51 protein-coding genes (1 of these 51 running past the window's edge) are annotated in these 56828 nt (G+C 73.7%); 34 read left to right on the top strand and 17 right to left on the bottom strand.

Annotated features, from left to right (window positions below):
* The 11 genes from ACWC24_RS10560 to ACWC24_RS10510 form a co-directional block, all read left to right on the top strand.
* Nucleotides 1–531, top strand: the 3' portion of a protein-coding gene (locus tag ACWC24_RS10560) for an EamA family transporter (RefSeq protein ID WP_450662447.1). 426 nt of this gene lie to the left of the window's left edge; the window shows 531 of its 957 coding nt (coding positions 427–957); its start codon lies off the left edge, out of view; its stop codon occupies nt 529–531.
* Between the two features lie 109 nt (nt 532–640).
* A complete protein-coding gene (locus ACWC24_RS10555) occupies nt 641–1003 on the top strand; it encodes a DUF6247 family protein (RefSeq protein ID WP_450662446.1) in 363 nt (120 codons plus the stop codon).
* Nucleotides 1000–1260 (top strand): hypothetical protein, encoded by a 261-nt coding sequence (locus tag ACWC24_RS10550; protein ID WP_450662445.1) that lies wholly within the window; start codon nt 1000–1002, stop codon nt 1258–1260. Before ACWC24_RS10555 ends, ACWC24_RS10550 begins: the two co-directional genes overlap by 4 nt.
* A 167-nt stretch (nt 1261–1427) precedes the next feature.
* Nucleotides 1428–2222 carry a TIGR03084 family metal-binding protein gene (locus ACWC24_RS10545; RefSeq protein WP_450662444.1) on the top strand — a complete coding sequence of 265 codons (795 nt, stop codon included), beginning with the start codon at nt 1428–1430 and terminating at the stop codon, nt 2220–2222.
* Nucleotides 2219–3940 (top strand): acyclic terpene utilization AtuA family protein, encoded by a 1722-nt coding sequence (locus tag ACWC24_RS10540; protein WP_450662443.1) that lies wholly within the window; start codon nt 2219–2221, stop codon nt 3938–3940. Before ACWC24_RS10545 ends, ACWC24_RS10540 begins: the two co-directional genes overlap by 4 nt.
* Nucleotides 3937–5535 (top strand): acyl-CoA carboxylase subunit beta, encoded by a 1599-nt coding sequence (locus ACWC24_RS10535; RefSeq protein WP_450662442.1) that lies wholly within the window; start codon nt 3937–3939, stop codon nt 5533–5535. The genes ACWC24_RS10540 and ACWC24_RS10535 overlap by 4 nt, the downstream gene beginning before the upstream one ends.
* Nucleotides 5536–5546: 11 nt before the next feature.
* Entirely contained in the window at nt 5547–7391 is a 1845-nt protein-coding gene (locus ACWC24_RS10530) for an ATP-binding protein (RefSeq protein ID WP_450662441.1), read from the top strand.
* Nucleotides 7392–7466: 75 nt separating this feature from the next.
* Nucleotides 7467–8633 carry an acyl-CoA dehydrogenase family protein gene (locus tag ACWC24_RS10525; protein WP_450662440.1) on the top strand — a complete coding sequence of 389 codons (1167 nt, stop codon included), beginning with the start codon at nt 7467–7469 and terminating at the stop codon, nt 8631–8633.
* A 29-nt stretch (nt 8634–8662) separates the two neighbouring features.
* Nucleotides 8663–10234 carry a 4-coumarate--CoA ligase family protein gene (locus tag ACWC24_RS10520; protein WP_450662439.1) on the top strand — a complete coding sequence of 524 codons (1572 nt, stop codon included), beginning with the start codon at nt 8663–8665 and terminating at the stop codon, nt 10232–10234.
* A complete protein-coding gene (locus ACWC24_RS10515) occupies nt 10231–10965 on the top strand; it encodes an enoyl-CoA hydratase family protein (protein ID WP_450662438.1) in 735 nt (244 codons plus the stop codon). The genes ACWC24_RS10520 and ACWC24_RS10515 overlap by 4 nt, the downstream gene beginning before the upstream one ends.
* Nucleotides 10953–11564: a TetR/AcrR family transcriptional regulator gene (locus ACWC24_RS10510; RefSeq protein ID WP_450662437.1), complete on the top strand. Its 612-nt coding sequence runs from the start codon at nt 10953–10955 to the stop codon at nt 11562–11564. Before ACWC24_RS10515 ends, ACWC24_RS10510 begins: the two co-directional genes overlap by 13 nt.
* A gap of 50 nt (nt 11565–11614) precedes the next feature.
* Here ACWC24_RS10510 and pdxH read toward each other — a convergent pair whose 3' ends face one another.
* A complete protein-coding gene (pdxH, locus tag ACWC24_RS10505; RefSeq protein ID WP_450662600.1) occupies nt 11615–12244 on the bottom strand; it encodes a pyridoxamine 5'-phosphate oxidase in 630 nt (209 codons plus the stop codon).
* Nucleotides 12245–12585: 341 nt separating this feature from the next.
* Between pdxH and ACWC24_RS10500 the strand changes: the two genes are divergently transcribed.
* From ACWC24_RS10500 to ACWC24_RS10490, 3 genes are all read left to right on the top strand, one after another.
* On the top strand, nt 12586–13686 hold the full coding sequence (locus ACWC24_RS10500; protein ID WP_450662436.1) for a citrate synthase 2: 1101 nt from the start codon (nt 12586–12588) through the stop codon (nt 13684–13686).
* 389 nt (nt 13687–14075) lie between these two features.
* Nucleotides 14076–14582: a GNAT family N-acetyltransferase gene (locus ACWC24_RS10495; RefSeq protein ID WP_450662435.1), complete on the top strand. Its 507-nt coding sequence runs from the start codon at nt 14076–14078 to the stop codon at nt 14580–14582.
* 103 nt (nt 14583–14685) lie between these two features.
* Nucleotides 14686–16074, top strand: a complete 1389-nt coding sequence (locus tag ACWC24_RS10490) for a PAS domain-containing protein (RefSeq protein ID WP_450662434.1) — start codon at nt 14686–14688, stop codon at nt 16072–16074.
* A 37-nt stretch (nt 16075–16111) separates the two neighbouring features.
* Here ACWC24_RS10490 and ACWC24_RS10485 read toward each other — a convergent pair whose 3' ends face one another.
* Nucleotides 16112–16867 carry an SIS domain-containing protein gene (locus tag ACWC24_RS10485; RefSeq protein WP_450662433.1) on the bottom strand — a complete coding sequence of 252 codons (756 nt, stop codon included), beginning with the start codon at nt 16865–16867 and terminating at the stop codon, nt 16112–16114.
* A 324-nt stretch (nt 16868–17191) separates the two neighbouring features.
* Between ACWC24_RS10485 and ACWC24_RS10480 the strand changes: the two genes are divergently transcribed.
* Together ACWC24_RS10480 and ACWC24_RS10475 are read left to right on the top strand one after the other, a co-directional pair.
* On the top strand, nt 17192–17884 hold the full coding sequence (locus tag ACWC24_RS10480; RefSeq protein ID WP_450662432.1) for a metal-dependent transcriptional regulator: 693 nt from the start codon (nt 17192–17194) through the stop codon (nt 17882–17884).
* A gap of 455 nt (nt 17885–18339) precedes the next feature.
* Nucleotides 18340–19284, top strand: a complete 945-nt coding sequence (locus ACWC24_RS10475) for an alpha/beta fold hydrolase (RefSeq protein WP_450662431.1) — start codon at nt 18340–18342, stop codon at nt 19282–19284.
* Between the two features lie 56 nt (nt 19285–19340).
* Here the strand turns inward: ACWC24_RS10475 and ACWC24_RS10470 are convergent, their stop codons facing one another.
* The 3 genes from ACWC24_RS10470 to ACWC24_RS10460 all read right to left on the bottom strand — a co-directional run bounded on the left by ACWC24_RS10470 (nt 19341) and on the right by ACWC24_RS10460 (nt 22522).
* A complete protein-coding gene (locus ACWC24_RS10470; protein ID WP_450662430.1) occupies nt 19341–21014 on the bottom strand; it encodes a transporter in 1674 nt (557 codons plus the stop codon).
* Entirely contained in the window at nt 21011–21802 is a 792-nt protein-coding gene (locus ACWC24_RS10465) for an ABC transporter ATP-binding protein (protein ID WP_450662429.1), read from the bottom strand. The genes ACWC24_RS10470 and ACWC24_RS10465 overlap by 4 nt, the downstream gene beginning before the upstream one ends.
* A gap of 66 nt (nt 21803–21868) precedes the next feature.
* Nucleotides 21869–22522 (bottom strand): bifunctional DNA primase/polymerase, encoded by a 654-nt coding sequence (locus tag ACWC24_RS10460; protein WP_450662428.1) that lies wholly within the window; start codon nt 22520–22522, stop codon nt 21869–21871.
* 314 nt (nt 22523–22836) lie between these two features.
* Here ACWC24_RS10460 and ACWC24_RS10455 point away from each other — a divergent pair, with 314 nt between their 5' ends.
* Together ACWC24_RS10455 and ACWC24_RS10450 are read left to right on the top strand one after the other, a co-directional pair.
* Nucleotides 22837–24222 carry a transcriptional regulator gene (locus ACWC24_RS10455; protein ID WP_450662427.1) on the top strand — a complete coding sequence of 462 codons (1386 nt, stop codon included), beginning with the start codon at nt 22837–22839 and terminating at the stop codon, nt 24220–24222.
* 201 nt (nt 24223–24423) lie between these two features.
* Complete coding sequence (locus ACWC24_RS10450; RefSeq protein ID WP_450662426.1) at nt 24424–26001, top strand: hypothetical protein; 1578 nt, start codon at nt 24424–24426, stop codon at nt 25999–26001.
* Between the two features lie 181 nt (nt 26002–26182).
* Here the strand turns inward: ACWC24_RS10450 and ACWC24_RS10445 are convergent, their stop codons facing one another.
* Nucleotides 26183–27502, bottom strand: a complete 1320-nt coding sequence (locus tag ACWC24_RS10445; RefSeq protein WP_450662425.1) for an ABC transporter substrate-binding protein — start codon at nt 27500–27502, stop codon at nt 26183–26185.
* Between the two features lie 117 nt (nt 27503–27619).
* Here ACWC24_RS10445 and ACWC24_RS10440 point away from each other — a divergent pair, with 117 nt between their 5' ends.
* Together ACWC24_RS10440 and purU are read left to right on the top strand one after the other, a co-directional pair.
* Entirely contained in the window at nt 27620–28120 is a 501-nt protein-coding gene (locus tag ACWC24_RS10440; RefSeq protein WP_450662424.1) for an SCO4402 family protein, read from the top strand.
* Nucleotides 28121–28167: 47 nt separating this feature from the next.
* Nucleotides 28168–29049 carry a formyltetrahydrofolate deformylase gene (gene purU / locus ACWC24_RS10435; protein ID WP_450662423.1) on the top strand — a complete coding sequence of 294 codons (882 nt, stop codon included), beginning with the start codon at nt 28168–28170 and terminating at the stop codon, nt 29047–29049.
* Nucleotides 29050–29109: 60 nt separating this feature from the next.
* Here purU and ACWC24_RS10430 read toward each other — a convergent pair whose 3' ends face one another.
* Together ACWC24_RS10430 and ACWC24_RS10425 are read right to left on the bottom strand one after the other, a co-directional pair.
* Nucleotides 29110–30549 (bottom strand): zf-HC2 domain-containing protein, encoded by a 1440-nt coding sequence (locus ACWC24_RS10430; protein ID WP_450662422.1) that lies wholly within the window; start codon nt 30547–30549, stop codon nt 29110–29112.
* The gene (locus ACWC24_RS10425; RefSeq protein WP_450662599.1) at nt 30546–31130 is read right to left on the bottom strand and encodes a sigma-70 family RNA polymerase sigma factor; all 585 of its coding nucleotides are present in this window, start codon (nt 31128–31130) and stop codon (nt 30546–30548) included. The genes ACWC24_RS10430 and ACWC24_RS10425 overlap by 4 nt, the downstream gene beginning before the upstream one ends.
* A 340-nt stretch (nt 31131–31470) precedes the next feature.
* Here ACWC24_RS10425 and ACWC24_RS10420 point away from each other — a divergent pair, with 340 nt between their 5' ends.
* Both ACWC24_RS10420 and ACWC24_RS10415 read left to right on the top strand, forming a co-directional pair.
* Entirely contained in the window at nt 31471–31854 is a 384-nt protein-coding gene (locus ACWC24_RS10420; RefSeq protein WP_450662421.1) for an STAS domain-containing protein, read from the top strand.
* A 189-nt stretch (nt 31855–32043) separates the two neighbouring features.
* A complete protein-coding gene (locus ACWC24_RS10415) occupies nt 32044–32553 on the top strand; it encodes an EF-hand domain-containing protein (protein ID WP_450662420.1) in 510 nt (169 codons plus the stop codon).
* On the opposite strand, the gene ACWC24_RS10410 is transcribed toward ACWC24_RS10415, so the two are convergent.
* On the bottom strand, nt 32532–34046 hold the full coding sequence (locus tag ACWC24_RS10410; protein WP_450662419.1) for a class I adenylate-forming enzyme family protein: 1515 nt from the start codon (nt 34044–34046) through the stop codon (nt 32532–32534). The two genes, ACWC24_RS10415 and ACWC24_RS10410, sit on opposite strands and share 22 nt — an antisense overlap.
* Before the next feature lie 134 nt (nt 34047–34180).
* On the opposite strand from ACWC24_RS10410, the gene ACWC24_RS10405 reads away from it, so the two are divergent.
* The 3 genes from ACWC24_RS10405 (at nt 34181) to ACWC24_RS10395 (ending at nt 37247) form a co-directional block, all read left to right on the top strand.
* Nucleotides 34181–35338, top strand: coding sequence for an acyl-CoA dehydrogenase (locus ACWC24_RS10405; protein WP_450662418.1), 1158 nt, complete (start codon nt 34181–34183; stop codon nt 35336–35338).
* A gap of 8 nt (nt 35339–35346) precedes the next feature.
* Complete coding sequence (locus ACWC24_RS10400) at nt 35347–36267, top strand: acyl-CoA dehydrogenase family protein (protein ID WP_450662417.1); 921 nt, start codon at nt 35347–35349, stop codon at nt 36265–36267.
* A gap of 500 nt (nt 36268–36767) precedes the next feature.
* Nucleotides 36768–37247, top strand: coding sequence for an ATP-binding protein (locus ACWC24_RS10395; protein WP_450662598.1), 480 nt, complete (start codon nt 36768–36770; stop codon nt 37245–37247).
* Between the two features lie 691 nt (nt 37248–37938).
* Here the strand turns inward: ACWC24_RS10395 and ACWC24_RS10390 are convergent.
* Nucleotides 37939–38865 (bottom strand): cyclase family protein, encoded by a 927-nt coding sequence (locus tag ACWC24_RS10390; protein ID WP_450662416.1) that lies wholly within the window; start codon nt 38863–38865, stop codon nt 37939–37941.
* Nucleotides 38866–38949: 84 nt separating this feature from the next.
* Here ACWC24_RS10390 and ACWC24_RS10385 point away from each other — a divergent pair, with 84 nt between their 5' ends.
* Genes ACWC24_RS10385 through ACWC24_RS10375 form a run of 3 tightly spaced genes read left to right on the top strand, consistent with a single transcriptional unit; the run spans nt 38950 to nt 42117 of the window.
* The gene (locus ACWC24_RS10385; RefSeq protein ID WP_450662415.1) at nt 38950–39861 is read left to right on the top strand and encodes an SDR family oxidoreductase; all 912 of its coding nucleotides are present in this window, start codon (nt 38950–38952) and stop codon (nt 39859–39861) included.
* Between the two features lie 52 nt (nt 39862–39913).
* Nucleotides 39914–41068 carry an acyl-CoA dehydrogenase family protein gene (locus ACWC24_RS10380; RefSeq protein WP_450662414.1) on the top strand — a complete coding sequence of 385 codons (1155 nt, stop codon included), beginning with the start codon at nt 39914–39916 and terminating at the stop codon, nt 41066–41068.
* Complete coding sequence (locus ACWC24_RS10375) at nt 41068–42117, top strand: Zn-dependent alcohol dehydrogenase (RefSeq protein WP_450662413.1); 1050 nt, start codon at nt 41068–41070, stop codon at nt 42115–42117. The genes ACWC24_RS10380 and ACWC24_RS10375 overlap by 1 nt, the downstream gene beginning before the upstream one ends.
* A gap of 1270 nt (nt 42118–43387) precedes the next feature.
* On the opposite strand, the gene ACWC24_RS10370 is transcribed toward ACWC24_RS10375, so the two are convergent.
* Nucleotides 43388–44473: a GlxA family transcriptional regulator gene (locus tag ACWC24_RS10370; RefSeq protein ID WP_450662412.1), complete on the bottom strand. Its 1086-nt coding sequence runs from the start codon at nt 44471–44473 to the stop codon at nt 43388–43390.
* Between the two features lie 71 nt (nt 44474–44544).
* On the opposite strand from ACWC24_RS10370, the gene ACWC24_RS10365 reads away from it, so the two are divergent.
* On the top strand, nt 44545–45858 hold the full coding sequence (locus ACWC24_RS10365) for an MFS transporter (protein ID WP_450662411.1): 1314 nt from the start codon (nt 44545–44547) through the stop codon (nt 45856–45858).
* A 6-nt stretch (nt 45859–45864) separates the two neighbouring features.
* Here ACWC24_RS10365 and ACWC24_RS10360 read toward each other — a convergent pair whose 3' ends face one another.
* The 4 genes from ACWC24_RS10360 to ACWC24_RS10345 all read right to left on the bottom strand — a co-directional run bounded on the left by ACWC24_RS10360 (nt 45865) and on the right by ACWC24_RS10345 (nt 51041).
* Complete coding sequence (locus ACWC24_RS10360) at nt 45865–46503, bottom strand: flavin reductase family protein (protein WP_450662410.1); 639 nt, start codon at nt 46501–46503, stop codon at nt 45865–45867.
* Between the two features lie 62 nt (nt 46504–46565).
* Complete coding sequence (locus tag ACWC24_RS10355; protein ID WP_450662409.1) at nt 46566–47372, bottom strand: enoyl-CoA hydratase/isomerase family protein; 807 nt, start codon at nt 47370–47372, stop codon at nt 46566–46568.
* Nucleotide 47373: 1 nt separating this feature from the next.
* Nucleotides 47374–49599, bottom strand: coding sequence for an acetate--CoA ligase family protein (locus ACWC24_RS10350; RefSeq protein ID WP_450662408.1), 2226 nt, complete (start codon nt 49597–49599; stop codon nt 47374–47376).
* A gap of 161 nt (nt 49600–49760) precedes the next feature.
* A complete protein-coding gene (locus ACWC24_RS10345) occupies nt 49761–51041 on the bottom strand; it encodes a flavin-containing monooxygenase (RefSeq protein ID WP_450662407.1) in 1281 nt (426 codons plus the stop codon).
* A gap of 407 nt (nt 51042–51448) precedes the next feature.
* Between ACWC24_RS10345 and ACWC24_RS10340 the strand changes: the two genes are divergently transcribed.
* From ACWC24_RS10340 to ACWC24_RS10330, 3 genes are all read left to right on the top strand, one after another.
* Nucleotides 51449–51901, top strand: a complete 453-nt coding sequence (locus ACWC24_RS10340; protein ID WP_152894824.1) for a DoxX family protein — start codon at nt 51449–51451, stop codon at nt 51899–51901.
* Nucleotides 51898–52323, top strand: coding sequence for a Zn-ribbon domain-containing OB-fold protein (locus tag ACWC24_RS10335; RefSeq protein ID WP_450662406.1), 426 nt, complete (start codon nt 51898–51900; stop codon nt 52321–52323). The genes ACWC24_RS10340 and ACWC24_RS10335 overlap by 4 nt, the downstream gene beginning before the upstream one ends.
* A gap of 66 nt (nt 52324–52389) precedes the next feature.
* Nucleotides 52390–53019: a GNAT family N-acetyltransferase gene (locus tag ACWC24_RS10330; protein ID WP_450662405.1), complete on the top strand. Its 630-nt coding sequence runs from the start codon at nt 52390–52392 to the stop codon at nt 53017–53019.
* 53 nt (nt 53020–53072) lie between these two features.
* Here ACWC24_RS10330 and ACWC24_RS10325 read toward each other — a convergent pair whose 3' ends face one another.
* Nucleotides 53073–53762, bottom strand: coding sequence for a pyridoxine/pyridoxamine 5'-phosphate oxidase (locus tag ACWC24_RS10325; protein ID WP_450662404.1), 690 nt, complete (start codon nt 53760–53762; stop codon nt 53073–53075).
* Between the two features lie 66 nt (nt 53763–53828).
* The gene (locus ACWC24_RS10320) at nt 53829–55004 is read right to left on the bottom strand and encodes a thiolase C-terminal domain-containing protein (RefSeq protein WP_450662403.1); all 1176 of its coding nucleotides are present in this window, start codon (nt 55002–55004) and stop codon (nt 53829–53831) included.
* Nucleotides 55005–55119: 115 nt separating this feature from the next.
* Between ACWC24_RS10320 and ACWC24_RS10315 the strand changes: the two genes are divergently transcribed.
* Both ACWC24_RS10315 and ACWC24_RS10310 read left to right on the top strand, forming a co-directional pair.
* A complete protein-coding gene (locus tag ACWC24_RS10315; protein ID WP_450662402.1) occupies nt 55120–56328 on the top strand; it encodes an acyl-CoA dehydrogenase family protein in 1209 nt (402 codons plus the stop codon).
* Nucleotides 56325–56801, top strand: a complete 477-nt coding sequence (locus tag ACWC24_RS10310; RefSeq protein ID WP_450662401.1) for a nitroreductase family deazaflavin-dependent oxidoreductase — start codon at nt 56325–56327, stop codon at nt 56799–56801. The genes ACWC24_RS10315 and ACWC24_RS10310 overlap by 4 nt, the downstream gene beginning before the upstream one ends.
* Nucleotides 56802–56828 lie beyond the last annotated feature (27 nt).

Below are 56828 nucleotides of genomic sequence, written 5' to 3'. Positions count from 1 at the left end.
CTCAATCTCGTCTGGGCGGGGCTTGCCCTCGCCGGTGTCTTCCTCCTCGGCGGCGGGGGCTTCGGCGACCTCGACCCCGTGGGTGTCGCCTTCGCCCTCGGCGCGGGCGCGATGTGGGCGGCGTACATCGTCTTCAGCGCCCGTACCGGCCGCCGCTTCCCGCAGGCCGACGGGCTCGCCCTCGCGATGGCGGTCGGAGCGGTGCTGTTCCTGCCCCTGGGGCTCGCCGAGTCGGGGACGAAGCTGTTCGACCCGGTGACCTTCGGCCTGGGCGCCGGGGTGGCTGTGCTCTCCTCCGTCCTGCCCTACACCCTCGAACTCCTCGCCCTGCGCAGGCTGCCCGCCTCCACCTTCGCGATCCTGATGAGCCTGGAGCCGGCCCTGGCGAGCGCCGCGGGCTTCCTCGTCCTGCACCAGGCCCTCACCGCCCTCCAGGCGGCCGCGATCGCCCTGGTCATCGGCGCGAGCATGGGCGCGGTACGCACCCAGGTGGGCCGCGGAAAGGCGGCGGTGCCGCCGAGCGCTTCCTGACGGTTTCCGGGGCGTGGCCGTACGACCGGGTACTAGAGTCGGGTTCGTGCCCCGAGCCGACACCGGCGCACGGTCGGCCCGTCGGTCGGAGACGCGAAGGGAACGGCGGATGAGTACGCAGCACAGCGAATCAGTCGGCGACGGACCGCTGATCCCGCGACCGGACCGTACTCCGGGCGCTCTGCGTGCCGCCTGTGCGGTTGTCGCGCCGCACCTTCTGACCGCTTACGACCAGGCCAAGGATCAAGCCCTCGCCGAAGCCGTCGACCATGGTTCGCTCGGGCCGGTCCACGCCTTCCTCGACCACTGGGCGGCGCTGATCGAGATCGAGCGCCACCCGGAGACGGCGAAGACGTACCACCGGGCCGAATACCTCGCCCACGTCGCGGTCAAGCCGGACGAAGCCCGCGAGCATCTGAGCACCGCGAGCGGTATCTATCGCGCCGCCTCCAGGACGGTGCTCGCCAGGTGACCTGGCGTTGGGAGTACGTCCCGGACGAGGAGACGGTGGCAGCCGGGGCGCCGCCGGGGTTCGTCGCCGAAGTGGAGAAGACGGCGGACGAGCTGGTCCGGGCGGCCGAGGCCCTTTACCTCCACGGTCCCGCGTATCAGGGCGCCGACGAAGGCGCGAAGCACGCGTTTGTGGCGGGTGGCTTCTTCGTGTACATGGTCACGCCGCGCTCGGAACTCGTCAGTATCTGGCAGATCACCCCGGACCCGCTGTCCTGACGGCCGGTCGCTGCTGCCGCGCGTTACGCCGAGAGCTCACCGAGAGCCTGGGCTCAGGGCACCGTGGCGGCCCGCTCCTGCGGGCGTGAGCGAAGGCGGCGTTCTGCCCGAACAAATTCATGCAAGCATGCTTGATTGTTTCTGGACCCGCTGGCATGCTCCCCGGCATGTCCGATCCGACGCCAGTGTTCGATGATCTGCGTGACGAGAGCGATGAACTCGACCGGCTCGTGGCCGAGTTGAGTCCGGGGCAGTGGGCCCTCGAGACGCCCGCGCCCGGGTGGACCGTCGCCCACCAGATCGCCCACCTCGCCTGGACCGACCACTCCGCCCACCTCTCCGTCACGGACGCCGACGCCTTCCACGGCCTGGTCGAGAAGGCCCTCGCGGCGCCTGACTCGTTCGTGGACGAGGGCGCCGAGGAGGGCGCCCGGCAGCCGTCCGACGTGCTGCTGGCAGGGTGGCGGGAGGGGCGGGCCGCGCTCGACCGGGCCCTGCGCGAGTCCCCGGCCGGCGCCCGTTTCCCCTGGTACGGCCCGCCCATGTCGGCCGCCTCCATGGCCACCGCCCGGATGATGGAGACCTGGGCGCACGCCCAGGACGTGGCCGACGCGCTCGGCGTGGTCCGCGCGCCCACCGACCGGCTGCGCCATGTGGCCCGGCTCGGGGTCCGCACCCGCGACTTCGCCTTCGGCATCCACGGGCTCACCCCGCCCGCCGACGCCTTCCGCGTCGAACTGGTCCTGCCCTCCGGTGCCGACTGGGCGTACGGCCCCGAGGACGCCCCGCAGCGCGTCGGCGGCACCGCCCTCGACTTCTGCCTCCTGGTCACCCAGCGCGCCCACCGCTCCGACCTCGACCTGCGCGTCGAGGGTCCCGACGCCGACCGCTGGCTCGACCTCGCCCAGGCCTTCGCCGGACTGCCCGGCACCGGACGTCCCCCGAAGGGCGCCGCGCGGTGACCCTGCGGATAGGCAACGCCTCCGGCTTCTACGGCGACCGCTTCGACGCCCTGCGCGAGATGCTCACCGGCGGCGAGCTCGACGTGCTGACCGGCGACTACCTCGCCGAACTCACCATGCTCATCCTGGGCCGCGACCGGATGAAGGACCCGGCCGCCGGATACGCCCGCACCTTCCTGCGCCAGCTGGAGGAGGGCCTCGGCCTCGCCCACGAGCGGGGCGTGAAGATCGTGACGAACGCGGGCGGCCTCAACCCGGCCGGACTCGCGGACGCCGTACGGCAATTGGCGGACCGGCTGGGCATCCCGGTCCGGGTCGCCCATGTCGAGGGCGACGACCTGCTGGCCCGCCACCCCGGCGCCCTCGCCGCCCACGCCTACCTCGGCGGCTTCGGCATCGCGGAGTGCCTGCGGGCGGGCGCGGACGTCGTGGTCACCGGGCGGGTCACCGACGCGGCCCTGGTCACCGGGCCCGCCGCGGCCCACTTCGGCTGGACGCCGGACGACCACGACCGGCTGGCCGGAGCCGTGGTCGCCGGACACATCCTGGAGTGCGGGACCCAGGCCACCGGCGGCAACTACGCCTTCTTCAACCGCGCTCCCGACCACGGCGCCCGACCCGAAGAAGGCGCCCAGGGCGGCGGCGCAGTCCGCCGCCCAGGCTTTCCGCTCGCCGAACTCCACGCCGACGGCAGCTTCGTGATCACCAAGCACCCCGGCACCGGCGGCTTCGTCGACGTCGGCACGGTCACCGCCCAGCTGCTCTACGAGACCGGGGGCGCCCGGTACGCGGGCCCCGACGTCACCGCCCGGCTGGACACCGTACGGCTCACCCAGGACGGCCCCGACCGGGTGCGCGTCGAGGGCGTCACCGGCGAGGCCCCGCCGCCCACCCTCAAGGTCGGCCTCAACCGCTTCGGCGGCTTCCGCAACGAGGTCGTCTTCGTCCTCACCGGTCTCGACATCGAGGCGAAGGCCGCGCTGGTGCGCGAGCAGATGGCGGACGCGTTCGCCAAGTCGCCGCCCGCGGAGGTCCGCTGGGACCTGGTCCGCACCGACCGGCCGGACGCCGGCACCGAGGAGACCGCGAGCGCGCTGCTGCGGCTGGTCGTGCGCGACCAGGACCAGACGGCCGTGGGACGGGCGCTGAGCGGCGCTGCCATCGAGCTGGCCCTCGCGAGCTACCCCGGCTTCCATGTGGTGGCGCCGCCCGGGAAGGGCGCGCCCTACGGGGTCTTCGAGGCCGCGTACGTCCCCCAGGACACCGTGGAACACCTGGCGGTGCTCCACGACGGACGCCGGGTCGCCGTGCCCGCCGCCCGCGACACCCTCGTACTCGACGAGGTGCCCGAGCCCGCCCTGCCCGAGCCGTTGCCGCCGGGCGCGGCGACCCGGCGGGCCCCGCTCGGCCTGGTCGCCGGTGCCCGCAGCGGTGACAAGGGCGGCAACGCCAACATCGGGGTGTGGGTGGAGACCGACGAGGCCTGGCGGTGGCTGGCCCACACCCTCACCGTCGAGCGGCTGCGCGAACTGCTGCCGGAGACCGCCAGTCTGCGCGTGGTTCGCCATGTCCTGCCCGACCTGCGCGCCCTGAACTTCGTCGTCGAGGGGATCCTCGGCGCGGGCGTCGCCGCCCAGCACCGCTTCGACCCGCAGGCCAAGGCCCTGGGCGAGTGGCTGCGCTCCCGTCACCTGGACATACCGGAGGTGCTGCTGTGACGGTCCTGCCGTCCGCGCTGGACGTCAACGGCCCGGACCACCGGGCGAACCGCGAGACCATGCTCGGCAAGCTCGCCGACCTGGACGCCGAGCACGCCAAGGCGCTGGCCGGCGGCGGCCCCAAGTACGTCGACCGGCACCGCGGGCGTGGCAAGCTGCTCGCCCGGGAGCGCATCGAGCTGCTGCTCGACCCCGACACCCCGTTCCTGGAGCTGTCGCCGCTGGCCGCCTGGGGCAGCGAGTACACGGTCGGCGCCTCGCTCGTCACCGGCATCGGGGTGGTCGAGGGCGTGGAGTGCCTGATCACCGCCAACGACCCCACCGTGCGCGGCGGCGCCTCCAACCCGTGGAGCCTGAAGAAGGCCCTGCGCGCCAACGACATCGCGCTCGCCAACCGGCTGCCCTGCATCAGCCTGGTGGAGTCCGGCGGCGCCGACCTGCCCTCCCAGAAGGAGATCTTCATCCCGGGCGGCGCGATCTTCCGGGACCTGACCCGGCTGTCCGCCGCCGGGATCCCCACCGTCGCCGTGGTCTTCGGCAACTCGACCGCCGGAGGCGCCTACGTCCCCGGCATGTCCGACCACGTGATCATGGTCAAGGAGCGGGCGAAGGTCTTCCTCGGCGGGCCTCCGCTGGTGAAGATGGCCACCGGCGAGGAGAGCGACGACGAGTCGCTGGGCGGCGCCGAGATGCACGCCCGGGTGTCGGGGCTCGCGGACTACTTCGCGGTCGACGAGCAGGACGCGCTGCGCCAGGCACGGCGGGTGGTGGCCCGGCTCAACCACCGCAAGGCCTACCCCGATCCGGGCCCGGCCGAGCCCCCCAAGTACGACCCGGAGGAACTGCTGGGGATCGTCCCCGGCGACCTCAAGACCCCCTTCGACCCGCGCGAGGTCGTCGCCCGGATCGTCGACGGCTCCGACTTCGACGAGTTCAAGCCGCTGTACGGGACGAGCCTGACCACCGGCTGGGCCACCCTGCACGGCTACCCGGTCGGGATCCTGGCGAACGCCCAGGGGGTGTTGTTCAGCGCCGAGTCCCAGAAGGCCGCCCAGTTCATCCAGTTGGCCAACCAGCGCGACATCCCGCTGCTGTTCCTGCACAACACCACCGGCTACATGGTCGGCCGGGAGTACGAGCAGGGCGGCATCATCAAGCACGGCGCGATGATGATCAACGCGGTCAGCAACTCGAAGGTGCCGCACCTGTCCGTCCTGATGGGCGCCTCCTACGGCGCCGGGCACTACGGCATGTGCGGACGGGCCTACGACCCGCGCTTCCTGTTCGCCTGGCCCAGCGCCAAGTCCGCGGTGATGGGCCCGCAGCAGCTGGCCGGCGTGCTGTCGATCGTCGCCCGCCAGTCGGCCGCCGCGAAGGGGCTGCCGTACGACGACGAGGCGGACGCCGGGCTGCGCGCCATGGTCGAGCAGCAGATCGAGTCCGAGTCGCTGCCGATGTTCCTGTCCGGGCGGCTGTACGACGACGGCGTCATCGACCCGCGTGACACCCGCACCGTCCTCGGCCTGTGCCTGTCGGCCGTCCACACCGCGTCCTTCGAGGGCGCGCGCGGTGGCTTCGGCGTCTTCCGGATGTGAGGTCCGCAAACGTGATTTCTTCCGTCCTCGTCGCCAACCGCGGCGAGATCGCCTGCCGTGTCTTCCGTACCTGCCGAGAGGCGGGCGTCCGGACGGTCGCCGTGCACTCGGACGCCGACGCGCACGCCCTGCACACCCGTACGGCCGACACGGCGGTACGGCTGCCCGGGTCGACGCCCGCGGAGACGTATCTGCGCGGCGACCTGATCGTGAAGGCGGCCGTCGCCGCCGGCGCGGACGCCGTGCACCCCGGCTACGGCTTCCTGTCCGAGAACGCCGACTTCGCGCGCGCCGTCCTGGACGCGGGCCTGGTCTGGATCGGTCCGCCGCCGGAGGCGATCGAGGCCATGGCGTCCAAGACCCGGGCCAAGGAACTGATGGGCCTCGCCCCGCTGGGCGAGGTCACCGAGGCCGACCTGCCCGTCCTGGTGAAGGCCGCGGCGGGCGGCGGCGGGCGCGGGATGCGGATCGTGCGCCGGCTCGCCGACCTCGACGGCGCGCTGGAGGGCGCGCGCGCCGAGGCCGCGAGCGCCTTCGGCGACGGCGAGGTGTTCGTCGAGCCCTACGTCGAGAACGGCCGCCATGTCGAGGTGCAGGTCCTCGCCGACACCCACGGCACGGTGTGGACGCTCGGCACCCGCGACTGCTCCCTCCAGCGCCGTCACCAGAAGGTGATCGAGGAGGCGCCCGCGCCCGGCCTGCCCGAGGAGCTGGAGCGCGAACTGCACACGCTGGCGGTGCGCGCCGCCCGCGCCGTCGACTACGTGGGCGCGGGCACGGTCGAGTTCCTGGTCGCCGACGGCCGGGCGCACTTCCTGGAGATGAACACCCGCCTCCAGGTCGAACACCCCGTCACCGAGGCCGTGTTCGGCATCGACCTGGTCGCCGAGCAGCTCAGGATCGCCGAGGGCCACGCCCTCGCGGGCACCCTGCCCCGCCCGGACGGCCACGCCGTCGAGGCCCGTCTGTACGCCGAGGACCCGGCCCGCGGGTGGGCCCCGCAGACCGGCACCCTGCACCGTCTCGCCGTCCCCGACGGCGTCCGGCTGGACACCGGCTACACCGACGGCGACGAGATCGGCGTCCACTACGACCCGATGCTCGCCAAGGTGGTCGCCCACGCCCCCACCCGCGCCGAGGCCCTCCGCCGGCTGGCCGGCGCCCTGGAGCGCACGGCGGTGCACGGCCCCGCCACCAACCGGGACCTGCTCGTACGCTCGCTGCGCCACGAGGAGTTCACCGCCGGCCGCATGGACACCGGCTTCTACGACCGGCACCTCGCCGCCCTCACCGACGGCGGTCCGGCCGACCCGTACGCCCCGCTGGCCGCCGCCCTGGCCGACGCCCACGGCCGCTCCCGCTTCGGCGGCTGGCGCAACCTGCCGTCCCAGCCGCAGACCAGGCGCTACGCCATGGCAGGCGAGGAGCACGAGGTCCACTACCGGCACACCCGCGACGGCCTGACCGCCGAAGGGGTGCGGGTGGTGCACGCCGACGCCACTCTCGTCGTACTCGAAGTGGACGGTGTGCAGAAGAAGTTCGAGGTCGCGCGGTACGGCGACCGGGTGCACGTCAACGCCACCGCGCTGACCGCCCTGCCCCGCTTCCCCGACCCGACCGCCCAGCGGGCGCCCGGCTCCCTCGTCGCCCCCATGCCGGGCACGGTGGTGCGGATCGCCGAGGGGCTGGAGCCCGGCGCGGCCGTCGCCGCCGGTCAGCCGATCCTCTGGCTGGAGGCGATGAAGATGCAGCACCACATCACGGCGCCCGCCGACGGAACCCTCACCTCCCTCCCCGTGACCGTGGGACAGCAGGTGCAGGTCGGCACGCTGCTGGCCGTGGTGCAGCAGGCCTGACGGGACGCGGGACCGCATCCCCCCGTGCGGTCCCGGCGCGCCCGGTCCCGACGAACCCGCACTCGAAGGAGCACCATGAGCACCCTCATCGAGCCCGAAGAGCACCAGGACCTCCGCGCCGCGGTGGCCGCCTTCGGCAGGCGCTACGGCCGCGACTACCTCGCCCGGGTCGTCGCGGACGGCGGCTACCCGGCCGAGCTGTGGCAGGAGGCCGCCAAGCTCGGCTACCTGGGCGTCAACCTGCCGGAGGCGTACGGCGGGGGCGGTGGCGGCATCGCCGAGCTGTCCATCGTCCTCGAAGAGCTCGGCGCGGCCGGCGCCCCGCTGCTGATGATGATCGTCTCGCCCGCCATCTGCGGCACGGTCATCGCCCGCTTCGGCACCGAGGCGCAGAAGCGGGAGTGGCTGCCCGCCCTCGCCGACGGCTCCCGCACGATGGCCTTCGGCATCACCGAGCCCGACGCCGGTTCCAACTCGCACCGGATCACCACCACCGCCCGCCGGGACGGCGACAGCGGCGACTGGCTGCTCTCCGGCCGCAAGGTCTTCGTCTCCGGCGTCGACATCGCCGACGCCACCCTGATCGTCGGCCGTACCGAGGACGCCCGTACCGGCAGCCTCAAGCCCTGTCTGTTCATCGTCCCGCGGGACGCCGAGGGCTTCTCCCGGCAGAAGATCGACATGGAACTGCACGGCGCGGAGAAGCAGTTCGAGCTCGTCCTGGACGAGGTGCGGCTGCCCGCCGAGGCGCTCGTCGGCGACGAGGACGCAGGCCTGCTCCAGCTGTTCGCCGGCCTCAACCCGGAGCGGATCATGACGGCCGCGTTCGCCATCGGCATGGGGCGCTTCGCCCTGGCCCGGGCGATCGAGTACGCGCGGGAGCGGACCGTCTTCAAGGTCCCGATCGGCGCCCACCAGGCCATCGCCCACCCCCTCGCCCAGGCGCACATCGACCTCGAACTCGCCCGGCTGATGATGCAGAAGGCCGCCGCCCTGTACGACGCGGGGGACGACCTCGGCGCGGGCGAGGCCGCCAACATGGCCAAGTACGCGGCCGGCGAGGCCTGTGTGAAGGCGGTCGACCAGGCGGTGCACACCCTCGGCGGCAACGGCCTCACCCGCGAATTCGGTCTCGCCACATTGATAACAGCCTCGCGCGTGGCCCGTATTGCTCCGGTGAGCCGGGAAATGATTCTCAACTACATCTCCCACCAGACCCTGGGTCTGCCCAAGTCGTACTGATCCAGCACACCGTTGTGCGAGGAGGAACCGTGTTCCGCAGCGCGTACGCAGACGTCCCTGCCATCGAACTCCCCATCCACGAGGCGGTACTGGGCCGGGCCGCCGAGTTCGGGGACACCCCCGCCCTGGTGGACGGCACCGACGGCACCACCCTCACGTACGAACAGGTCGACCGGTTCCACCGGCGGGTCGCGGCCGCGCTGGCCGAGGCGGGGGTGCGCAAGGGCGACGTGCTCGCCCTGCACAGCCCCAACACGGTCGCCTTCCCGGTCGCGTTCTACGGCGCCACGCGCGCGGGAGCCTCCGTCACCACCGTGCACCCGCTCGCCACCGCGCAGGAGTTCGCCAAGCAGCTGCGCGACTCGGCGGCCCGCTGGATCGTCACCGTGTCACCGCTGCTGGCGAGCGCGCGCGAGGCCGCCGAGCTGGCCGGCGGCGTGCAGGAGATCTTCGTCTGCGACAGCGCGCCGGGGCACCGCTCGCTGATCGACATGCTCGCCTCCGAGGCGCCGGAACCGGAGGTCGCCGTCGATCCGGCCGAGGACGTCGCGGCCCTGCCGTACTCCTCCGGGACCACGGGCGTCCCCAAGGGCGTGATGCTCACCCACCGGCAGATCGCCACCAACCTGGCGCAGCTCGAGCCCGCGGTCGACACCGGCCCCGGCGAACGCATCCTCGCCGTGCTGCCCTTCTTCCACATCTACGGCCTGACGGCCCTGATGAACGCGCCGTTGCGCAAGGGCGCCACCGTCGTCGTCCTCCAGCGCTTCGAACTGGAGCCCTTCCTCGCGGCGATCCAGAACCACCGCATCACCGGCCTGTACGTGGCCCCGCCGATCGTCCTCGCCCTGGCCAAGCACCCGGCCGTCACGCAGTACGACCTGTCGTCGCTGAAGTACATCGTCAGCGCCGCCGCCCCGCTGGACGCCGAGCTCGCCGCGGCCTGCTCCCGGCGGCTGGGCCTGCCGCCGGTCGGCCAGGCGTACGGGATGACGGAGCTGTCGCCCGGCACCCATGTCGTCCCGCTGGACGCCATGGCCGACGCGCCGCCCGGGACCGTCGGCCGGCTCATCGCCGGCACCGAGATGCGGATCGTCTCCCTCGACGACCCCGACACGGACCTCGACGTCGGCGAGCCCGGCGAGATCCTGATCCGCGGCCCCCAGGTCATGAAGGGCTACCTGGGCCGCCCCGACGCCACCGCCGACATGATCGACGCCGACGGCTGGCTGCACACCGGGGACGTCGGCCACGTCGACGACGACGGCTGGCTGTTCGTCGTCGACCGGGTCAAGGAGCTCATCAAGTACAAGGGCTTCCAGGTGGCCCCCGCCGAGCTGGAGGCCATCCTGCTCACCCATCCCGCCATCGCCGACGCCGCCGTCGTCGGCGTCCGCGACGACGACGGCAACGAGATACCGCACGCCTTCGTGGTCGCCCAGCAGGCCGCCGCCGGCGACCTCACCGAGGGGGAGGTCATGATGTACGTCGCCGAGCGCGTCGCCCCCTACAAGCGCGTCCGGCAGGTCACCTTCATCGACGCGGTGCCGCGGGCCGCCTCCGGAAAGATCCTGCGCCGAGAGCTGAGGGAGCGCGCATGACCCTGGTCGGACGGACCCGCGAGCGGGGCGTCGAGACGCTCAGCCTCGACGCGACCGACACCCGCAACGCGCTCTCCGCGGCGCTCGTCGGCGAGCTCGCCGACGCGCTGGCCGACTGCGCCGAGGACGACGAAGTGCGCGCGGTGGTCCTCACCCACACCGGCAACACCTTCTGCGCGGGCGCCGACCTGCGCGACCCGCCGCACCCGGACGCGCTGGTCGCCCTGCTGCGGGGCATCGTCGAGCTGCCCAAGCCGGTCGTGGCCCGGGTCACCGGGCACGTACGGGCGGGCGGCCTGGGCCTGCTCGGCGCCTGCGACATCGCGGCCGCCTCCCACGACGCCGACTTCGCGCTCACGGAGGTGCGGATCGGGGTGGCCCCGGCGGTCATCTCGCTCACCCTGCTGCCCCGCGCCGACCCGCGCGCCGTCGCCCGCTACTACCTCACCGGCGAGCGGTTCGACGCCGCGGAGGCGGTCAGGGCCGGGCTGCTGACCGTGGCGGGCGACGACGTGGACGTCGTACTGGAGCCCGTCCTCGAGGGTCTGCGCAAGGCCGCCCCGGGGGCGCTGGCGGAGACGAAGGCGCTGCTCACGGCTAGGGTGCTGGAGGCATTCGACCAGGACGCGGCCGACCTCACCGCGCTCTCGGCCCGGCTGTTCTCCTCCGCGCAGGCCCGGGAGGGGATGACGGCCTTCCTCGAACGACGGGATCCCGCATGGGTGCTGTGACCACAGCCGACCGCGACCGCGCCCCCAAGCAGGACCGCAGCCGGGCCACCCGGCAGCGGCTGCTGGAGGCCGCGGTCGCCTGCCTCGCCGAGCACGGCTGGGCGGGCTCCACGGTCCTGGCCGTCGCCGAGCGCGCCGGGGTCTCCCGGGGCGCCGCCCAGCACCACTTCCCGACCCGCGAGGACCTGTTCACGGCGGCCGTCGAGTACGTCGCCGAGGAACGCTCCGGCGCGTTGCGCGCCCTCTTCCCCGAGGGCGCCGCCCAGGACCGGCGCGAGGTGGTGGCGGCCCTCGTCGACCTCTACACCGGCCCGCTGTTCCGGGCCGCCCTGCATCTGTGGGTGGCCGCCTCGAACGAGGAGCAGCTCAGCCCGCGGGTGACCGAGCTGGAGGCCCGGGTCGGCCGGGAGACCCACCGGATAGCCGTCGACCTGCTGGGCGCGGACGAGTCCCGGCCCGGGGTCCGCGAGACGGTCCAGGGCCTGCTGGACATGGCCCGCGGTCTGGGCCTGGCCAACCTGCTCACCGACGACCGCCAGCGCCGCGAACGGGTCGTGGCGCAGTGGGCGGCCGTCCTCGACGGGGCGCTGAGGGACTGAGGCGCGGGGGACCGGGGCCTGCGGGACCGGGGCTCCGGGACCCGGCCGGCTCAGGGGCTGAGCCGCTCCGTCCGCCAGCCGCCGTCCGCCTGCGCCACGTACCGCAACCGGTCGTGCAGCCGGTTCTCCCGGCCCTGCCAGAACTCCACTGTGCTCGGGGCCACCCGGAAACCGCCCCAGTGCGGCGGGACCGGGACCTGCTCGCCCTGCGGATAGCGGGCTTCCAGCTCGGCGTACGAGGCGTCGAGCTCGGCACGGGAGGGGACCACGCCGGACTGGGTGCTGGCCCAGGCGCCGAGCTGGGAGCCGTGCGGCCGGGTGCGGAAGTAGGCGGCCGTCTCGTCCCGGCCGGTCCGCCGGGCCACGCCCTGGACGATGACCTGGCGGGCCATCGGATGCCAGGGGAACAGCAGTGCGATGTTCGGGTTCCCGGCCAGGTCACGGCCCTTGCGGGAGTCGTAGTTGGTGTAGAAGACGAAGCCGTGCTCGTCGAATTGCTTCAGCAGCACCGTACGGGAGCTGGGCCTGCCCTCCGTGTCCACCGTCGAGACGATCATGGCGTTCGGCTCGAACAGATGCGCCTCCGCGGCGGCCTGCCTGAACCAGCGGGCGAACTGTTCCACGGGCGTGGCGGCCAGGTCGGACTCGGCGAGACCCTCGGCCCGGTACTGCTTGCGCATCGAGGCGGGATCCGGGGCGGCGGCGTCGTGGGCGGCGTTCACGCGGTCATCTTGCCGTATGCGTGTCCGTCGTCGGGTGCCGTCCCGCGGTATCGGGGTGGCACTCAGTGCCGCAACCACTCCCCAAAGGTGACACTCGGGGATATGGTGCTGATGGCGTCCTGGTTGGGTGACCGCCGACCGCACGGGGCATCACCAGGGTGGGCGCCCAGGACCGCGAGCCGTCGCAGACGACCGTGGATCCGTGGGGCGTACGCCGACTCCACCGTTCCGTCCGGTCCCCGGTCCCGGTTCCCGGTCCCACAACATCATCCGTCGCACACATCATGAGGAGCCGCCTGATGTCCGACTTCGTACCCGGACTCGAAGGAGTCGTAGCGTTCGAGACGGAGATCGCCGAACCCGACAAGGAGGGCGGCGCGCTGCGGTACCGGGGCGTCGACATCGAGGATCTGGTCGGCCACGTCTCGTTCGGCAATGTCTGGGGCCTCCTCGTCGACGGCGCCTTCAACCCCGGCCTGCCGCCCGCCGAGCCGTTCCCGATCCCGGTGCACTCCGGTGACATCCGGGTGGACGTCCAGTCCGCGCTCGCCATGCTCGCCCCCGTCTGGGGCCTCAAACCGCTGCTGGACATCGATGCCGAGCAGGCCCGCGACGACCTCGCCCGCGCCGCCGTCATGGCGCTGTCCTACGTCGCCCAGTCGGCGCGCGGCCAGGGCCGCCCGATGGTCCCGCAGCGCGAGATCGACAAGGCGCAGTCCGTCGTCGAGCGGTTCATGATCCGTTGGCGTGGCGAGCCCGACCCCAAGCACGTGGCGGCGGTCGACGCCTACTGGACGTCGGCGGCCGAGCACGGCATGAACGCCTCCACCTTCACCGCCCGGGTCATCGCCTCCACCGGCGCGGACGTGGCCGCCGCCCTCTCCGGCGCGGTGGGCGCCATGTCCGGCCCGCTGCACGGCGGCGCCCCCTCCCGGGTGCTCGGCATGATCGAGGAGATCGAGCGCACGGGCGACGCCGAGGCGTACGTCAAGCAGGCCCTCGACCGCGGCGAGCGCCTGATGGGCTTCGGCCACCGCGTCTACCGCGCCGAGGACCCCCGGGCGAGGGTGCTGCGCCGCACGGCCCGGGAGCTCGGCGCCCCGCGCTACGAGATCGCCGAGGCCCTGGAGAAGGCGGCGCTGGAGGAACTGCACAACCGTCGCCCGGACCGCGTCCTCGCGACCAACGTCGAGTTCTGGGCGGCCATCATGCTGGACTTCGCCGAGGTCCCGGCCCACATGTTCACGTCGATGTTCACCTGCGCCCGTACGGCCGGCTGGTCGGCGCACATCCTGGAGCAGAAGCGCACCGGGCGTCTGGTGCGTCCCTCCGCCCGCTACATCGGTCCGGGCTCCCGCGACCCGCGCGAGATCGAGGGCTACGAGGACATCGGCCACTGAGGTCGCTCGGGCCGTCGACCTGCCCCGGATCCGTCCGGGGACGCAGACGACCCGCGAGTCTGGCCCTCCGAAAGAGGTGCCGGCCGGACGTACCGGCGACTCGCGGGTCGGGTGACTGCCTGGGATTGGGCCGGCCGCACGCTTCTGTCACGCGCTGGTCCGGCACCGCACTCGGTGTGGTGACGGGCCGCTAGCCCGCAGCCACCTCACGCGTCCGGGTTTCACTCATGTACCCGATCACCTCCCTTCGGTGTAATCCCCACCCTAAGAACGCCGCGGCGGACCTTCAACCTTTTTTCCGCGTCCCCCGCCGTTGCCTGCCGTCCCCCGCCGTCCGCGCGCGGGGCAATCCCGTTGACCGGCGGGCGGAGGCGCGATTCCCTGCTGCCATGACGGATCAGGTGGATCAGGCGGACCGGACGGGTCGGACCGACGCGGCGGGCGGGGCGGAACTTCGGATAGCGCCCGTGGCGGGCGAGGCGATGGTGGAGCAGTGGCGGCACGTCCACAACGTGGTGGTGCCACCCGCGGCGATGTCCCCGGCCGAGGCGCTGGAGCGCGTGGGCCGCTACCGCCTGGAGAACGCCTATCTCGGTGACACGCTGGTCGGCTGCTCGACCGTACGGCCGCCCGAGGGCGCGGAGGCGGTCGCCACCGTCATCGCCCGGGTGCTGCCCGCGTTCCGGCGGCGGGGCTTCGGCACGGCGCTGTACGAGCGCGGGCTGGCCCACGCGCGGACGCTGGGGGCCCGGAAGGTCGAGGCCGTCGTCCTGGCGGCCAACGAGGACGGCGTCCGGTTCGCCGAGGCGCGCGGGTTCGTCGAGGTCGAGCGCTATGTCCTGGACGGGGAGAGCGAGCTGTGGCTGACGTTGCGCCGCGAGTCCTGTGCCGGATAGGCCCCCGCGTACAACGATTCCTTCAATCTTGTGGGAACTCGATGTGTGCTGCATCACGTTCGAGTTGAATGAGGGAAAGTGACGCAGCCGGCAGGGGGTCCAGGTGAGTGCTTCCCGGCGTAGTGGGACCACCGACGAGCTGGGGCCGGACGACCCCGCGGAGCCCGAGCGGAAGGCCCCGGGCGGTTCGGATCTGCTCGCCGCGCTGCTGGACGGCATGGACGCGGCCCTGTGCGCCTTCGACGCGGACGGGGTCGTCACCCACTGGAACCGGGAGGCCGAGCGGATCCTCGGCTGGACGGCGGCCGAGGCCGTGGGACGGCACGGGTTCGCCGGATGGGCCGTGCGCCCCGCGGACGCCGAGGAGGTCCAGGCGCGGCTGATGGCCGCCATGCGGGCCCCAGGCCGCCAGGTGCACGAGTTCGCGCTGCTGACCAAGGACGGCGGCCGGGTGCTCGTACGCACCCAGTCGGCCGCCGTGCGCGGCCCCGACGGCGGGCCCGCGGGCCTGTACTGCGCCTTCAGCGAGGTGCACGCGCAGATCGACCTGGAGCGGTCCATCGCGCTGAGCGAGGCCCTGTTCGAGAACGCGAGCTGGGGTGTCGTCCTGGTCGACGCCGATCTGCGGCCCGCCGTCGTGAACGCGCACGCGGCCCGCGCGCTGGGCATCGGACGCACGGCGGCGCTGGGACGGCCGCTCGGCGAACTGCTCGCCCAGGGCGTCGAGGAGCTGGAGAGCGCGCTCACCCACGTCCTGGCCGAGGGCGCGCCGCCCGCGCCCGCCGAGATCTGGGTGGCGGTGCGCACGCCCGAGGGCGAGCGCCGGCGCTGCTGGCGCAGCGGCTTCCTGCGACTGGCCTCGCCGCTCGCGGAGGAGCCGGTCCCGCTCGGCGTCGGCTGGCTGTTCCTGGACGTCACCGAGTCCCGGCAGGGCGAGCAGGAGGCGGCGCTGCTGCGCTTCCGCGGCAACCAGCTGCACCGGGCGGCCCGCGCGGCCGCCGAGTGCGAGGACCCGGCCGAGGCGGTCACCGTCCATCTCGACTTCGCGCTCGCCGGGTTCGCCGACCAGGCCCTGATCGACCGGGTGACGGAGCCGGCCGACGGACCCGTACGGCTGGTGCGGATCGCCCAGACGCCCGCGGGTACTCCGGGCCCCGCCCTGCTCACCGGGCAGGCCGGGCTGCCCGTGTGCTACGGCCCGGGGCATCCGGCCCTGCAGTGCGTGGAGCGGGCCGGGTCGGTGCGGTCCGCCGCCGGGGCAGGCCCGGCCGAAGAGGCGCGCGAGTGGGCGCTGGCCCGGCAGTGGCCGCCCGACACGGTGCACGCGCTGTGCGCGGTGCTGCGCAGCCGGGGGCGGACGCTGGGCGTGGTGACGTTCCTGCGCACGGGTGGCCGCAGCGCCTTCGAGCGCTCCGACACGCTGTACGCGGAGGACGTCGCGGTACGGATCGCGGGCGCCCTCGACCTCGCGGGACTGCTCGGGACGAAGTAGCCCGCGCCGCCGGAGCGCGCCGGTCCGGCCGCTGCCGTCAGTGCTGGTAGAAGATCCGGTCCCGGTACTCCTCCATGATCCGGCGGTTCCAGTCGTGGCCCCCGTCGACGTTGCCGGAGCGCAGCAGCGGGGGCTCGACGCCCCGCTCGGCGAGGGCGCAGGCCGTGGTGGCCATGACCGCCTGGAGCAGCGCCGTGGTGACGACGGTGGAGGCCGGGGCGAAGGGGGCCGGGATGGTGTCCAGGCTGAGCTCGGCGTCGCCGACCGCGATCTTCGAGTCGAGGACGAGGTCGCAGTGGTCCTTGAGATACGTCCCCGAGGAGTGCCGGGACGAGGTCTGCGCGGTGTACGCCACCGAGGTCACGCCGATGACCTTCACCCCGCGGGCGCGGGCGCCCATGGCCATCTCCACGGGGAGGGCGTTGCGGCCCGAGAGGGAGACGATCACGAGGACGTCGCCCGCGCGCAGCGGGGACGAGTCCAGGACGGCTTCGGCCAGCCCGTCGACGCGCTCCAGGCGGGAGCCGAGGGTGGCCGGTCTGACGTCGACGCCGACCATGCCCGGCACGGGGAGCAGGTTCATCAGGGCCAGGCCGCCGGCCCGGTAGACGAGGTCCTGGGCGGCGAGCGAGGAGTGCCCGGCGCCGAAGGCGAAGAGACGGCCGCCGCCGGTCACCGCGTCGGCGAGGAGCGCACCGGCCGCCTCGATGGCCCCGGCCTCCTCGTCGCGGACCCGTTGCAGCAGGGTGATCGCGGCGTCGAAGAACTGGCCGGCCGGTGTGCTGTCGCTCATGCGATGCCCCTTCACAGCGTCTGGCGGCGTCTGTGCCGCCGATCACCGTGCGGTCTGTACCACTGCCCTGTCAATACGGTGGCGCGGGTCGTGGCGACCGGGTGCCTCCCGGTGTCCGTGCCTCCCGGTGTCCGTGCTCCCGGGTGGCCGCGCGCCCCGGTCGGCCGGTGTCCGCCGTGGGTGAGCCCCGCGCACTCCCGCGTAACCGTCCCGTTTCACCGGTGCGGCACGGTTGTCAGTGCCATGCGTCAGAATTGAGCCCAGGGCCAGCGCACGCGCCGCGGAGCCAGCCGCGCTTCCGGCAGATCTCATTTAGGGGCAGGTATGTCCGGACTGATCGACACCACGGAGATGTATCTCCGCACCATCCTCGAGCTGGAGGAGGAAGGCGTGGTCCCGATGCGCGCCCGGATCGCCGAACGGCTCGACCAGAGCGGGCCGACCGTCAGTCAGACGGTGGCACGGATGGAGCGCGACGGACTGGTGTCCGTGGCCAGCGACCGGCACCTGGAGCTGACGGACGAGGGCCGCAGGCTGGCCACCCGGGTGATGCGCAAGCACCGGCTCGCGGAGTGTCTCCTGGTGGACGTGATCGGTCTGGAGTGGGAGCAGGTGCACGCCGAGGCGTGTCGCTGGGAGCACGTGATGAGCGAGGCCGTGGAGCGGCGCGTGCTGGAGCTGCTGCGTCACCCGACCGAGTCGCCCTACGGCAACCCGATCCCCGGTCTCGAGGAGCTCGGCGAGAAGGACGGCGCCGACCCGTTCCTGGACGAGGGCATGGTGTCCCTGGCCGAGCTCGACCCGGGCCTGGAGGGCAAGACGGTCGTGGTGCGCCGGATCGGCGAGCCGATCCAGACGGACGCGCAGCTGATGTACACGCTGCGCCGGGCGGGCGTGCAGCCCGGCTCGGTGGTGAGCGTGACCGAGTCGGCCGGCGGTGTGCTGGTGGGCAGCGGTGGCGAGGCCGCCGAGCTGGTGGCGGACGTCGCCTCGCACGTGTTCGTCGCCAAGCGCTGAGTGCGCCGAATCGCAGCGGCCCGGCGCTTCGCGTGCCAGGCTTGCTGTCGCACGAGGCATACGGGCCGAGAGGGCGGAGTGGATGTGCCGCGGAGACCTGGGTGGCCCCGGCGCCCGAAGGCGCCGGGGCCTGTCCTCCCCTGTTCCGACCTGGAGCCCCGAGCTCTCAAGGTCGATCCCCTCGGACCGTTTTCCCCGAGCGGTCCGCCTCCCGCTGAAGATCTCCCCTCGGCTGCGGCGATCATTCCTTGAGAGGGGTCACTCGAACGAGGGGTGTTACCCGCGGAGAAGGCGTACTTCGAATACGTTTTCGATAATTTGCCGATGAGTCTGCGTAGAGTCCGTAGATGTGGATGAGGGAAAGCGGTACCACGGCAACGACGGCAGACAGCAAGCGGTTCACAGGACCGGCCGGCGCGAGCGGTCCGAGCGGAGCTAGGGGGGTGCCAGGACCTATGGCGCGACGCATCGACGTGACCGGGGCGGGCGGCGTGCGCCTGGCCGCCTGGGAGTTCGGCGACCCGCCCAAGCACGACCCGGCCGCACTCCTGCCGGAGCAGGCCGGACCACCCGGCCCGGAAGCCGATGGCCGGGACCGGTACGACCGGGGTCTGCCGGGGGAGAGCGGGTCCACTCCCGGTGTCCTGTTACTGCACGGACTGATGGGCCGGGCCTCCCACTGGGCGTCCACCGCCCGCTGGCTCTCCGAGCGGCACCGGGCCGTCGCCCTCGACCAGCGGGGCCACGGGCAGAGCGGCAAGCCCCCGCAGGCGTCCTTCACCCGTGAGGCGTACGTCGAGGACGCCGAGGCCGCCCTGGAACAGGTTGGCCTCACCCAGGTGGTCCTCGTCGGTCACGCCATGGGCGCGCTGACCGCCTGGCAGCTCGCCGCCAGGCGCCCCGATCTGGTCCACGGTCTGATCATCTGCGACATGCGGGCCTCCGCGCTCGGCGCGGCCTCGCAGCGCGAGTGGGCCGACTGGTTCGACTCCTGGCCCACCCCCTTCGCCACCCTCGCCGACGTACGCAAGTGGTTCGGCGAGGACGACCCCTGGGTGGAGCGCCCCAACCCGGCCCGCGGCGAGTTCTACGCCGAGGTCATGCACGAGTCCTCCGACGGCTGGCGCCCCGTCTTCGAGCCCGGCCAGATGCTGAAGTCCCGCGAGACCTGGGTGTACGACGCGCACTGGGAGGAGCTCGCCCAGGTCCGCTGCCCCGCCCTCGTCGTCCGCGGCCAGGACGGCGAGCTGGGCCGCGCCGAGGCACAGGAGATGGTCCGGGTGCTGCCCCGCGGGCAGTACGCGGAGGTGGCCGACGCCGGCCACCTCGTCCACTACGACCAGCCGGAAGCCTGGCGAGCGGCGATCGAGCCGTTCCTGGACGGCGTGCTCACTTCCTGACACCGCCTCCCCGGAGACCGCGCCCGCCCCCCGCGCCCAAGCCCGTGCCGCCCGTCTCAGCCCTTGCTGACCGCCGCCAGGATCTCGGGCAGCCGTGCGGCGGTGCGCGGGGCCGCCAGCCGCAGCCCGAGCGCGGTGATCGCCGTCCCGTACCCCGCGCCCACCGGCAGCAGCAGCCAGGTCCACGCGTCGCCGCCCGCGCTGACGTTCAGCCAGATCGTCAGCGCGAGGACCGGGGCGCACAGCAGCGCGGCGGCGACCATGCCGCCGAGGATCGAGATCAGGGCGAGACCGCTCTGCCCCGGCGCCACGTTCTTGTAGCCCTCCTGCGGGATGGAGTACGGGAAGCGGGCCGAGGTCCAGGCGCCGGTCGCCAGCATCGCCCCCAGCAGCGCCAGGGACAGCCCCAGCACCTCCGGCAGCCGGCGCCAGTCGCCGAGCACCGCGGTCGTCAGCACGGTGACGAGGGTGGCGTACGGGAGGGTGATCAGCAGCAGCGCCAGCGCCCGGGCCCGCAGTTCGGCGTACGCGTCACGCGGGGTCGAGATGGTCAGCGCGACCATCCAGAACGCGGAGGTGTCCTGGCCGAACTGGTTGTACATCTGGATGCCGAGCATCCCCGCGGCGAAGCAGGCGAAGTAGATCGAGCCGGTGCCCTGCAAGGCGTTGAACACCGGCACGATCAGGCCGATGGCCAGCGACGTCACCCAGGCCGCCTTGGTCTTGGGGTCGCGCCAGATGTAGCGCAGGCTGCGCTCCATGACGGTGCCGGTGCGGCCGGCCGGGAGCAGCCGGCCCGGACCCCACGACGTACCGCGCTCCCGGCCCTCGGACTCGGTCCGCTGCAATGTCGAGCCGTCGGGGGCGGTCATCAGCCGGGTCAGACTGCGCGCCCACGCCGCCACCAGCAGCACCAGCGCGCCCGCGGTCAGCGCGAGCTGGGCGGCGGCGGCGCCGTACGCGCCCCGGCTCACCGAGTCCACCGCCCCGACCGCCGACGCGGGCGGCAGCCAGCGCACCACCGCGTACACCGGGTCGAGCGGTGCCAGACCCGACACCCCGAGCCGCTGCGCGCCGAAGTTGACCACCTGCGCGCCGATCGCGACGACCAGGCCGCTCAGCACCGCGAGATCGCGCCCCCGGCGGCTGGTCAGCAGCCGGATGTTGGCGATCGCGACGGCCCGCGCGAGGGCCACGCAGACCAGCAGGGCCAGGGCGACGGCCACGACCGCGACGACACCCGCCGCCGTCCCGTGCGCCACGCAGACCGCGCTGCCGGCCAGCAGCATGAGGGTGACCAGCGGGCCGACGCCGACCAGGGAGGCCGCCAGCAGCGCCCGTACCAGCGGCCGGGGCCGCAACGGCAGCATCACCAGCCGGGTCGGGTCCAGGGTCTCGTCGCCGCTGGGGAAGAACAGCGGCATCACCGCCCAGCCCAGCGCCAGCACCGCCGTCAGCAGCCCGACCAGGGAAGCGGCGTGCGCGTGGCCGCGCAGCGCGATCAGCCCGAGCAGTTGCAGCGCGGCGAAGAGCAGCGCGAGGACGGCGGAGACGACGAAGGCCGCCCGCCGCCCGCCGGACTGCCGCAGCCCGTTGCGCAGCAGCGACAGCTTCAGCCGGACGACGGTGGCCGTGAGGCCGACGGGACGGGGCGCGGCGGGGCCGGCGGGAACCGGCACCGGACCGGGGTCCGCGGGGCCGGCGGGACGGGGGTCGGCCGGCTGCGTCATCGGGCCCCGCCGCCCAGCCAGTCGAGTTCGGAGCCGGTGTCGCGGCTGTGCGCGCCGACGAGTTCGAGGAACGCCTGCTGGAGCGTGGGCGCCCCGCCGCGCACCTCGTCGAGGGTGCCCTGGGCGCGGATGCGGCCCGCGGCCAGCACGGCGACCCAGTCGCACAGCGACTCCACCAGCTCCATCACATGGGAGGAGAACACCACCGTGGCGCCCGAGGCCGTGTACCGCTCCAGGACGCCCCGGATGGTCTGCGCGGACACCGGGTCGACGCCCTCGAACGGCTCGTCGAGGAAGAGGACTTCGGGGTTGTGCAGCAGCGCGGCCGCCAGCCCGATCTTCTTGCGCATGCCGGTCGAGTAGTCGACGACCAGCTTGTGCTGCGCGCCGGCCAGGTCGAGGACGTCGAGGAGCTGGGCGGCGCGCTTGTCGACCTCGGCGCCGGGCAGGCCGCGCAACCGGCCGGAGTAGCCGAGCAGTTCCCGCCCCGAGAGCCGGTCGAAGAGCCTGAGCCCCTCCGGCAGCACCCCGATCCGGGCCTTCACCGCGACCGGGTCCTGCCACACGTCGTGCCCGACGACCTCGACCCGTCCCTGGTCGGGCCGGAGCAGGCCGGTCACCATGGACAGGGTGGTGGTCTTCCCGGCCCCGTTCGGCCCCACCAGCCCGATGAACCTGCCCGCGGGCAGTTCCAGGTCGATCCCGGCGACGGCGATCTGCTGCCCGAACCGCTTCCAGAGCCCCTGCACGCGTACGGCGGCTGCGCCCACCCCTGCTCCCTGCGTCATGGATGCACCCTACGACCGTACGGCGCCCGTCAGGGGGCGGGACGACCTCGTCCCGACGGTCCCGCCCTACCGGTCCCGGCCGCACGCGTACGCCAGCGGTGAGATCAGCTCCTCCGCGTCCGGCAGCCACTGGTTGGCCGGGGTGGGGCGGCACGCCCACTGCACGGCCCCCCGGGAGCCGAACCGGGTGGGCGGCCCGGCCACGTACGCCCCCTCCCCGAGCGCGGCCAGGTCCAGGGAGGCCGGTGACCAACCCAGCCGGCGCACCAGCTCGGGCACCTTCGCGCACGCCCCGGGCAGCACGAAGAAGTACATCCGCCGGTCGGGCGCCGACGTCACGGGACCGAGCGGGAGCCGCATCCGCTCCATCCGGGCCAGCGCCAGGAAGCCGGCCGTCTCCGGCACCGAGATCGCGTCGAACGTACGGCCCGTCGGCAGCAGGATCGACGCCGTCGGCTGCCACTGCCACATCCGGCGCACCACGGTCGCGCTGCCGGTCGCCTGCGTCGCCCAGTCCTCGCGCGCGGGATGCGCGCCCGGCGCGCCGCATCCGGCCCGGCCGCAGGAGCAGCGCTCCATCCCCGCCACGGCTTCCAGCCAGGTGCCGGGGACCACGTCCCAGTGGCGTTCCTCGGCGTAGCGAACGGCGGTCTCCAGCAGTGATTCCCCGCGCTGCTGCGGAATCTGGGCGGCTTCGGCGGCCGGGATCGTCTCTTCCACGTCCACTCAACTCCCCCGTCCACCTCGGGTTACGGGCGTAGCGCGCGCGGGGGAGGAGCACTGTTTCCGTGTCCGGGGCGCATGGATGCACGCGCGGGGGCGCGCGGAGGGATCCGCGACGGAAGTGGGTAGCCACGAGTGGGGTCGGCTTCCACCCTTACCCCGGCAATCCTCGTATGTCTGGCATTTTCGCTATGTCCGTTGGGCATTGATCTTCGAGGCCGGATCCGCTCGGTGGAACCGATCGGGTCCGGCCAGCGAAGACACGTCAACTCGGTGCGTGGGCAGGCACCGCAGCCACAGGGGGTTCAGCCATGGCCGCAAGGCCTCTCGTCGCCCGGCAGCCGAACGAACGGCTGCAGGCGCTCATCCAGGAAGCGGGTTGCTCGAACGCCGGGCTGGCCCGCCGGGTCAACATGTGCGGTGCCGAACACGGCCTCGACCTGCGCTACGACAAGACGTCCGTGGCCCGTTGGCTGCGGGGTCAGCAGCCGCGGGGACGGGCCCCGGCGATCATCGCCGAGGCGCTCGGCCGCAAGCTGGGCCGTACGGTCACGATCGACGAGATCGGCATGGCCAACGGCAAGAACCTCGCGTCGGGTGTCGGTCTCCAGTTCTCGCCGACGGTACTGGGGGCCATCGAGCAGGTCTGCGAGCTGTGGCGCAGCGACGTCGGACGACGGGACTTCCTGTCCGGGTCCTCCGTCGCCGCGTCCGCGCTGGTCGAGCCGAGCCGCGACTGGCTGATCTCCGTGCCGGACTCGCAGGTGGCGCGGGCGGCGGGTCCCCGCGTGGGCCAGTCCGACGTGACGGCCGTACGGGCCATGACCCAGGCGCTGGTCGACCTGGACCACCAGTACGGCAGCGGGCATGTGCGCCCGGTCGTCGTGCACTACCTCAACAGCGTGGTCTCCGGGCTGCTGGCCGGCTCCTACCGGGAGGCGGTGGGCCGCGACCTGTTCGCCGCGGTGGCGCGGCTGACCGAACTCGCCGGCTACATGGCCGTGGACACCGGGCAGCCGGGTCTCGCGCAGCGCTACTACATCCAGTCGCTGCGGCTGGCCCAGGCGGCGGGCGACCGCGGGTACGGCGGCTACGTGCTCGCCGCGTCCATGAGTCATCTCGCCGCCCAGCTCGGAAACCCGCGGGAGATCGCGCAGTTGGCGCGGGCGGCCCAGGAGGGCGCGCGGGGCCGGGTGACCCCGCGCGCGGAGGCCATGTTCTGCGCGGCGGAGGCCCGCGGGCACGCGCTGCTCGGCGACGCGCGGGCGGCCCAGATCGCCTCGGGGCGCGCGCTGTCGGCGATGGAGCGGGCGGACGCGGCGGCGGGCGACGACCCGGCGTGGATCGCGCACTTCGACGAGGCCTATCTGGCCGACGAGTTGGCGCACTGCCACCGCGACCTGGGACAGGCCGAGGCGGCGGCGCGGTGTGCGCAGGAGTCCCTGGCCGGACACCCCGAGACACGGGCGCGCCGACGGGCCATCGGCTATGTGCTGCTGGCCACCGCCCAGGTGCAGCAGCGGGAGATCGAGGAGGCCTGCAACACCGGCCTGAAGGCGGTGGAGTTGCTGGAGACGCTGCGTTCCAACCGGGGCGCCGAGTATCTGGAGGACTTCCAGCAGCGGCTGGATCCGTACCGTGACGAGCCGGTGGTACGGGAGTTCGGGGCGCGGCTGGAGCTGCCGGCGGCCGCGTGAACACGGGGGGCGTCGCTGCGTGAATCTGCGGGAAACGGCCCGTCGGTCCGCGGGAGCGGGCATGAACAGCGCACGGCGCCCCGGATCTGTTACTGGCGTCACAAGGCGGCAGGTCAGGTCCTGAGCTGCGTAGCACCCGGTTCCGGGGACCCGGTAGCGTGGGCCGACGATCCTGAAGGTCCCCCATTCGTAGGAGTCCCGGTGGCGCAGAGTGGACAGGGCGAGGAGCCCTCGGCGCGGTCAGCGCGCGAAGGCATCGTGCTGCCCTCCGACGGAGGCGAGCCGGTGCACCCCGGCATGCCGGCGCAGCCCGCCGGCGTGCCCTACCAGAGCTATCAGGACGGCGCTCAGCAGTACGGCCAGGCCTACGGCCAGGACGCCGCCGGCGCGGCACCGGCCGGCGGGCAGGGCTGGGGCGGGGCGTGGGGTCCCGGGCAGCAGCCGGGGGCGGGCCGGCCGCCCGCCGCGGACTGGCCGCCCGCCGCGCCCGCCGAGCCGGCCTGGGGCACGCCGGAGGCGGCGCCCGCCGCGCCGTCCTGGCCGCAGGCCGCCGGGGGCGCGGGACCGATGCCGCCGGAGAGCCCGCAGCCGCAGCACGCGGCATACGGCGCGCCGCTGCCGCCCGCCGCCCACGAGGGCGCCACCCAGTACATCCCGCCGGTCCCGGCCGCGCCCGGTGGCGTCGAGGGGGCCACGCAGTTCCTGCCGCCCGTCGTCGCGCCCGCCATGGACGAGGGGGCGACGCAGTACATACCGCCGGTGCCGCCGGGGGCCCTGCCGCCCGAGGCGGCCGCCGCCGGGATGCACCCCGACGCCCAGGCGACCCAGTTCATCGCGCCGGTGCCCGCGGACCCGTCCGCCGGGCCGTACGGCGGGGGTCTGCCCGGCGAGGGCGGCGACCGGCAGCCGCCGGCCGAGTTCGACAACCTGTTCCGCAACGACGTCGGCGGTGACGTTCCGGCGGGGTCCACGCAGCAGCTGCCGCGCGTCCCGCAGCACGACGCCGGACCCGCCGCGTACGGCGGGCCGGGCGGTTACCCCGCGCAGTCCTCGTACGCCCCGCCCGCCGGTCCCGGCGCGGGTCGCCGCGGCGGCCGGGGCGACGACGGCTGGGGCTCCGCCCACCAGGGCGAGGGCGGGGGCGGCCGCAGCCGTTCCCGGGTGCCGTTGATCGCCGGTATCGGCATCGCGATCGCCGCGGTCGGCATCGGCGCGGGCGCGCTGCTCGGCGGCGGGGGCGACGACAAGGGCGAGGCCGGTGCGACCGCCTCCGCCTCGGCGTCCGCGAGCGAGGGCGCCCCCGCCGCGGCCGGCGGTGACGGGGCCAAGGCGCAGGCCGTGGCGCTGGACAAGCTGCTGGCCGACAGCGGCAGCAGCCGGGCCGCGGTGATCGCGGCGGTCGCCGGCGTCAAGTCCTGTGACAACCTCGGTCAGGCGGCCTCCGACCTGCGGGACGCGGCCAAGCAGCGCAACGAGCTGGTCACGAGGCTGTCCGGGCTGTCCGTCGACAAGCTGCCGGACCACGACAAGCTGACCGGCGCGCTCACCGAGGCGTGGAAGGCGTCCGCGTCGGCGGACACCCACTACGCGGCATGGGCGGACCAGACCGCGGGGAACAAGAAGTCCTGCAAGCACGGCCAGGCCCGCAGCACCGGGGAGACCCAGGCGGGCAACGCGGCGAGCGGCACCGCCAGCTCGCAGAAGAAGAAGGCCGCGCAACTGTGGAACGCGATCGCGCGGAAGTACGGCCTGACCGAGCGCCAGTCGACCCAGCTCTGAGGATCGTGGACCGGGATCCCCCTCCCGGCCCCGGTCCGTCGGCCGAGCTCCGTGGACCGGGATCCCCCTCCCGGTCCTGTTTCCTCGGTACGGCTTCGCGGGCCGGGACCCCCCTCCGGCCCCGGTCCCTCGGTCGGGCTTCACGGGCCGGGACCCCCCTCCCGGCCCCGGTCCGCCGACGTCAGCTGAGCTTCGCGTCCTCCAGCGTCTGGGTGACGTCGATGAAGCCCTTCCTGGCCGAGACCAGACGCCCCTTCTTCACGACCTGGACGGTCACGTCGGCGTTGGTCAGACGGGGGAAGCCGACGGAGGCGAGGCGGTCCTGGAAGCGCCAGCGCAGGGTCGGCGTCAGTCCGCTCGTACCGATCTCCAGCCCGTCGTCCAGCGCGTGCCGCACGGTGTCGGCGGACACCTCGCCGCCGGCCAGCGACTCGACGATCCGCTTGAACACGGTGTACGCGATGTACGTCGTCTGCACCCCGGCGTCCGCGGGGTCGATCCGGTTGTCGGAGAAGGCCTGCTCGCTGATCACCTTCTTCATGTTGTCCCAGCGCCCGTCGTTCGCCGCCGGGTACCAGCCGGTGATGGACGCGCCCTCGTACGGGCCCGAGGCCCCACCGGACGCGTCGATCACGGTCTGGTCGACGCTGCCGAGCACGGTGGCGGTCCGCACGGCCGGGTAGTCCTCGCGGTCGCGCCGGAAGGAGTCCATGAAGGTGCTGGTGGCGTCCCCGAGCGCGGGCACCACGCACCCCTGGTCGTTCTTGCCGCCGCCGGAGGTGGCGACCTCCCGGAGAGCGCTCTGCGACTGCTTGGAGTACTCGGTGGCGTCGTCCTCGGCCAGCACGTCGACCGTCGGCGCGTGCTTGCCCGCCGTCAGTCCCGAGTTGAGCAACTCGGGCAGGGCGTCCCCGGCGACATTGTCGGGGCGCACGAGCGCGACGGATCCACAGGTGGCCGCGAGCTCCTTGCCGAGACCGGCCAGCAGCACCGCCTGGCCGCCGTTGACCGGGTAGGAGAGCGGGCTGGTGAACTCGGAGTTGGTGATGCCGTAGCCGCCTATGTAGGGGATGCCGGCGCCTTCCAGCGGCGGGAAGAACGAGTCCGAGTACTGGCTGTAGGAGCCCAGGACCGCGACGGCGTTCGCCTTGACGGCCTGCCGGGCGCACTTCGACGCGGTGACCGAGTCGTTCTTCTCGTTGCAGGTGAGCACTTTGAGTTTGCGGCCCCCGGCCAGGCCGCCGTGCGCGTTGATGTACCGGGCGTAAGCCGCCGCGAAGGCGGGCATACCGGGCTTGTTGGTGGCGTTCGTGTCCTGGGGAGCCCAGGTCATCACGGTGATCGGGTCGTCTCCCGATGCTCCGTCGGTGCCGGGGAGGGCCCCGCAGCCGACGGTGAGGGACGCGCATGCCACCAGCACACCCAGGGTGCGGCGGACAGCTCTGGCGCGCCGGCTGGTGTGGGGAGGAAAGGTGCTGCGCGTGTGTTGCCTGCCAGTCATGAGCATGCACGATTCCGCCACATCGCTAACCGTGGAGTGACCTCGGGTCAACGAGTGGTGACGTGAAGGTGAATTACGGGGGGTGTCGAGGGGCCGGAGCGGAAGAACGTACGATCGGTGACCGTGCAAGGTTCGGAGAACTCTTCCCGTCGCGGCCGTCGCTCATCCACCATGGGCGGCATGCCACTGAACGACATGCCCTGGTGGCGCTGGCGCAGCAACGTGCGTTCCGCGCTGCACATGCTCTCCGATCCGGTGTTCCAGCAGGACGTCTGGCTGGCCGGCGTGGACGGCTACGGTGACGTCACCGACGCCGTGTACCGCCTGGTCGAGGACACCTGGCTGGACAACTGGTCGGCCGAGAAGTACGTCGGCACGATCTTCCGCGACTCCCAGGAAGCGGCGCTCGTCGACACCGCCGTGCTGCGGGTACTGCGGATCATGCACCAGGTCGGCCCGGACGCGCCGGTCTCCGCCTACGTCGACCACGAGGCGTGGCCGGAGGCGATCCGTGCGGCGCGCGACGCCCATGTGCGTCTCGCGGTGAGCGACGGGGACGACCCGGACGCGCCGCCGCGCACCCTCGAAGTGCTCCAGATCATGACGCGGTCCGCGTAGCGGACGGTGCTCGGCCGGTGCGGGGCGGATATGGGAACCTGTCCTGCATGAACGAGCAGTCCACCCGAGCCGCGGCTCCGGCCGACCAGTACGTCCTCATCCTGTCCTGCCCCGACAAGCAGGGCATCGTGCACGCCGTGTCGAGCTACCTGTTCATGACGGGCTGCAACATCGAGGACAGCCAGCAGTTCGGCGACCACGACACGGGTCTGTTCTTCATGCGCGTCCACTTCACGGCGGACGCGCCGGTGACGCTGGACAAGCTGCGGGCCAGCTTCGCGGCGATCGGTGACTCCTTCCGCATGGACTGGCAGATCCACCGGGCCGCGGAGAAGATGCGCGTCGTCCTGATGGTCAGCAGGTTCGGGCACTGCCTGAACGACCTGCTGTTCCGGGCGAGCACGGGCGCGCTGCCCGTGGAGATCGCGGCCGTGGTCTCCAACCACACCGACTTCGCCGAGCTCGTCGGCTCGTACCACGTCCCCTTCCACCACATCCCGGTGACGAAGGACACCAAGGCCGACGCGGAGGCCCGGTTCCTCGACCTGGTGCGCGAGGAGAACGCCGAGCTCGTCGTCCTCGCCCGCTACATGCAGGTCCTCTCGGACGACCTGTGCAAGGAGCTCAGCGGCCGGATCATCAACATCCACCATTCCTTCCTGCCGAGCTTCAAGGGCGCCAAGCCGTACCACCAGGCACATGCGCGCGGGGTGAAGCTGATCGGTGCGACGGCGCACTATGTGACCGCCGACCTCGACGAGGGCCCGATCATCGAGCAGGAGGTCGAGCGGGTCGGCCACGACGTCACGCCGGACCAGCTCGTCGCGATCGGCCGCGACGTGGAGTGCCAGGCGCTGGCGCGGGCCGTGAAGTGGCACGCGGAGCGCCGCATCCTGCTCAACGGCCGACGGACGGTCGTCTTCGCGTAGGACGGCCGGTGCCGCGGCAGGCAGTGTTCACCCGACAGGGCGAACACCCCTGTTGCGGCACTAGATACGGCTCAGCGAGGCCGCGGCCAGCAGTACGTCCCTGATCGCCTCGCGGTCCCCGACCTGCCCTGCGGCCGCCTCCTCCGGCGGGACGTGTCCGGCCGCGAGCCGGCAGAACTCCACGCCGTCCAGGGCGACATGGGCCACCTCGTGGTCCGGTGAGGCGGTCGCCGCGGGGGAGTCCAGCGGGATCAGCCACTCCCCGCCGCCGAGCCCCTCGATCTCCAGCCGCAGGCTGCGTCCCGGCGCGCCGGCCGGGACCAGATGCCGTCCCCGGCCCGGCGCGGCGAGTCCGGCGCGACGGCGCTCGGCCAGGGCGAGGGGCAGCATCCGGGCCGCGAGGTCGATCATGCGGTGCAGATGGCGCGGGGACGGTGGGTCGTAGGGGTAGTCCACCGCCTCCGCGATGTCCTCCGCGTGCACCCAGCACTCGAAGGCGCGGTCCAGCATCGCGTCCCGCAGCGGCAGCGCGATCTCGCCGCCGTCGTCGGTGCTGCCGTAGGACACCGTCAGCTTCCCGGCGCTCCCGCCGGTGAAGGACACCGTGCGGACGATGTCGTGGCTCTGCTCCCGCCACGGGGCGCGCACGGAGCGGGTGGGCGGGAAGTGGGACGCCCGCCAGTAGGCCTCGGTGCGGCTGCCCGGTGACGCCGTCCGGCCGGCCGGGAGGCCGGACACCGGGTCGTCGAGACCGAGGGCGGTCGCGACGAGGCCGTCGACCGCCAGCAGATGCGCGATGACCCCGGCGACGGTCGTACGGCGGCTCGTCGTGGCCGCCCCGTCGAACCAGCGCAGCCGCACCGGCGCATGCCACTCGGCGTCCCCGAAGTCCTGGAGCAGCGCGTCGAGGCGGGCGGTCTCGGCGTCGTAGGCGTGGGCCCAGTCGGGTACCGGGATGCGCGGCGGGCGCCGGTCCAGGCAGCCGGCCAGGACGCGGGTGCGCAGCCCCGGATCGAGGTCCAGCGGCTCGGGCGGGTGCAGCAGGCCGACCGCCTCGCGCAGCCGCCTGGCCTCGTCCGCGCAGGAACCGCAGTCGCCCAGGTGCTCCTCGACGGCCGCGGTCTCCTCGGCCGAGCAGGCGGCCAGCGCCCAGGCGCCCAGCAGCGATTTCAGGACCGGGTGCTCCAGGGTGAGCGGCGCGGTGCCGGGCGCCGGGTCGGCGGGCTCGGGCAGCGGCAGCCCGGTGTCCTCGACGGAGGCGCGGGGCGGGGGTATGCGGAGCCGGTCCTCGCCCGGACCCCGGCCGTCGCCGGGGCCGCCCGGTCCGCCGGACCCGTGCCCTCCCTGCCCGTTCTGCACCGGTTCGCCCTCTGTGTTCCTTTCGTCCCCCGCCTGTCCTCCGTACTCGTCGCGCTTCTCGCGCTCTTCGCGCCCTCCCGGGTCCGCGTGCTTCTCGCGCGGGTTCTCGTCGCCCGGGTCGAAGCGGTCCGCCCCGCTCACGCGGCACCTCCGTATTCGGGTGGTGCCCCGGAGGTGCCCGCGTCGTGGGCGGTGGAGAGCAGTTGCAGGCCCAGGCGGAGCCGACGGCGGGCCTCGTCCTCGGTGACGCCGAGGTCGGCGGCGGTCTGGCGGTAGTCGCGGCGCTGGAAGTAGGCCAGGTCCAGGGCGGCCCGCAGCGGCGCGGGCATGGACTGGACGATGTAGTCGGCGCGGGCGGCGACCGAGGCGTGCCGCACCTTGATCTCCAGCTCCTCGGCGCTCGCCCAGCCGTCGTCGCCGGCGAGCGCCGCGGTCTCGGTGGCGCGCAGCCGCTGTACGGCGAGACGGTGGGTCAGGGTGGCCACCCAGGTGCGCAGGGGGCCCGTCTTCGGGTCGTAGGCGTCCGGGTGCTCCCAGACATGGGCGAAGACCTCGCGGGTGACGCTGTCGGCGGCCTGGTCGTCGTCGAGCACACGATGGGCGAGACCGTGCACAAGCGAAGCGAAACGGTCGTAGAGCTCGCCGAGGGCGGCCGCCTCACCGCGTGCGAGCCGCTGCTGCATCTTGCGGTCCCAGCGGGGCGGTGCGTCCTTCTTCGCCATCATGCCCCTCTCGCCGGTTCGTCCCTGAGATCAGCGTGCGCCCACCGTCTCCTCGAATGTAGTCGGCACGTCCGACAACGCACGCCCCTTTGTTGCAATGTGCGCCCCTGGAACGGCCGTGAGTGGTAGCGAACCCGGCAAGGGCCCGCACGGGAGGGCTCCGATGACTCGGTTACCCCGGATCCGGGTGATCAGACTCGATCGAACAGGATCGAAGGCGATTGAAACAAGCCGTCTTTGGTCAGTCTTCGTTTTTTGGTCGGTGTTTCAGGGAACAGCCCGCTGGGCAGCCGCGCTGCAAGGAAGTGATGGGACAGCTTCCGTTTGGCGGACGAAGGGCGTGGTGGTGGCGTTCAATGTGACCGACGGCACGCAGGGGGACTGGGCCGTGCTCCATGTGTCGGGCGAACTGGATCTGGTGACGTCGCCCACGTTGCGACAACGGGTGCACGACGTGGTGGCCGAGGGCCGCCACCGACTCGTCCTCGATCTGTCGGGGGTGTACTTCTGCGACTCCAGCGGGGTCGGCGTCCTCATCGCTGCCCGCCGGCTGCTGCGCTCCTGCCAGGGCCGGCTGCGGCTGGTCCTGCCCGCCCAGGGCGCGGTGGAGGGCTCGCACGTCAACCGGGTCTTCGGCGCGCTGGGCGTGCGACGGCTGTTCGACGTCCACCCGGACCTCGACGCGGCGGTCGCCGCCGAGGAGTCGAGCCCGCTCTCCGCCTGAGCGCCGGCGCGCGGCCTCCCGTCCGTACGGCGGCGGAGGGCTCGTGCCGACGGTCGTGCCGTTGTCCCGGAATTTCCCCGGTCTTGGTGCAAGCGTCGTTTTCCCCCTCCCGGACGGCTCCCGGCGTCGTACGCTCCAGGTCAGAGGCACCAGTTGCACCCGACGTGAGGTAAGGCGGACCGAGAAGACATGGTCAGCAGCGAGTACGAGCGCAGGATCGCCGCCCGGTTCGTCGTCTTCGACCAGGACGGCAACGGCTACATCGACCGCGAGGACTTCAGTACGGCGGCCAAGGCGCTGCTCGCGGAGTTCGGCACGGCGGCCCGCTCCGACAAGGGGCAGGCCCTGTACGCGGGCGCCGAGGCGTTCTGGCAGGGCATGGCCGGCATGGCGGACCGGGACGGCGACCAGCGCATCACCCGGGAGGAGTTCGTCAACGGCGCGGTCAAGCGGCTGCGCGACAACCCCGAGCGGTTCGGCGAGATCGCCCGCCCCTTCCTGCACGCGGCCCTGGACCTGGCGGCGGCCGACGACGGCACGGCCGCCGTCGCGGACACCGCGCGGGTGCTGCTGATCCTGGGCGTGCCCGAGGACATCGCGCGCACGACGGCCGCCGAGCTCGACACCGACGGCGACGGCCGGGTCGGCGAGGCGGAGATCGTGCCCGCCTTCGCCCGCTACTTCACCGTCCCCGAATAGCGCTCCCTGAGCCGGTACTTGAGGACCTTGCGCAGGGTCTCGTTGCGCGGCAGGGCGTCCACCACCTCGAGCTGCTCCGGCAGCTTGTGCACCGACAGCCCCGCCGCGCGCAGATACGAGGTCACCACCTCCAGCGTCAACCCCGGGGCCCCCGCGGGCTGTTCGACGACCGCGCAGACCCGTTCCCCGCGTTCGGCGTCCGGCAGCCCGACGACCGCGACGTCCCCCACCGCCGGGTGCGCGTGCAGCAGGTCCTCGATCTCCTTGGCGGAGATGTTCTCGCCCTTGCGGATGATGACGTCCTTGAGCCGTCCGGTGAGGACCAGGTGGCCGCTGCCGGTGAGATGCCCGAGGTCGCCGGTGCGCAGGAACCCGTCGTCGTCGAAGGCCTCCGCCGTCTGCGCCGGGTCCAGATAGCCCTGGCAGACGGCCTCGCCCCGCAGCCGCACCTCCCCGTCCACGATCCGGATCTCCATGCCGCGCGGGGGCCGCCCCTCCGTCGTGGCCAGGTTCTCGGCCGTGTCGTCCGGCGCCCCCATGGTGATCATCGGCACCTCGGTCATGCCGTAGCCGTGGGTGAGCTGCACCCCCATCTCGCGTACGACGCTGTGGTAGAGCTCGGGCGGCTTGGGCGCCCCGCCGCCGGCCAGCAGCCGCAGGGTCGGGACGACCTTCTCGTCCGGCCGCTTGCGCTGCTCGGCGAGGAACATCGAGTAGAACGCCGTCGAGCCCCCCGCCACCGTCACCCCGTGCCGGCGGTACTCCGCCAGCGCGTCCGGCAGCGCGAACTGCTCGAACAGCACGGCCGGGAAGCCGTACAGCAGCAGCATCACGGTGTAGTCGGGGCCGGCGATGTGCGCGTACGGGAAGGCCATCGAGCCCACGTCGTACGCCGAAAGGCGCAGCGCGTGGGCGAGGCAGGAGCCGCCCGCCAGCAATGAGCGGTCCGTGTGCAGCACGCCCTTGGGGTCGGAGGTGGTGCCGGAGGTCCAGTAGATCCAGCGCACCGAGGTGCCCTCGGCGGGCGGCGGGGGCAGCACGGCCGGGTCGCCGTCGGGCAGGCTCTCGTCCTCGTACACCTCGAAGACGTTCTTCGCGCCCAGCCGCCGTGCCATCTCCGTGTGGTCGAAGCCGCGCAGGACGCCCGGTACGGCGAAGAACTCCGCCCGTGACTCGCGCAGGGCGAAGCCGACCTCCCGGTCCCGGTAGAACGGGATGACCGGGGTCTGCACGGCGCCCAGCCGGGCCAGCGCGAAGGACAGCACGGCCGTCTCGATGCGGGTGGGCAGCTGCCAGGCGACCACTGTGCCGGGTCGTACGCCCCGGCCGTACAGTCCGGCCGCCACCCGCTCGGCCCGCGCCCGCAGCCCGCCGAAGGTCAGCGAGCGCCCGCCCTGGAGGAACACCGGGCGGTCGGGGGTGCGGGCGGCGCGGCGGACCACCAGGTCCCACAGGGTGCGGGAGGAGCTCAGAGCGTGTGCGGTGTCGTCCACTTCGGGCCCCCACGAATCGCTGACGGTGTGTCAGATATTGGGCAGAGCGTAGAGCCGGGCGCCTTGCCGGTCCAGGGGTGCGCGGCTAGCCTGCTCGGCAGCGGATATCTGACGAACCATCAGGCGGGTGGCTTATGGATCTCTCCCGCACGCCCGAGGAGGAGGAGTTCCGCGCGGGGCTGCGGGCCTGGCTCGCGCGGGTGCTGCCCACGCTGCCCGCGAAGCCGCCCCCGGACGACTGGCCGGCCCGCCGGGCCTACGACCTCGGCTGGCAGCGGATGCTCCACGACGCCGGGTACGCGGGGCTGGACTGGCCCGTCGACGCGGGCGGCCGGGGCGCCACCCCCACCCAGCACCTGATCTTCCTGGAGGAGGCCGAGCGGGCCGGGGCGCCCTACGTGGGGGCCAACTTCGTCGGGCTGCTGCACGCGGGGCCGACGATCGCCGCCGAGGGCACGGTCGAGCAGAAGGCCCGCTGGCTGCCGCCGGTGCTGCGCGGCGAGGAGGTCTGGTGCCAGGGCTTCAGCGAACCGGACGCCGGTTCGGACCTGGCCGCGCTGCGCACCCGCGCCCACCGCGACGGCGACCACTACGTGGTGAACGGCTCCAAGATCTGGACCTCGCACGCCGAAGTCGCCGACTGGTGCGAACTGTTGGTGCGCACCGACCCGGCGGCGCCCCGGCACCGGGGCATCACCTGGCTGGCCCTGCCGATGGACGCCCCGGGCGTCACCGTACGGCCGCTGCGCACGCTCGCCGGGTCCGCCGAGTTCGCCGAGGTGTTCCTCGACGAGGTGCGGGTGCCGGTCGCCAACCGGGTCGGGGCGGAGAACGACGGCTGGCGGGTGACCATGGTGACCCTGTCCTTCGAGCGCGGCACGGCGTTCGTGGGCGAGGTGGTGGCCTGCCGCCGGGTGCTGGACGAACTCGCCCGCACGGCCCGCGGCAACGGCCGCTGGGACGACCCCGGGCTGCGGCGCAGGCTGGGCCTGCTCAACGCCGAGTTCCGCGCGCTGTGGCGGCTGACCCAGTGGAACGTGAGCGAGGCGGAGGCGACGGGCGGCGCGGTGCCCGGCGTCGGCGGCTCGGTCTTCAAGCTGAGGTACTCGCACGCGCGCCAGGAGCTCTACGACACCGCGGCCGACGTGCTGGGCGCCGACTCGCTCGACCTCGACCGGCCCTGGGTGCTCGACCGGCTGTCCTCGCTGGCCTACACGATCGCGGCCGGGACCTCGCAGATCCAGCGCAACATCGTGGCCGAGCGGATCCTCGGACTGCCGAAGGGGCGGTGACACGGACCGTGCGATTCCGACTCACCCGGGACCAGGAGGCGTTGCGGGCCGGGGTACGGGAGCTGCTGACCCGGCGCTTCGGGCCCGGGGCGCTGCGCGCCGCCGTCGAACGGCGCGGCCTGGACCGGCGGCTGTGGCGGGAGTTGGGCGCGGCCGGGTTCTTCGCGCTGAGGGTGCCGGAGGCGGACGGCGGGGTCGGACTGGGACTGCCCGAGGCGGTGTTGGCGTTCGAGCAGGCGGGGCGGTTCCTGCTGCCCGGGCCCCTGGTGGCCACCCATCTCGCGGCGGGCTCGGTGCCCGGGGCGGCCGCCGGGGAGGTCGTCGTGGCGGCCGTCGACGGCGGGCTCGTGGAGTGGCTGGCGGGGGCGGACGTGGTGCGCGGCGACGCCTCGAAGGCCGTACCGCTGACCTCCGTGGACCCGCTCACGCCCCTGCACCGGGTGCCCGGGCCGGACGGCCCGGAGTCCGCCCCCGACGCGGTCGCGGTGCTGCTGACGGCCGCCGAACAGCTCGGCACGGCCGCGCGGACGTGCGAGCTGGCGGTGGAACACGCCCGGACGCGCGAGCAGTTCGGGCAGCCGATCGGGTCCTTCCAGGCCGTCAAGCACCTGTGCGCGCAGATCCTGGAGCGGACCGAGCCGGCCCGCGCCGCGGTCTACGCGGCCGCCGTCACCGCCGACCCCGTCGACATCGCCGCGGCCCGGCTGCTGGCCGACGATGCGGCCGTGCGCGGCGCCCGCGACTGCCTCCAGGTGCACGGCGGGATGGGCTTCACCTGGGAGTCCGAGGTGCATCTGCACCTGAAGCGGGCATGGGTGCGGGCCCGGCGCGCGGGCGGCGGCGCCCAGGGCGCCGAACTGCTCGCCGCCGACCTCGACGCCGACCCGGCGTACGGACCGTTCCCCGGGGGGCGCGCCGCGCCCGGGTGACGCGGATCGTGGCATCCCGGAACTACGGAGCGTCGATATCGGGTTGTGCCCCGGGGCGGGCTCGTCACGGCCCGGAGTCGGCACCCCGCTCCGGTACCTTGTGTGGGATGCGAGTGGTTCCGGATACGAGCCATGCGGGTGTCGCCCCGGGGGTGGCCCCGGATCCGGCGGTGCGCATCACTGCCTGCAAGGCAGAAAGGGCTTGCTCCGAGCGGCGTTTCCCCGCCTGTTCGACTTCCGTCGGCATCGGTCGCACAGTATGCCGGACAGGTACTCCTTGGCGCTGGAATATGCCCGAAGCGCTTGTTGGCGTGACTGTACGTCAACCAAGCTGTCCTACAAGGGATTCACGATCAGTGATCCTGGCTGCGGCCATTGTCCTGGCCATGCTGAAAATGGCTACGATCGTGGCCCTCGTCATGGCCCTCGTCGTGGCGCTCGCGTGGCGCGAGGCCATGTGTCCGCCGGTTCGGATGGTGTGAGCGGTGCAGGTGCTACAAGTGCAGCTGGAGATCCGGCCCGACCCCGCCGAGGTCGGGCGCGCCCGCAAATGGGCCCGCTCGCGGCTCGCCGGGTCCGGGATAGAGGCCGACGAACCGCTCGCCGAGACCCTTGTGCTCCTCGTCTCCGAGCTGGTCACCAATGCCGTGGTGCACACCGGCCGGCCGGCCGTGCTGCGCCTGTCGCTGGCCGCCGTGGCGGCCGAGGTCGCCACCGTCCGGCTGGAGGTGGCCGACGCCTGCGACCGGGCCCCGGTGCCCCGCTGCGCCGACGGCGACGCGACCGGCGGCCGCGGTCTGGCCCTGGTGGACGGCCTCGCCGACCGCTGGGGCTGGAGTCCCGAGGGCGCGGGCAAGCGCATCTGGTGCGAGGTGGACCGGCCCGAGGGGTCCGAGGGCCCCGAGGCGGTCCGCCGCGACGCGGTGGCGGCGTGCGAGGGATACGAGGGACTCGTGTACGGGGCCTACGAAGCCGTGTGACCCGTGTCCGTGTCCGGCGCGGGCGCGCAGGGCGGGCGCACGGGCGGCCGGATCCCGTCGCCACAGGTGTCCGGGTGTGTGAGGTGCCGCCGTCCGGTGAGGGCCGGGACGGCGTGCGCCCGGATATGCTTCCGTGCGCGCCCAGGACGAAGCGGGGCGTAAGCGATAAATCCCCGATCGGGTGTTGACGCGGCGTGTCCGTTTGATCACGCTTGTGGCAGCGATTCGCCGGGGGACGGCGAGGGCCTCGGTGACGGAGGCCTTCGGCGCGTGCGGATCGTCAGTTCGGCGCCGTTCTTCTCAGGGCAGAGGGACCGGGGCGGGTGCGCCGAAGTCGGATGGCGGCGCGCGGTGCCGTGCTCGGGGCGGGCAGCGGCGCGCCGCCAGCCGAACCAGTCCGGCGGGCCCGGCCCGTGGGCGGCCGGACTCGCCTTCCCGCCCGGCGGGTTCCGCCCGGGTGCGGCGGGCAGGTTCCGTCCGGCGGCTCCCCAGTGGCGGCCACCGTCCGGCAGTCACCGTCCGGCGGCTTCCATCCGGCGGGTCCTTCCCGGCGGTTTCCGTCCGGCGGGTTCCAGTCGACGGCTCCCCACTGGCAGTCACCGTCCGGCGGCTTCCACCCGGCGGGTCCTTCCCGGCGGTTTCCGTCCGGCGGTTTCCGTCCGGCGGGTTCCACCCGACGGCTTCCGTCCGGTCAGAGGATCGCGACCGGGGCCACCGGCGTCCCTGTCGCGCCGGTGAAGGGCTCGGGCATCGCCGAGAGCAGAAACGCGTACCGCCCTTCTTCTCCACAGGCTGTGGACAACTTTTCGAGCTCCCAGTTCTGACCCTGGAGCATGCCCATCTCCACCAGGTGGAGCGCGTGCACGGGCAGCCACAGATCGTCGATCTCGGGCGGGAACACCTCGAAGGTGAGGGTGTCGTTCGCGACCGCGGCGACATCGCGCGCGTGGAACCACTCCGGCGTGCGCACCGAGAGGCCCGGCGACGGATGGGCGTACCCGTGCCGGTCGCCCGCGAGGCAGAGCCGGACCTGTCCGGTGCGCACCAGCACGATGTCCCCGGCGCGCACCCGGGTGCCCGCCAGTTCCTCGGCCGCCTCCAGGTCCTCCGGGGTGACGGCGTGTCCGCCGGCCAGCCGGTCGACACCCCGCGCGCGTGCCACGTCGAGCAGCACCCCGCGCGAGACGATGTGCTCCGCCTTGTCGATGCCGGCGAACCCGGCGCCGCCGTGCGCGGTGACCGTGCCGGCCGGGCGGCCGTTGTAGAGCCGGCCCGAGTGCGAGACGTGCGGCAGCGCGTCCCAGTGGGTGGCGGCCTGGAGCCCCATCGTCACGGCGTCGTCGCTGCACGCCACCGTGCCCGGCCCGAAGATCTCCTGGTTGATCTGCACCATGACGTGCAGCGGGTCGATCCGCCCCGGGATCATCCCGGTCTGCACGCCGTCCTGCCGCAGGGGCAGCGCGAGGGGGACGCGCCGCCCGGTGCGCACACACCCGGCCGCCTCCCGGACGACCTCGTCGGTGATCAGGTTGAGGGTGCCGCGCTCGTCGTCGGCTCCCCAGCGGCCCCAGTTGTTGACGCGCTTGGCGATCTCGTGGAACTCGTCCGGCAGTGACATGGGTGCTCCCCGGGGCTTGTCTCCAGGCATCCGACCGGTCATAAAATCTAACGGTCCGTCAGATAACGCGGGAAGGGGCCGGGCGTGGGGAACTTCGTGGCAGGCAAGGTCGTCGCGGTGACGGGCGCCGGACGCGGCATCGGCCGGGCGGTGGCGCTGGCGGCGGCGGCCGAGGGCGCCCGGGTCGTCGTCAACGACTTCGGGGTCGCCGTGGACGGGGCCGCACCGAGCAGCGAGGTCGCCGAGACGGTCGTCAAGGAGATCGAGGCCGCGGGCGGGACGGCGGTCGCGGTGGCCGAAGACATCTCCACCATGGCGGGCGGACAGCGCGTGGTCGACACGGCCGTGTCGGCGTACGGACGGCTGGACGGCGTCGTCTGCGTGGCCGGGATCCTGCGCGAACGGATGCTGTTCAACATGTCCGAGCAGGAGTGGGACCCGGTCGTCGCCACCCATCTCAAGGGCACGTTCACCGTGTTCCGGGCGGCCTCCGCGGTGATGCGCGCGCAGCGCTGCGGCACCCTGATCGGCTTCACCAGCGGCAACCACCAGGGCTCCGTCTCGCAGGCCAACTACAGCGCAGCCAAGGGCGGGATCATCTCGCTGGTGCGCAGCGCCGCGCTGGGGCTGCACAAGTACGGGGTGAGCGCCAACGCGGTGGCCCCGGTGGCCCGTACCCGGATGTCGGCGAACGTGCCCGTGGAGCTGACCGAGATCGGCGAACCGGAGGACGTGGCCGCGCTCGTGGTCTATCTGCTGTCCGACCGGGCGAGGCGGGAGCGCATCACCGGCCAGGTGTACACGATCGCCGGACCCAAGATCGCGGTGTGGGCGCAGCCGAGGGAACTGCGGGCCGCGTACGCCGACGGCGCCTGGACCCCGCAGCGGATCGCCGACTTCCTGCCGGGGACGGTGGGGACCGATCCGATGCCGCTGCTGGAGCGGGTCGAGGCGATGGAGCGGGCGGCGCGCGACGGAGCCCGGCCGAACGCCTGACCGGTCGCCCGGCCCGGGGCGGGTTTCGTAAGTCCCTTCCGAGGAGGTCACCGTGGAGTTCGGGTTCACGCCGCAGGACGAGGAGTTCCGCGCCGAGGCGCGGGCATGGCTCGCCGCGCACGCGGGCGACGCCGGGGACCGCCGCGGCTGGGAACGCACCCTCGGCAAGGCGGGCTGGATCGGCCTGGGCTGGCCCGAGGACGGCTACGGCAACCGCACCGCCACCCTCACCCAGCAGGTCGCCTGGGCCGAGGAGTACGCGCGCTCGGCCGCGCCCCCGCGCTCCGGGCACATCGGCGAGAACCTCCTCGCCCCCACCCTGCTCGCCCACGGCACCGACGACCAGAAGGCCCGCTTCCTGCCCCCGGTCGCCGCGGGCGACGAACTGTGGTGCCAGGGCTACAGCGAACCCGGCGCGGGCTCGGACCTCGCGGGCGTGCGCACCGCGGCCGTCCGGGAGCCGGCCGGCACCCACTACCGGATCACCGGACAGAAGATCTGGACCTCCCTCGCCCACGAGGCGGACTGGTGCTTCGTGCTGGCCCGCACCGAGCCCGGCTCGCACCGCCACCACGGCCTGAGCTTCCTGCTCGTGCCGATGGACCAGCCGGGCCGTATCGAGGTCCGCCCGATCCGGCAGCTCACCGGCACGAGCGAGTTCAACGAGGTGTTCTTCGACGGGGCACGCGCGCGCGTGGAGCACGTCGTCGGCGGCGAGGGCGGCGGCTGGCGGGTCGCGATGAGCCTGCTCGGCTTCGAACGGGGCGTGTCGACCCTCGCCCAGCAGATCGGGTTCGCCGCGGAGCTGGAGCGCGTGGTGCGCACGGCCGTGGAGACCGGCACGGCGGACGATCCCGTCGTACGGGACCTGCTGGTGCGCCAGTGGGCCGAGCTGCGCACGATGCGCTGGAACGCGCTGCGCACCCTCGGCCGCGGCGGCGACGCGGGGGCGCCCAGCGTGGCGAAGCTGCTGTGGGCGGGCTGGCACCAGCGGCTCGGGGAGCTGGCCATGCTGGCACGCGGCGCGGCGGCGGGCGTCGGGCCGGTGGACTGGTCGCCCGCGGCCCCGTACGAACTCGACGCGCTCCAGCACCTGTTCCTGTTCTCCCGGGCCGACACCATCTACGGCGGCTCGGACCAGATCCAGCGCACGATCATCGCCGAGCGGGTGCTCGGCCTGCCCAGGGAGCCCAAGGGAGCCGCGTGATGCGAGGCGTGATCTACGACGGGAAGCAGGTCCGGGTCGCGGACGACCTGGAGGTACGGGATCCCGGACCCGGGGAGGTGCTGGTCGCGGTCTCCGCCGCGGGTCTGTGCCACAGCGACCTGTCCGTGCTGGACGGGACCATCCCCTTCCCCGTGCCCGTGGTGCTCGGGCACGAGGGCGCGGGCGTGGTCGAGGCGGTGGGCGCGGGGGTCGGTCATGTGGTGCCCGGGGACCACGTGGCGCTGTCGACGCTCGCGAACTGCGGGACGTGCGCGGACTGCGACCGGGGTCGGCCGACGATGTGCCGGCAGGCCATCGGCCGGCCCGGGCGGCCGTTCTCCCGAGGCGGCCGCCCGGTGTACCAGTTCGCCGCCAACTCGGCCTTCGCCGAGCGGACGGTGGTGAAGGCGGTGCAGGCGGTGCGCATCCCGAAGGACATCCCGATGCCGTCCGCCGCGCTGATCGGATGCGGGGTGCTGACCGGGCTGGGCGCCGTGCTCAACCGCGCGCGCGTGGACCGCGGGGACAGCGTGCTCGTGATCGGCACCGGCGGGATCGGCCTCAACGTCCTCCAGGGCGCGCGGATCGCGGGCGCCCTGCGGATCGTTGCGGTGGACGCCAACCCGGAGAAGGAGGCGACGGCCCGGCGGTTCGGGGCGACGGACTTCCTCACCTCCACCGAGGGGGTGAAGGACGTCCTGCCGACCGGCGCGGACCACGCCTTCGAGTGCGTCGGCCGGGTGGAGCTGATCCGCGCGGCGATCGACCTGCTGGACCGGCACGGCCAGGCGATCCTGCTCGGGGTGCCCCCGGCGACGGCCGAGGCGTCCTTCAGGGTCTCCTCCCTCTTCCTGGACAAGGCGATCCTCGGCTGCCGTTACGGCTCCTCCCGCCCGCAGCGCGACATCGCGCTGTACGCCGAGCTGTACCGGCAGGGCCGGCTGCTGCTCGACGAACTGGTGACGGCCACCTACCCGGTCGAGGACTTCGAGAAGGCACGCTCCGACGCGGAGGCGGGCCGGGTGGCCCGCGGGGTGCTCACGTTCTGACGGTGTCCGGAAGCCGTCCACAGCCGTGGAAAACCCCTGAGGCGTTGTCGGTCCCGGCCCGTACCGTCTGCGCATGACCTATCGCGACGTCGCCTCCAGACAGGTCCTGGCCTGGGCCGGTACCGCCGTCGGCTCCCGGATGCCGGTGGCCATGGCCCCGCTGGCCCTGGTCTTCCTGGCGCGCGAGCGGCCCGGCGGCTACACCCTGGGCGCGGTCCTCGCGGCGGCGTACGTCATCGGCGAGATCGTCGGCGCCCCGGTGCTCGGGACGCGGCTGCGGCCCGAGCGGACCCGCGCCCAGCTCTCCGCCGGGCTCGCCGTCGGAACCGCCGGGTTCCTCGGGCTCGGGCTGTTCCCGGCGGCCCCGGCCGCCGTCCTGGCCGGGTTCGCGTGCCTCGCCGGTGCCGCCCCGGCGGCCGTCACCGGCGGTCTGCGCACCCTGCTCACCGAGCTGGTCCCGGGGCGGGCTGCGGCCCAGGCGCTGTCCGTGGAGTCGATGCTGTCGGCCGGGGTGTGGGCGGTCTCCCCGGCCGCGGTCGCAGGGCTCGCCCTCGGGATCGCGCCGCGCGTGCCGCTGCTGCTGGCGGCGGCCCTGATGGCGTCGTCGGTGGCCGGCCTCAGGCTGTTCCCGGCCGGCTGGGGCGCGGGCGGCGAGGACGCTCCGGACGACGGGCGGGGAACGGGCGAAGGCGGCGGGGCCGGGGCGGCGCGGCGGCGGCCGCTGCTCGACGCCTGGCCGGTGTACGTCACGGGCGCGGCAAGTCTGACCCTGCTCGGCCTCAGCGAACTCGTCCTGCCCGCCCTGCTCGAACAGCGCGGCGTCGGCGTCGGCTGGTCCGGCCCGCTGCTGGCCGGGATGTCGGTGGGCGCCGGCCTCGGCGCGTTCGCCTACGGCCTGCGGAACTGGCCGGGACGGCTGCGCACCCGCAGCGTGGTGCTGATGGCGGGGACCTCGGTGTGCATCACGCTCGCCGCGCTGCTCCCGCACCCGGCGGGCATCGCGATCGCGCTGACCGCGGGCGGCACCCTGCAGTCCGGGGCGATGCTCACCCGCAACCTCTCCCTGCGCGAGGCCCTTCCGCCGGGCGCCCTGGCCGCGGGTTACTCGGTGATGTACGCGGCCGCGGGCGCGGGGTACGCGGCCACCGGCTCCCTGGCCGGCGCCCTCCTCCGGTTCGTGGCGCCGTCGACGGCGATCCTGGCCGGGGTGGCGCTGACCCTCGGGCTGACGGCGCTCGGCTGGTGGGGCGAGGTGCGGCGCGAGGGCCGCTCAGTGCGTGACGTGCAGTTCGGCCTCGCCGCCCGCACCGGCGCCGACGGGGCTCCCCTCGTCGCCACCGGAGCCGCCGTCGGGCCGGATGCCGTCGCCGCCGCCGACCCGGAACGTCCGCCGGTAGGCGGTGGGGGTGACCCCGAGCGCCGTCTGTAGGTGCTGGCGCATCGACTGGGCGGTGCCGAAGCCCGCGTCCCGGGCCACCTGGTCGACCGACAGGTCGGTGGACTCCAGCAGGTGCCGGGCCCGTTCCACCCGCTGCTGGGTCAGCCACTGCCCCGGACTGACGCCGACCTCCTCGCGGAAGCGGCGGGTGAAGGTGCGTACCGACATGGACTCCTGGGCGGCCAGGTCGCGCAGCTGGAGCGGCTCGTGCAGGCGGCCGAGGGCCCAGGCGCGGGCGGCGGTCGTCCCCGACACCTGCGGGTCGGGCACGGGCCGGTGGATGTACTGGGCCTGCCCGCCGTCCCGGTGCGGCGGTACGACGGTCCGGCGGGCCACCTCGTTGGCGACCGCGGTGCCGTGGTCGCGGCGGACCATGTGCAGGCACAGATCGATGCCGGCCGCCACCCCCGCCGAGGTCAGCACGTCGCCGTCGTCGACGAACAGGACGTCCGCGTCGACCCTGACCCGGGGGAAGAGCCGCGCGAAGTGCGCTGCGTCGGCCCAGTGCGTGGTCGCCGGACGGCCGTCGAGCCGGCCGGCGGCGGCGAGCACGTAGCCGCCGGTGCAGATGGAGGCGAGCCGGGTGCCGGGCCGGATGTGCGCGAGCGCGGCGGCCAGTTCGTCGGTCAGCACGCCCTGCTCGTAGACCGGTCCCAGTTCGTACGACGCCGGGACGACGACCGTGTCGGCGGTGGCCAGGACCTCCGGTCCGTGGGCGATCTGGACGGCGAAGTCGGCGTCGGTCTCCACCGGGCCCGGCGGCCGGACGGAGCAGGTGAGGACCTCGTACAACTGGCGCCCCTCGGCGTCCTTGGGCCGGCCGAAGATGCGGTGCGGGATGCCCAGTTCGAAGGGGAGCAGCCCGTCGAGGGCGAGGACGACGACACGGTGGGGGCGGAAAGCACGCTCACGGGTCATGGCCCGATCCTAGCGAATGCTGTCCTTCCGGCCACTCGTTTGTCATGGTCGCGCACTGGATGCTCTACGACGTGACCCAGACATCAGAAGCCGCAGCCACCGTGGCGGACGCCCCGTCCGCACGCCGGCCCCGCGTCCACCGCGCGTGGTTCGTCGCCGCCGTCACCTTCGTCACGATCATCGGCGCGGCGGCCTTCCGCTCCCTGCCCGGTCTGCTCATCGACCCGCTGCACCAGGAGTTCGGCTGGTCGCGCGGCACGGTCGGCGCCGCCGTCTCCGTCAACCTCGCGCTGTACGGCCTCACCGCGCCCTTCGCCGCCGCGCTGATGGACCGCTTCGGCATCCGCCGGGTGGTCGCGGTCGCGCTGACCGTGATCGCGGTCGGCTCCGGCCTGACGGTGTGGATGACGGCGGCCTGGCAGCTGATGCTCTGCTGGGGCCTGCTGGTGGGCCTCGGCTCGGGCTCGATGGCCCTGGCGTTCGCGGCGACGGTGACCAACCGCTGGTTCACGGCCCGCAAGGGCCTGGTCACCGGCATCCTCACCGCCGCCTCGGCCTCCGGCCAGCTGATCTTCCTGCCCCTGCTGTCCTGGATCGTCGAGAAGCACGACTGGCGTCCGGCCGCCGTCACGGTGGCCCTCGCGGCCCTGGCCGTCGTCCCCTTCGTCTGGCTGCTGCTGCGGGACCACCCGGCGGACGTGGGGCAGAAGCCGTACGGGTCCGCGGAGTTCGTGCCGAAGCCCGCGCCCGTCCCCGGCGCCGCCCGGCGCGCCGTGACCGTCCTGTTCTCGGCGGTGCGCACCGGCCCCTTCTGGCTGCTGGCCGGCACCTTCGCGATCTGCGGCGCCTCGACCAACGGCCTGGTGCAGACCCACTTCGTGCCCGCCGCCCACGACCACGGCATGCCCATCACGGCGGCCGCCTCGCTGCTGGCGGTGATCGGCGTCTTCGACGTGGTCGGCACGGTGGCCTCGGGCTGGTTCACCGACCGCTTCGAACCGCGCCGCCTGCTGGCCGTGTACTACGCGCTGCGGGGCATCTCGCTGCTGTTCCTGCCGATGCTGCTGGCGCCCGCCGTGCACCCGCCGATGATCTTCTTCATCGTCTTCTACGGCCTCGACTGGGTCGCCACCGTGCCGCCCACCCTGGCCCTGTGCCGTGAGCAGTACGGCGACGACAGCGCCATCGTCTTCGGCTGGGTGCTCGCCTCCCACCAGGTGGGCGCCGCGCTCGTCGCCTTCCTCGGCGGTGTGGCCCGGGACGCCTTCGGCTCGTACGACATGGTCTGGTACGCGTCGGGCGCGCTGTGCGCGGCGGCGGCGCTGATGGCCCTGGTGATCAGGCGGCGGCCGGTCACGATGCCGACGCTGCCCGCGATGGCCTGAGAGCTGTCAGTCGGCCGGTCCGAGCCGTGCGAAGCGCCCCCGGTGGAAGAGGAGCGGACCGCCGCCCTCGCCGGTGGCCTCGCCGGTGCCGAGGGCGTCCACCCGTCCGACCACGATGAGGTGGTCGCCGCCGGTGTGCACGGCGTGCACGGTGCAGTCGATCCAGGCGAGCGCCCCGGCCAGGCGCGGTGCGCCGGAGACCGGGGCCGGTTCGTGCGCGACCCCGGCGAACTTGTCCGCGCCGCTCACCGCGAACGCCCGGCACACTTCGCCCTGGGACTCGTCCAGGACGTTGACGCAGAAGACCCCGGCGCGGGCGATGCGCGGCCAGGTCGTCGACGTACGGCCGACCATGAAGGCGACCAGCGGCGGGTCGAGGGAGAGCGAGGAGAAGGACTGGCAGGCGAAGCCGGCGGGGGAGCCCGCGCCGGCGGCGGGTGCGGTGATCACGGTCACGCCGGTCGCGAAGTTCCCCAGCACCCGCCGGAACTCGGCGCTGTCGACCGGTGCCCGCTCGTCCTCGCCGACGCACCGCAACTCCGGCCGGGGCAGCGCCTCCACGGACGTGGGCGGCGCCGCCTCGGCCGACCTGAGCCAACGGACGGCGGCTGCCGCCATCCCCGCGTGTCCCATCACGTCCACCATTGAAGCTGACGGTGCGTCAGATGGGAAGGGCCGTGCCGGACACCGGGAGCCCTTCGCGGAGGTCAGCGGCCCCGGAACCCGGGTGCGCGCCGCTCCACGAAGCTCGCCACCCCCTCCCGGGCGTCCGCCGTGGTCATGTTGATCTCCTGCGCGGCGGCCTCCGCGGCGAAGGCGGTGGCGCGGTCGGCGTCGAGGGAGGCGTTGACGAGCTGCTTGGTGAGGGCGAGGGCCCGGGTCGGACCGGCGGCCAGCCGGTCCGCCCAGGCCCGGGCCGTCGCGGCCAGCTCCGCGTCCGGGACGACCCGGTTGACCAGGCCGAGGCGCTCGGCGTCGGGCGCGGTGAGGGCGTCGCCGAAGAACATCAGCTCCTTGGCGCGCCGGGGTCCCACCAGCCGGGGGAGCAGATAGGCGCCGCCGCCGTCGGGGACGAGCCCGCGTCGTACGAACACCTCGATGAACCGGGCGGACTCCGCGGCGAGCACGAGATCGCAGGCCAGGGCGAGATGGGCGCCGAGACCGGCCGCGGTGCCGTTCACGGCGGCGATCACCGGTTTCTCGCAGTCGAGGACGGCGGCGATCAGCCGCTGGGCGCCCAGCCGGAGCGTGCGGGCCACGTCGCCCGCGACCCGCTCCCCGGGCGCCGGGCCGCCCCGCAGGTCCGCGCCGGCGCAGAAGCCGCGGCCGGTGCCCGTGACGACCACGGCCCGCACCCCCGGGTCGGCGGAAGCGTCGGCGAAGTGACGGATGATTTCTTCTCGCTGGCCGGGGTTGAGAGCGTTGAGGGATTCCGGGCGGTTGAGGGTGATGCGGCAGACCTGGTCCTCGACGGTGTGCAGGACCCAGGACCCGGCGGATTCGGTCGTGCTCATCTCAGCGACACACCGCCAACGCGTCCAGGGCCACCGCGCCCTGCCCCTGGGGCAGCACCAGCAGCGGGTTGATGTCGAGCTCGGCGAGTTCGCCGCCCAGTTCCAGGGCCATGCGCTGCACCCGCAGCACGACCTCGACCAGGGCGTCGACATCGGCGGGCGGGCGGCCCCGGACCCCGTCGAGGAGGGCCCGGCCGCGCAGTTCGGTGAGCATGGTCCTGGCCTGGTCCTCGCCGAAGGGCGGCACCCGCACGGCCGTGTCCCGCAGGACCTCCACCAGCACCCCGCCGAGCCCGGCGGTCACGGTCGGCCCGAACAGGTCGTCGTGGGTGACGCCGACGACCATCTCCACGCCCCGCTCCACCATCTGGCACACCAGGACGCCGTCCAGCGGCACGCCCTCGTAGCGGGCGATCTCCGTCAGCTCGCGATAGGCGTCGCGGACCTGGCTGGCCGAGGTCAGGCCGATCTTCACCAGCCCCAGCTCGGTCTTGTGGGCGATCCGCGCGCCGGACGCCTTCATCACCACCGGGTAGCCGACCAGGCCGGCCGCCCGCACGGCCGCCGCCGCGCTGGTCACCAGCTGTTCGCGGGGCACCCGGATGCCGTAGGCGCGCAGCAGTTGCTTCGCCGCGTGCTCGCTGAGCTGCTCGCCCGGCCGCATCAGGGCGCGCGCCTTGCGGAAGGAGGGGGAGGCGGTGCGCGGTGCCTCGTCGAAGGGCGAGCGGTAGGCGCGTACGAAACGGTTGTGGTCGAGATGGGCGCGCACGGCCGCCAGACAGTTGCCGACGGTACGGAACGTGGCCACCCGCGAGGAGCCGAGCAGCACCTCGCGATAGGCCGGCTCGGTGCCGACCGGCGATCCCCACACCACGCACACCAGCTTGTCCGACCGCTCGGCCGCGTCCACCAGGTCCCGCACCAGCCGGTCGCTCAGCGGCGGGAAGGGGCCGGTGACCGGGCAGATCAGGACGCCGACCGCCGGGTCGTCGAGGATCGCGTCGATGATCTTCCGGCCGCGTTCGTCGCCGACCGGATGCCCGCCGTTGTCGACCGGGTTGGCCACGCTCAGGTACTCGGGTATCCACTGGTGCAGCTCGGCCTGCTTGGCCTCGGACAGCACCGGCAGCCGCAGTCCGGCCCGGGTCGCCAGGTCGGCGACGTGCGCGCCCGTGCCGCCCGAGATGGAGCAGACGACGACCCCGTCCGCGAGCGGGGCGCGGGCCCGGGCCAGCAGTGCGGCGGTGTCCTGGAGCTCGTCGAGACCGTCGACCCGGATCACCCCGAACTGCCGCATCGCCGCGTCCACCACCGCGTCCGTGCCGGTCAGTTTGCCGGTGTGGGAGGCGGCGGTACGGGCGCCGGTCTCCGTGCGGCCCACCTTGACCGCGACGACCGGCACCCCGCGCCGGGCGGCCCGGTCGGCGGCGAGCAGGAAGGAACGGCCGTCCTTCAGTCCCTCCACGTAGCAGGCGATGGCCCCGACCTCGGGCCGCTCGGCGAAGTACGAGATGAAGTCGGCGCTCTCCAGGTCGGCCTCGTTGCCGGTGGGCGCCCAGTGGGAGAGGCGGATGCCGAGCTCCTGGAGGGCGAAGACGGGACGGCCCTGGTGGCCGGACTGGGTGATGAGGGCGATCGCCGGTCCTTCGAGGTCGTCCCGGAAGCGCTCGAAGGCGTTGAGGTTGGTGTTGGGCCCGAGCAGCCGCACCCCGGACCGGGCGGCGGCGTCCGCGAGCCGGGCCTGTGCGGCCGCGCCCGGTTCCCCGGTCTCCGCGAACCCGGAGGCGAAGGCCACCGCGAACCGCACCTTGGCCTCGGCGAGTTCCTCGACCACCGGGAGCGGATCGGCGACCAGAAGCACGGCGAGGTCGACCTGCCCGGGCAGGTCGGCGACCGACGGCACGCAGGGCATGCCGAAGACCGACGCCCGGGTGGGGTGGACCGGGTGCAGCCGCGCGCCCACCCGCTCCGCCCAGGCGAGCAGCTGCCGGGTGATGCCGGTGTTGGGCCGGCCGTCGGCGTCCGAGGCGCCGACCACGGCGACGGACTCGGGCCGGAAGAGGCGGTCCAGGTCGGGGACGGCGGCGTACAGCGGACGACCGCTGACGTCGAGGTCGTCCACGTCGGCCGGGCGGCCGTGGACGGCCGGCGCCGGGGGCTCACCGCACGCGATGACGCGGGCCCGGCGGGAGTCGGTGGTGAGGGTGCCGTGGGTTGATCCAAGCATCGGTCCGCCCGCTCCTGTGTGACAGCCAAATAACTGACGCTCTGTCAGATTACTGAATTGACGAACCGTCAGGAATGGTCGTGCACGCAGAGAACGGGCGGGCTCCCGCCCGCCGCGGGGCCGGGGCCGGACGGCGGGCGGGGGTGTGCGCCGCTACCGGGTCAGTTCGGGAGGCGGGACACCTGCCCCGCCCCGGCGCCCGCCGCGCTGCCCGCGACGGCCTTCGCTATCTTCTCCGCGTCGATCGCCAGCTCGCGGAACATGCCGCTGATCGGGTTGGTGAAGCCGGTGAAGTACAGGCCGGGAGCGTTGCGCGGGGTGCGGGCGCCGTGCACGACCGGGCGGCCCCGGGCGTCGAGCACGTCGAGGTGGCCGACCAGGTCCTCCAGGGCGCGCAGATAGCCGGTGGCGGCGACGACGGCGTCCGGCGAGACGCGGCTGCCGTCGGCGAGGACGACCTCGTCGCCCTCCAGGCCGTCCACGGCGGCCACGATCTCGACCTTCCCCTTGCGCACGGCGTCGATGAGGCCGACGTCCTGGACCGGGATCGACCCCGCGGTGACACGGCTGTAGAGGCCGGTGTCCGGGCGGGGCAGACCGTGGGCCGAGAGGTCCGGCACGCTGAGCCTGCCGACCGGCCCGGCCAGCCGGTCGACGAACCCGACCGGCAGTCGCCGCACCAGTACGCCGGTGTACTGCGCGGCCCAGCCGGCCGTCGAACGGCGCAGGATGTGCGGGGCGGTGCGGACGGACAGCCGTACCCGCTTCGCGCCGCCCTCCACCAGGTCCACGGCGATCTCGGCGCCGGTGTTGCCGATCCCGACGACGAGCACGTCCTGGCCCGCGTAGGGCTTGGCGTTGCGGTACGCGCCGGCGTGCAGCAGCTCGCCGGTGTAGGACGCGCGGCCCGGCCAGTCGGGGATGTGCGGCGTGTGGTTGAAGCCGGTGGCCACGACCACCGCGGCGCCGGTCAGCTCACGGCCGCCGGTGGCGTGCAGCAGCCAGGCGGTGCCGTCGGGCGAGCGCTCGACGCGGGAGACCTCGACTCCGGTGACGATCTCCAGCTCGTGGTGTTCGGCGTACTTCTCCAGGTAGCGCACCACGTTGTCGCGGGACACCCAGCGGCCGAAGCGGCGCGGGATGGGCAGTCCCGGCAGGGCGGACAGGCGCCGGGTGGTGTGCAGGTGGAGCCGGTCGTAATGGCGCCGCCAGGACGCGCCGACCCGGTCGGACTTCTCCAGGACGACGGCGCGGACGCCCCGGGCGCGCAGCGCGTACGCGACGGCGAGCCCGCCGGGGCCGGCGCCGATGACGTACACGGGCCGGTCCGCGGGAACGGCCGCGGCGGAGGGAGCGGAGGGGGCGGGCGCGGGCTGATCGGCGGAGACGGCCGTGGCGGGCGCGGGCGGGGCGGAGTCGGTGGAGTCGGTGAGGTCGGGCATGAGCGCGAGCGTAATCACGCACAGGATTGATGGGTCTCGGTCAAGACCGGAATTGGTTGCGGATTGATCACGCCTGGGGGACGGACGGGTGGGACGTGTGACGTAGTCCGTCCGAGTGTGCGGGCGCGGTGGGCGGCGCCCGATCAGACAGACGGGAAGATCGGACGCCGCGTGTTGGTGAACGTAGTCGGGCGCCAACGAAATCGTCAACAATAACCCCGGATTCAGCGCGGACGCACAGCTTCCATATGCGCGGGCTTCCCGGTGGACGCCCGGGGTTTCCGGCGGGACGCGGGGTGCCGGGAAGTCGTGGGCCGCGGGCATCTTGCGAAAGTGCCGCCCGTCCGCTGAACTGACGTACCGTCAGATGTGCTGGGCGGGGTCGGCGGGAGAGTGGGTCCGGGGACATGGACACGATCTGGCTCGACGGGGCGGAATGGCTGGCGGTGCTGCGGGTCGGGCTCGGCCTGTGGTGGCTGGAGAGCTGGCGGCACAAGGACCGCAAGGACTGGTTCGCGAACGGCACCGGTATCGCGTGGGCGGCGGACGTCGCGGCGAGGCACCGGTGGAGCGCGGTCCGCTCCGGCTTCGAGACCGTGGTCGCGGCCAGGCCGCGCACGATGGCGTACGTCGTCGTCTACGCGGAACTCGCCCTCGGACTCGGCCTGATCACGGGCTTTCTGACTCCGGTCGCCCTGGTCGGCGGGCTGGTGCTCAACGCCCTCTACTTCGTCCTGATGATCCACGACTGGGCCGAGCAGGGGCAGAACTCGATGATGGGGCTCATCTCGGTGGTGGCCCTGTTCGGGATGTCGTGGCAGACCTGGTCGCTGGACGACGCGCTCGGCTGGTTCCGGTGAGCGTGAGCGGCGGCGCCCCGCGGTACGACCTTCCCGAACCCGACGGCTTCACCCGCGTCTACTGGGACGCGGCGGCGGACGGGCGCCTGCTGGTCCGCCGCTGCGGGGCGTGCGGGCGGGCGCACCACTACCCCCGCGAGTTCTGCCCGCACTGCTGGAGCGAGGACGTCACCTGGCAGGAGGCGAGCGGCCGGGCCACGCTCTACACCTGGTCCGTCGTCCACCGCAACGACCTGCCGCCCTTCGGGCGGCGCACCCCGTACGTCGCCGCCGTCGTCGACCTCGCCGAGGGGCCGCGGATGATGACCGAGGTGGTGGGGTGCGGGCCGGACGGACTGCGGCCGGGGGCGGAACTGGAGGTCGCCTTCCGCGACGGGGTGCCGGTGTTCCGGCCTGCGCGGCCGCGGCCGCGCAGGCCGTGATCTGCGCGGGCCGGGTGGGGGCGTGAAGAGGCTGCCGATCCCCGGTTCACCGGCTTCAATGGCCCGATGGCCCCCACGAGCGACAGATCCCCCGGCTCCCCCTTCCCCGAGTTCCCCGAGTTCCCCGAGTTCCCCGAGCTGCACGGTCACGGGCTGCGGCTGAGCCACTGGCGCGCGGACCACGACGCCGACGCCGAGGCCTGGCTGCGCGGGCTGTCCGACCGGGAGTTCCGGCGCTGGAACACCCCGCTCAGGACCGTCGCGGACCTCGACGGCGCCCGCGCCTCGCTGCGGGCCAAGCAGGACAGCGCGGCGAACGGCACCGGCGCGTCGTTCCGGGTCACGGACACGGCGGACGGTACGACACTGGGGCACGTCGGCGTCGACGCGATCGACCTCGTCTTCAGCTCCGGCCGCGTCGGTTACTGGGTGTTGCCCGAGGCCCGCGGCCGGGGCGTCGCCACCCGCGCCCTGGCCGTCGCCGCCCGCTGGGCCCACGACGACCTCGGCCTGCACCGGCTGGAACTCGACCACGCCCTCGACCACGACGCCTCCTGCCGGGTCGCCGAGCGCTGCGGCTTCCGGTACGAGGGGACCCTGCGCGGCGCCATGTTCGAGGCGGGCCGCCACGACGCGTTCCGCGACAGCCACCTGCACGCCCGGCTGGCGACGGACCCGGAACCGAGCCTGTCCTGACCGGCGCGCGGGCGCGGGGCTTCAGGGCGTGCGACGCCGGGCGCGCGGCGGTCTCACGGCCACAGCAGCTCCTTGATCCAGCCGGCGCCCGCTCCCGTGCTCGCGTCGGCGCCGTCCCGCCGGTACCTCAGCCGCACATGCCGGCGTCGCTCGTCGCCCTGGAAGAACTCCACCTCCGTCGGCCGGAGCCGGTAGAGCGTCCAGCTCCCGACCACGGTGTCCGGCGCCCGCCGGGCCAGCTCCCAGGCGTCCTCGGAGGCCCGCCGCAGCTCCTCCACCGAGCCGAGGACCTCGCTCTGCCGTCCGGTCAGCGCCGCGGCCAGCGCCCCGGTGGAACGGGCGTGCAGGTCGGCCCGCGCCTGACCGGGCGGGGCGACGGCGACCGGGCCGCGCACCCGCACCTGGCGGCCCTGGACGGGCCAGTAGAAGCCGAGGGCGGCGTACGGGCGGGCGGCGAGCTGGCGGCCCTTGCGGCTGCTCGTGTGGGTCGCGAAGGCCCAGCCGTCCGCGTCGGCGCCGTGCAGCATCACGGTCCGCACGTCCGGCAGGCCCTCCTCGTCCGAGGTCGCCAGCGACATGGTGTGCGGCTCGGTCTGCCCGGCCGCCACCACCTCGGCGAACCAGTCCGTGAACAGCGCGAGGGGGTCGCCGGGCGCGGCGTCCGGGTCGAAGGACGGCAGCCCGGTCACCGCCGGGTCCCACACCCGCAGCGACCTGAGCAGCTCGTGAAGATCCGTTGCCATGCCCCGAGTATCACGCAGCCGCCCGCCACCACCGCGGCCGTCCGGCTCGGTCCCGCGCCGTCCGGCTCAGTCCCGCCCCAGCACCACCGTCCCCGAGGAGCAGAACCAGCCGCCCGTGCCGGAGGCGACCGCCAGTCGGGGCGGTCCGCCGTCCGGCCGCCGCACCTGCCGGGCCCCGGCCTCGCCGCGCAGTTGCCGTACCGCTTCCACCAGCAGGAACAGTCCCCGCATCCCGGGATGCTGGGCGGACAGGCCGCCGCCGTCGGTGTTCACGGGCAGTTCCCCGCCCGCCACCTTCAGCCGCCCCTTCTCCACGAACGCCCCGCCCTCGCCCTTCGCGCAGAAGCCGAGGTCCTCCAGGGTCACCAGCGTCATGTAGGTGAAGGCGTCGTAGATCTCCGCGAAGTCCATCTCGTCGGGCCCGACCCCCGCCCGCTCGAACGCGAGCCGTCCGCTCACCGCGGCCGGGGACACCGTGAAGTCCGGCCACTCGGACATGGCGGCGTGGGACACGTGCTCCCCGGTGCCCAGGACCCACACCGGTTCCGTACGGCAGTCCCGTACGTACTCCTCGGCGGCGAGCAGCACCGCCGCCCCGCCGTCGGAGCGCAGGCAGCAGTGCAGCTTGGTGAACGGGTCGGCGACCATCGGGCCGGACAGGACGTCGTCGACCGTGATCGGGTCGCGGAACATGGCCTCCGGGTTCAGCGCGGCGTTCGCCCGCGCCTGGACCGCGACCTGCGCCAACTGCTCGATGGTCGTGCCGTGTTCGAGCATGTGGCGGCGGGCGGCCATGGCGTACTTGGCGATCAGGGTGTGGCCGTAGGGCGCCTCGAACTGGAGCGGGCCGCGGGCACCGAAGGAGAGGTCGCCGGTGCGCCGGCCGGCCCTGATGTCCGCGCGGGCGGTCGAGCCGTAGACCAGCAGGACGGCGTTGGCGTGGCCCGCGGCGATCGCGTCCGCCGCGTGGGCCGCCATGACCTCCCAGGTGGAGCCGCCCACGGCGGTGGAGTCGACCCAGGTGGGACGCAGTCCCAGGTATTCGGCGACCTCCACGGGCGCGAGGACGCCGGTGCCCGCCGAGGCGAAGCCGTCGACGAGCGAGCGGTCCAGTCCGGCGTCGGCGAGGGCGCGGCGGGCCGCCTCGGCGTGCAGGGTGTACGCGGTCGCGTCGTCCACGCGGCCGCAGCGGGAGAGCGCCGCGCCGACGACGGCGGCCCTTCGGGTACCTGGCAGCGACATGGATCTGACGGTATATCAGATCCGGGCGGGACGGCAGGCGTCGAGGGCCTGTGCATCCATGGGCGCCCGCCCTAACATGACGAGCCGTCAGATTCGGAGAGGGTAGGTGGTCACCATGGACGCCGGCTTCACCGCAGAACAGGACGACATCCGCCGCACCCTCCGCGAGCTGCTGCGCAGGCGCTGCGGACCGGGGGAGGTGCGGGCCGCCGCCGACGGCCCCGCCGGTCACGACCCCGCCCTCTGGGAGGCCCTCGCCGCCCGGCTCGGCCTGCCCGGACTCGCCCTGCCGGAGCGGTACGGCGGGGCCGGCTGCCCGGTCACCGATCTCGCGCTCGCCTGCGAGGAGACGGGACGCTTCCTGGCCCCCACCCCGCTGCTGGCCACCGCCGTCCTCGCCGCCCCCCTCCTGCTCGCCCTCGGCACCGAGGACCAGCGCGCCGGGCTGCTGCCCCGGATCGCCGCCGGTGAGCTGACCGCCGCCCTCGCCGTGCCGGGTGCCGCGCTCGCCACCGCGCTCGCCCTGACCGGCCCGAACGGCGGCGACTGGGCGGGCGGCGGCCGGGCCGGCGGGGTGCAGGCCCGGCGCGCCGACGGCCGGTGGCGGCTGTACGGGGAGGCCAATCAGGTCCTCGACGGGCACGGCGCCGGGCTCCTCGTCGTCGCCGCGCACACCGGCGGCTTCGCCCGCTCGCGCACGCTGCTGTTCCTCGTGTCCGGCGACGCGGCCGGGCTGGTGCGGGCGCGGCAGACCGCGCTGGACGCCACCAGGCCGCAGGGCCGCCTCCAACTGCGCGAGGTGGAGGCAGAGTTGTTGGGGGAGGAGCGGGAGCATCAGGAACCGGGGGAGCGGGGCGGGGTCCTGCCCGTGCTCGCCGCGGTCGGTGACACCGCCGCGGCCGTCCTGGCCTGCGAGGCCGTGGGCGCCGCCGGCCAGGTACTGGAACGCACCGTGGAGCACGTCGGGCGCCGTGAGCAGTTCGGGCGGGCGATCGGCTCCTTCCAGGCGGTCAAGCACCGGCTGGCCGACGTGTACGTCCAGGTGCAGGCGGCGCGCTCGGCCGCGTACTACGCCGCGTGGGCGACCGCGCGGGGCGAGCGGGTCGGCGGGCTCGCCCTCGCGCAGGCCCTCCAGGCGCTGCGCACGGCCGCCGCCGAGGCCGTGCAGCTGCACGGCGGCATCGGTTTCACCTGGGAGCACGAGGCGCATCTGTACTTCAAGCGGGCCACGGGCGACGAGCTGCTGTTCGGTCCGGTGCACCGGCTGCGCGAGCACGCGGCCCGCACGGCACGGCTCTTCGAGCGGCGGGAGGTGGCGGTGTGACCGCCCTCGGGGTGCGGCTGGTGCGGCGGGTGTCCGCCACCCGGGGCTTCGCGAAGGCCGCCCCGCACGTCATCCCCGCCCTGGACCGCGCGGTGCACCGGCTGACCAGGGGGAAGGTGCTGCTCAGCGCGCAGATGCTGCCGGGTCTGGTGCTGACCTCGACCGGGGCGCGCAGCGGGCTGCCCCGGCACACCCCGCTGGCGTGCGTGCCGCAGGAGGACGGCCGCGGCTGGCTCCTGGTCGGCTCCAACTTCGGCCGCGGCGACCATCCCGCCTGGACCCACAACCTGCTCGCGCACCCGGAGGCGTCCGTCAGCATCAGGGGCGAGGACGTCCCGGTCGTGGCGCGGCTGCTGGCGGGGGAGGAGCGGGCCGCGGCCTGGGCGGACGCGCTGGCGCTCTGGCCGCCGTACGCGGCGTACCAGGCGCGGGTGGAGCGGGAGATACGGCTCTTCCGGATCGTGCGCAGGTAGCGCGGCAGGCGACGGCCCACCCGGGTG

Source organism: Streptomyces sp. NPDC001443 (genome assembly GCF_053597355.1).
Note: the sequence above shows the minus strand (reverse complement) of the source record. Positions and strands in the feature narration are given on the sequence as shown.

Bases quoted from the DNA above. Each gene is read 5' to 3' on its own strand.
- ACWC24_RS10555 (WP_450662446.1), top strand. From the start codon at position 641: ATGAGTACGCAGCACAGCGAATCAGTCGGCGACGGACCGCTGATCCCG.
- ACWC24_RS10545 (WP_450662444.1), top strand. From the start codon at position 1,428: ATGTCCGATCCGACGCCAGTGTTCGATGATCTGCGTGACGAGAGCGAT.
- ACWC24_RS10525 (WP_450662440.1), top strand. From the start codon at position 7,467: ATGAGCACCCTCATCGAGCCCGAAGAGCACCAGGACCTCCGCGCCGCG.
- ACWC24_RS10515 (WP_450662438.1), top strand. From the start codon at position 10,231: ATGACCCTGGTCGGACGGACCCGCGAGCGGGGCGTCGAGACGCTCAGC.
- ACWC24_RS10510 (WP_450662437.1), top strand. From the start codon at position 10,953: ATGGGTGCTGTGACCACAGCCGACCGCGACCGCGCCCCCAAGCAGGAC.
- pdxH (WP_450662600.1), bottom strand. From the start codon at position 12,244: ATGCGCAAGCAGTACCGGGCCGAGGGTCTCGCCGAGTCCGACCTGGCC.
- ACWC24_RS10500 (WP_450662436.1), top strand. From the start codon at position 12,586: ATGTCCGACTTCGTACCCGGACTCGAAGGAGTCGTAGCGTTCGAGACG.
- ACWC24_RS10495 (WP_450662435.1), top strand. From the start codon at position 14,076: ATGACGGATCAGGTGGATCAGGCGGACCGGACGGGTCGGACCGACGCG.
- ACWC24_RS10485 (WP_450662433.1), bottom strand. From the start codon at position 16,867: ATGAGCGACAGCACACCGGCCGGCCAGTTCTTCGACGCCGCGATCACC.
- ACWC24_RS10480 (WP_450662432.1), top strand. From the start codon at position 17,192: ATGTCCGGACTGATCGACACCACGGAGATGTATCTCCGCACCATCCTC.
- ACWC24_RS10475 (WP_450662431.1), top strand. From the start codon at position 18,340: ATGGCGCGACGCATCGACGTGACCGGGGCGGGCGGCGTGCGCCTGGCC.
- ACWC24_RS10470 (WP_450662430.1), bottom strand. From the start codon at position 21,014: ATGACGCAGCCGGCCGACCCCCGTCCCGCCGGCCCCGCGGACCCCGGT.
- ACWC24_RS10465 (WP_450662429.1), bottom strand. From the start codon at position 21,802: ATGACGCAGGGAGCAGGGGTGGGCGCAGCCGCCGTACGCGTGCAGGGG.
- ACWC24_RS10455 (WP_450662427.1), top strand. From the start codon at position 22,837: ATGGCCGCAAGGCCTCTCGTCGCCCGGCAGCCGAACGAACGGCTGCAG.
- ACWC24_RS10445 (WP_450662425.1), bottom strand. From the start codon at position 27,502: ATGACTGGCAGGCAACACACGCGCAGCACCTTTCCTCCCCACACCAGC.
- purU (WP_450662423.1), top strand. From the start codon at position 28,168: ATGAACGAGCAGTCCACCCGAGCCGCGGCTCCGGCCGACCAGTACGTC.
- ACWC24_RS10425 (WP_450662599.1), bottom strand. From the start codon at position 31,130: ATGGCGAAGAAGGACGCACCGCCCCGCTGGGACCGCAAGATGCAGCAG.
- ACWC24_RS10415 (WP_450662420.1), top strand. From the start codon at position 32,044: ATGGTCAGCAGCGAGTACGAGCGCAGGATCGCCGCCCGGTTCGTCGTC.
- ACWC24_RS10405 (WP_450662418.1), top strand. From the start codon at position 34,181: ATGGATCTCTCCCGCACGCCCGAGGAGGAGGAGTTCCGCGCGGGGCTG.
- ACWC24_RS10390 (WP_450662416.1), bottom strand. From the start codon at position 38,865: ATGTCACTGCCGGACGAGTTCCACGAGATCGCCAAGCGCGTCAACAAC.
- ACWC24_RS10375 (WP_450662413.1), top strand. From the start codon at position 41,068: ATGCGAGGCGTGATCTACGACGGGAAGCAGGTCCGGGTCGCGGACGAC.
- ACWC24_RS10370 (WP_450662412.1), bottom strand. From the start codon at position 44,473: ATGACCCGTGAGCGTGCTTTCCGCCCCCACCGTGTCGTCGTCCTCGCC.
- ACWC24_RS10360 (WP_450662410.1), bottom strand. From the start codon at position 46,503: ATGGTGGACGTGATGGGACACGCGGGGATGGCGGCAGCCGCCGTCCGT.
- ACWC24_RS10355 (WP_450662409.1), bottom strand. From the start codon at position 47,372: ATGAGCACGACCGAATCCGCCGGGTCCTGGGTCCTGCACACCGTCGAG.
- ACWC24_RS10350 (WP_450662408.1), bottom strand. From the start codon at position 49,599: ATGCTTGGATCAACCCACGGCACCCTCACCACCGACTCCCGCCGGGCC.
- ACWC24_RS10345 (WP_450662407.1), bottom strand. From the start codon at position 51,041: ATGCCCGACCTCACCGACTCCACCGACTCCGCCCCGCCCGCGCCCGCC.
- ACWC24_RS10340 (WP_152894824.1), top strand. From the start codon at position 51,449: ATGGACACGATCTGGCTCGACGGGGCGGAATGGCTGGCGGTGCTGCGG.
- ACWC24_RS10330 (WP_450662405.1), top strand. From the start codon at position 52,390: ATGGCCCCCACGAGCGACAGATCCCCCGGCTCCCCCTTCCCCGAGTTC.
- ACWC24_RS10325 (WP_450662404.1), bottom strand. From the start codon at position 53,762: ATGGCAACGGATCTTCACGAGCTGCTCAGGTCGCTGCGGGTGTGGGAC.
- ACWC24_RS10320 (WP_450662403.1), bottom strand. From the start codon at position 55,004: ATGTCGCTGCCAGGTACCCGAAGGGCCGCCGTCGTCGGCGCGGCGCTC.
- ACWC24_RS10315 (WP_450662402.1), top strand. From the start codon at position 55,120: ATGGACGCCGGCTTCACCGCAGAACAGGACGACATCCGCCGCACCCTC.